Origin of the sequence: Streptomyces yaizuensis (genome assembly GCF_034961445.1) — a bacterium.
GTDB lineage: Bacteria > Actinomycetota > Actinomycetes > Streptomycetales > Streptomycetaceae > Streptomyces > Streptomyces yaizuensis.
Window position 1 is genome coordinate 171,203 of sequence record NZ_BSBI01000007.1, and the last position, 56,691, is coordinate 227,893.

Sequence of the window (56,691 nt, forward strand, 5' to 3'; positions counted from 1 at the left end):
CTACTACGAGTGGCTGGAGGGCCTGGAGCGGGGCATCGCCGCCCACCACGCGGGCATGCTGCCGACCTTCAAGGAGGTCGTCGAGGAGCTGTTCGTCAAGGGCCTGGTCAAGGCCGTCTTCGCCACCGAGACCCTGGCCCTCGGCATCAACATGCCGGCGCGTTCGGTGGTCCTGGAGAAGCTGGTCAAGTGGAACGGGGAGCAGCACGCCGACATCACCCCCGGTGAGTACACCCAGCTCACCGGCCGGGCCGGGCGGCGCGGCATCGACGTCGAGGGCCACGCGGTCGTCCTCTGGCAGCGGGCCATGGACCCGGCGGCCCTGGCGGGCCTCGCCGGCACCCGCACCTATCCGCTGCGCTCCAGCTTCCGTCCCTCGTACAACATGGCCGTCAATCTGGTGCACCAGTTCGGGCGGCACCGTTCGCGCGAGCTGCTGGAGACCTCGTTCGCGCAGTTCCAGGCCGACCGGTCGGTCGTCGGCATCTCCCGCCAGGTCCAGAAGAACGAGGCCGGTCTGGAGGGCTACCGCGAGGGCATGACCTGCCACCTCGGGGACTTCGAGGAGTACGCGCGGCTGCGCCGCGAGCTGAAGGACCGGGAGTCGGAGCTGGCCAAGCAGGGCGCGGCACAGCGCCGGGCGGCCGCCGCCGACTCGCTGGAGCGGCTGAAGCCCGGCGATGTCATCCATGTTCCGACGGGCAAGTTCGCCGGTCTCGCGCTGGTCCTGGACCCGGGCCTGCCGGCCGGGCGGACGGGCGGCCACCGGGGCTTCGAGTACCACGACGGCCCCCGGCCGCTGGTGCTGACGGCCGAGCGGCAGGTCAAGCGGCTGGCGTCGATCGACTTCCCGGTGCCGGTGGAGGCGCTGGACCGGATGCGGATCCCGAAGTCGTTCAATCCGCGCTCCCCGCAGTCCCGGCGGGACCTGGCGTCCGCGCTGCGCACCAAGGCCGGGCACATCGTGCCCGAGCGGCACCGCAAGGAGCGGGCCGCAGCCGCCGACGACCGGGAGATCGGCCGGCTGCGCGCGGAGCTGCGGGCCCACCCCTGCCACGGCTGCGACGAGCGCGAGGACCACGCCCGCTGGGCCGAGCGGTACCACCGGCTCCAGCGGGACACCCACCAGCTGGAGCGGCGGATCGAGGGCCGCACCAACACCATCGCCCGCACCTTCGACCGGATCGTGGCGCTCCTGACGGAGCTGGACTATCTGCGCGAGGACGAGGTCACCGAGCACGGCCGGCGGCTGGCGCGGCTCTACGGCGAGCTGGACCTGCTGGCCAGCGAGTGTCTGCGGGACGGCGTCTGGGAGGGGCTGAGCCCGGCGGAGCTGGCGGCCTGTGCCTCCGCGCTGGTGTACGAGGCGCGGCAGGCGGACGACGCGGTGCCGCCGAAGGTGCCCGGCGGCGCGGCGAAGCAGGCACTCGGCGAGATGGTGCGCATCTGGGGCCGGCTGGACGCCCTGGAGGAGGACTTCCGGATCAACCAGACGGAGGGCGTGGGCCAGCGCGAGCCGGATCTCGGCTTCGCCTGGGCTGCGTACCAGTGGGCCTCCGACAAGAGCCTGGACGAGGTGCTGCGGGAGGCGGAGATGCCGGCGGGTGACTTCGTCCGCTGGTCGAAGCAGGTGATCGACGTCCTGGGGCAGATCGCGGCGGCGGCCCCCGCCCAGGGCGGCTCCACGGTGGCGCGCAACGCCCGCCGCGCGGTGGACGCCCTGCTGAGGGGCGTGGTGGCGTACAGCTCCGTGGGCTGATCGCCCGGTGGCCGGCCGGCTGCCCCGGTACCGGACTCCCGGTGCCGGGGCAGTCGGCTGTACGCCGTGAGTGGCGGTACGGGGGGCTCAGTCCAGGCCGCGGGCGCGGGCGAAGCGGGCGCGGCCCTCGGCCGGGTCGATCAGGGGGTCCGGGTAGTCCAGGCGGGAGCGGCGGTCCGCGTCGATGCTCTCCGGCCGGTGGATCTCCGCCGCGCCCAGCTCCGCCAGCTCCGGCACCCAGCGGCGTACGTACTCGCCCCGGGGGTCGAACCTCCGGGCCTGGGCGAGGGGGTTGAGGATCCGGTTGGGGCGGGTGTCCGTGCCGGTGCCGGCCACCCACTGCCAGTTGAGCTGGTTGTTGGCGAGGTCCCCGTCGACCAGCAGGTCCAGGAAGTGGCGGGCCCCGACGCGCCAGTCCACGTACAGCGTCTTGGTCAGATAGCTCGCCGTCAGCAGCCGGGCCCGGTTGTGCATCCAGCCCTCGTGCGCGAGCTGCCGCATGCCCGCGTCGACGACCGGGCAGCCGGTGCGGCCCTCCTTCCAGGCGGCGATCTCCTTCTCGTCGTCGCGCCAGCGGTCGCCGCGCGGGCGGTAGTCGGCGTGGGCCGCGTCCGGCCGGGCGGCCAGCACCTGGTGGTGGAAGTCCCGCCAGGCGAGCTGCCGGACGAAGGCGTCGGCCCCGGGGCCGCCCGCGCGCCGGGCCCGGTGGACGAGTTCGGCGGCGGAGAGGGCGCCGAAGTGCAGATGGGGGGAGAGCCGGGAGGTGGCGTCGCCCGGCAGGTCGTCGTGGCGGTCCTCGTACGCGGACACCCCCCGCGCCAGCCAGGCGCGCAGCCGTGCGCGGCCCTCGTGCTCGCCGCCCCGGGGCAGCGCCGGGGAGAGCCCGGTCACCGCCGCGCGGTCGGGGAGCGGATGGCCGGCCAGCTCGGGCACCCGCAGGGTCCGGGGCGCGGCGGTGACCGGCCGGGTCCCGGTGGCCTCCCAGCGGCGGAAGTACGGGGTGAAGACGGCGAAGTGGTCGCGGTTCGCGGGGGTCACCGCGCCGGGCGGGAGCGCGGTGACCACCCCGTCGTGGACGCGCAGTTCGCAGCGGACCCCGGCGAGTTCGGCGCGGAGCCGGTCCTCCCGGCGGCGGGCGTACGCGCTGACGCCGGCGGCGACATGGACGGACCGGGCCCCGGTCTCGGCGACCACCCGGCGGACCTGTCCTGCGGTCTCCCCGGCGCGGATCACCAGCCGGCCGCCGCGCTGTCGCAGCCCGGTGTCGAGCGAGGCGAGGCAGTCGGCGAGGAAGGCCCGCCGGTTGGGGGCGGCGAAGCCGGACTTCCCTACCCCGGGGTCGAGCACGAAGAGGGGGACCACCTCGTCGGCCTCGCGGACGGCGGCGGCCAGGGCGGGCTGGTCGTGCACCCGCAGATCGGAGGTGAAGAGCATGACGGAGACGGTCATTCGCCGTCCTTCCTCGGGCGGTGCGGGCGGTACGGTGCGGTCCGTCACCGGGGCCGCCGGGGCCGGTGGGGTGTGCGGTGCGGGTGCGGGTGCGGTCCGCGCCCGCAGATGGTCGCACGCGCGGGGTGGTGGCGGCCGCCGTACCGGGCCCGGTGTCCTCGCCCGTCCGAGTGATGCTGTGGGCCCTCAGACCGTGGAGCGGCGGGCGGACCGGCCCCGCAGGGAGAACCACACCCCGGCCGCCGTGGCGGCGATCAGCGCCGCCAGCGTGCCGAGGGTCGCCCCGTCCGGCTCGGTCAGCGGCTGGCCGCGCAGGGCCTGCCAGGTGGTCAGGGCGACCAGCCCCGCGTACCCCGCCGCCACGGTGATCACCAGCCGTACGCCGACGGTCTCGTCGCGCAGCCGGGGCAGCCGCCCGGCGAGCAGTACCAGCGCGAACGCGAACAGCGGCAGCAGCTGGAGCGCGTGCATGCCCACGAAGTGGGGGATGCGCAGATCGCCGCCGGTGGTGGACCAGTCGGTCAGCGGCATCGAGGGCCCGCCGTCGGGGACGCCGACGCTGTGCCCGCCGACGGTGGTCGGCTCCTCGCCCCTGGCGGCGGCCTCGTCCTGCTCCGCCGTGGGCAGGGTCATCAGGAACCCGAGCGCGGCGCCGCCGAGCGCGATCAGGGAGCCGAGCCGCAGGGCCCAGGCCCCGGCCCGGTCGGTGAGCGGGGAGCGCAGCAGCAGGACCGCGACGACCAGGGACGCCACCCACAGGACGACGATGGTGTTGCCCATCAGCGACCAGATGGTCTCATCGAAGGGGGTCTCCTGGTTGAAGTGGCTGCGCCTGCCCCGGACGACCTGGATGAGGAGCAGCACCATCTCCACGACGACGGCGGCGGCGACGGCCGTCCCGGCCCACCAGCCCGTGCGCCGGGCCCGGGAGGAGAGGGAGAGCATCCACGCCAGCGAGAGCGTGTAGAGGGCGAAGGAGACGGAGAACTTCAGCGGCTTGAGCCAGACGGGCGCGTTGGTGACGGTGCGTTCGTCCACGATCAGGCCGACCACGCAGAACACGGCGATGGCGGCGGTCAGAGCGGCGGTGGCGAGCAGGGGCCGGTGCCAGTGGAGCCAGTCGGCGAGCGCGTGGCCGACGGTGGGGCGGGGGGTGGCGCGGTGGGCCGCCGGGCCGGGGGAGCCGGCGGCCCCGGCCGGATCCCCGTTCGGGTCGAGTGTCCCGGCCGGCCCCGGTATCGGACCGCTGTCGCCGGATCTGGACATGCTGGTGGAACGGTCGGACATGCGCCTACCCCCTGATTTATGGATAGTGGAGATGTCCACTATCTGTGGGCGCCACTATCTATGATGGGGACGGAGAGAGCAAGCACGGAGAGGTGGCAGGCGCGTTGCGCATCGGCGAGTTGAGCCGCAGGACCGGGGTGCCGGTGCCGACGATCAAGTACTACCTGCGGGAGGGCCTGCTCCAGGCCGGTCAGCTGACCAGCCCCAACCAGGCGGACTACGGCGAGACGCACGAGCACCGGCTCCGGCTGATCCGGGCCCTGGTGGACGTGGGCGGTCTACGGGTCGCCGCCGTCGCGGACGTGCTCGCCGCCGTGGACGACCCGGATCTGTCGGTGTACAAGGTGCTCGGCGTGGGGACGGACCTGCTCGTGCCCCAGTACGCGGAGGGCGAGCGGGACGAGGTGCTCGCGGCGGCGCGCAAGCGGGTCGGGGAGTTGATAGAGCGGCGCGGCTGGCACGTCGGGCACGACTGTCCGGCCCGGGAGTCGCTGGCCGCCGCGCTCGCGGCGCTGGAGCGGCTGGGGCGGGGGGACTTCGCCGATGTCCTCGACGTCTACGCGGAGGCCGCGGACGGGATGGCGCTGGCGGATCTCGACTACGTGACCGTCGACAGGGACCGTGACGGCGTGGTGGAGCGGGCGATCATCGGTACGGCGGTCGGGGCCTCGATGATCACCTCACTGCGGCATCTCGCGCACGTCAACCGGTCGGCCCAGCTGTTCGGGCACCCCACCGGCCACGGGGGCGGGGGAGACGGCGATGCCGGTGCCGGTGCCGATGGCGGCGGGGGCGGGAACGCGGGCACGGACCCGGGCGCGGGCGATCCGTCCGGCGCCGGCTGAGCGGGCGGGCGGGACGGACGCGGCCACGGCTGGGAGGCGACGACGGCGAGGGGTCGGGCTCGGCCGGGGGACGGTGGCCCGGCGGCGCCCCCGCCCCCGGCCGCCCTCGCCGCAGCGCGACGGCCCGGCCGCCTCGCGGGCGGCCGGGCCGTCGGTAGGAAGAGTCGTGGGGCGGGTCAGGCGGCCTGCTCCTGCTCCCGCTCGACCTGGGCGTGCCACTCGCGCTTGACCGCGCGCCACGCCTCGTCGCTCTGCCCGAGCCGCCAGTAGCCCGAGATCGACAGGGCCTCGCGCGGCACCCCGCGCTCCAGCCGCAGATGGCGGCGCAGCTCCTTCACGAAGCCCGCCTCGCCGTGGACGAAGGCGCACACCGCGCCCTCCGGGAAGTCCAGCGAGGTCACGGCGGCGACCAGGGCCTCGCCGACCGGCCGGCCCGCGCGGTGCAGCCAGCGCACGGCGACCCCGTCCGGGCTGACGATCTTCTGCTCGTCCCCGGCGTCCTCGATCTCGACGAAGGCGTGCACGACGGCCCCCTGGGGCATGGCCTCCAGCGCGGCGGCGATCGCGGGCAGCGCGCTCTCGTCCCCCACGAGCAGATGCCAGTCGGCGGCCGGGTCGGGGCTGTAGGCGCCGCCGGGGCCGAGGATGTGGAGCGAGTCGCCCGCCGACGCGCGGGCGGCCCACGGACCGGCGAGACCCTCGTCGCCGTGGACGACGAAGTCGACGGTCATCTCGCCCCGGACCGCGTCCCAGTTCCGCACGGTGTAGGTGCGGTTCGCGGGCCACTGGTCGCGCGGGTACTCGGCCCGGATCCGCTCGATGTCGAACGGCTCCGGGTAGGTCACCCCGGCCGGCGGGAACAGCAGCTTCACATAGCTGTCCGCCCAGCCCTCCAGGGAGAACTCCGCCAGGCCCGCGCCGCCGAAGACCACCCGCGTCATATGGGGCGTCAGCTGCTCCGTGTGGACCACACGTGCCTCGTAGGACGTCGGTGCCTGACGGGACGGTCGTTCTGCCACGGCGGTCTCCCTGGGCTCAGTAATAATGCTTAGGCAAGCCTAAGTTAACACCCCGTACGCGGGATCTCAGCCCGGAGGCACCGCTTTCCTCATCCGCGCAGGGTCGTCAGGAGCCGCTGGAGCGCACCGCCGAGGCCCCAGCGCGCCGCCAGTGCCTCCAGGGCCGCCGGATCGCGCGGGGTCTGGGGGAGCGCCGGATCGAAGGCGGGCAGCGGCACGTCGGTGGCGACCCGGACCACCTTCGGCGCGACCGCCAGATACTCCCGGGACTCGTCCAGCCGGCGCCGCTGCGCGGGGGTGAGCCGGGACGCCGGGTCGGCCACGGCCGCCATGATGCCGGCCAGGTCCCCGTACGCGTCGAGCAGCTTCGCCGCCGTCTTCTCGCCGACGCCCGGCACCCCCGGCAGGCCGTCGCTCGGGTCGCCCCGCAGCAGCGCGAGATCCGCGTACCCCGGGCCGTCCACGCCGTACTTCTCCCGCAGCCAGGACTCGTCCGTCGTCTGGAGCGTGCCCACGCCCTTCAGCGGATAGAGCACCCTGCGCCCGCGCGCGTCGTCCACCAGCTGGTACAGATCGCGGTCGCCGGTGACGATGTCCACCGGGCCGTCCGCGCGCGCCGTCAGGGTGCCGATCACGTCGTCCGCCTCGTACCCGTCGGCGCCGACCCGGGCGATGCCGAGCGCGTCCAGCACCTCGGCGATCACCGGCACCTGGGGTGCCAGCGTGTCCGGGGTCTCCTCCTCGTCCGGACCGGCCGCCGACTCCTCGGCCACCCGGTGCGCCTTGTACGAGGGGATCAGCTCCACCCGCCAGTGCGGCCGCCAGTCGTTGTCCCAGCAGGCCACCAGATCGTCCGGGTGGTGGTCCCGCACCAGCCGGTCGATGAACTCCAGCAGTCCGCGCACGGCGTTCACCGGGGTGCCGTCCGGGGCCCGGACCGTGTCGGGGACCCCGAAGTAGGCCCGGAAGTAGAGGGAGGCGGTGTCGAGGAGCATCAGGCGTCGCGTCACCCCCCGATCATGCCGCACCCCACCGACAGCCGCCCCGGCCCACCCGGCCCGCTGTGAAGTGGATCACTCTTCCGTTTGGTCCCGGATGTTCGGGGCAGGCGCGGACCCGGAGCCCACCCCGTTGCACGTTCAACGACCGGGGTGTGCGGGCCGGTCCCGCCGGGCTCCACGGACCGTCCGCCGGGGGGTGGCGGTCCGTTCCCATTCCAACCCGAGAGGTTCATGTGTCAAGGCTCCAGGCCGAACACGTCCACAAGGTGTTCGGCAGACGTCCCGAAGAAGCGATCAACCGGCTGGAAGGAGGTGCCGACCGCGAGGAACTGCGCGCGGACGGGACCACCGCGGCCGTGATCGACGCCTCCTTCACCGTCGAGCCCGGCCAGATCTTCGTCGTCATGGGCCTCTCCGGCTCCGGCAAGTCCACCCTCCTGCGCATGCTCAACGGACTGCTCACCCCCACCGCGGGCCGGGTGCTCTACGACGGCCAGGACCTCACCACCCTCGGCCCGGCCGAGCTGCGCGCCGTCCGCTCCCGGCGGATCAGCATGGTCTTCCAGCACTTCGCGCTCTTCCCCCACCGCAGCGTGCTGGAGAACGCCGGTTACGGTCTGGAGGTCCAGGGCGTCCCCCGCGCCGAGCGCGACCGCCGGGCCACCGAGGCGCTGGCCCTCGCCGGGCTGGCCGGCTGGGAGGACTCCTGGCCCGACGAGCTGTCCGGCGGCATGCAGCAGCGCGTGGGCCTCGCCCGCGCCCTCGCCACCGATGCCGACCTGCTCCTCATGGACGAGTCCTTCAGCGCGCTCGACCCGCTGATCCGCCGTGACATGCAGGACCAGCTCCTCCAGCTCCAGCGGAAGCTGAAGAAGACGATCGTCTTCATCACCCACGACCTCAACGAGGCCATGCGGCTCGGCGACCGCATCGCCGTCATGAAGGACGGCCGGATCGTCCAGCTCGGCACCGCCGAGGACATCCTCGTCACCCCCGCCACCGACTACGTCGCCTCCTTCACCCAGGACGTCGACCGCTCCCGGGTGCTCACCGCCGGCGCGATCATGGACGATCCCGACGGCGCGGACGACCCGGCCGAGGTGATCGCCGCCGCTCCCGCCGCCGTCCGGGCCGGCACCCCGATCGTGGAGCTGTTCACGCCCTGCTCCGCCAGCGGTGCCCCCGTCGCCGTCGTCGACGAGGACGGCGCCCTCGTCGGCGTCGTGCCCCGGGCCCGGCTGCTCGCCGTCCTCGGCGAGCCCATGCCCGCGGTGGACGCGGCCGACGCACCCGATTCCGGTGCCGGTGCCGGTGCCGTCGCCCAGGCCCCGACCACCGTGAAGGCGGTGGCCCGTGCCTAGGATCCCCCTCGGTGACTGGGTCGACCGCGGTGTCGACGCCCTCCAGATCCACCTCGAATGGCTCTTCGACGCCATCAGCTCGGTCGTCACCGGCATGTACGACGGCGTCGCCGCCGTGCTCTCCGCCCCCGCGCCGCTGCTCTTCGCCGGCATCCTCGCCGTGTTCGCCTGGTGGCTGCGCGGCCTCGCCGCCGGTGTGCTCGCCTTCGCCGGCCTCGCGCTGATCGACTCCCTGGCGCTCTGGGACGAGGCGATGTCGACCCTCGCGCTCGTGCTGGTCGCCACCCTCGTCACGCTCGCCATCGCCGTGCCGCTGGGCATCTGGGCGGCCCGCTCCCAGCGGGTCAGCGCGGTCCTGCGGCCCGTCCTGGACTTCATGCAGACCATGCCCGCCATGGTCTATCTGATCCCCGGCATCATCTTCTTCGGCGTCGGCGTGGTCCCCGGCATCATCGCCACCATCGTCTTCGCCCTGCCGCCCGGCGTGCGCATGACCGAGCTGGGCATCCGCCAGGTCGACGCCGAGCTGGTCGAGGCCGCCGAGGCGTTCGGCACCGCCCCCCGCGACACCCTGCTGCGGGTGCAGCTCCCGCTCGCCGTCCCGACGATCATGGCCGGCGTCAACCAGGTGATCATGCTGGGCCTCTCCATGGTCGTCATCGCGGGCATGGTCGGCGGCGGCGGGCTCGGCGGCGCGGTCTACCGCGCGATCGGCAACGTCGACATCGGTCTCGGCTTCGAGGCCGGCCTCTCCATCGTCATCCTCGCCATGTACCTCGACCGGATCACCGGCGAGCTGGGCCGCCAGGTCTCCCCGCTGGGCCGCCGCGCCCGCGCCCGGGCCGAGAGCGCCGCCGGCGGCCGGCGGATCTGGAACTACCGCCCCCAGTCGTCGTTCGCCGTCGTCGGCGTGGTCGTCCTCGCCCTGGTCGCCGGCGGTATGAGCGTCTTCGGCGACGACCGCTCCACCTCCCGGGCCGGCGGCATCGGCAAGGGCGAGGAGATCACCATCGGGTACATCCCGTGGGACGAGGGCATCGCCTCCACCTTCCTGTGGAAGGAGGTGCTGGAGCGCCGCGGCTTCACCGTCGAGACCCAGCAGCTGGAGGCCGGGGCCCTCTACACCGGGCTCGCCGGCGGCCAGATCGACTTCCAGACCGACGCCTGGCTGCCCGTCACCCACGAGCAGTACTGGAAGAAGTACGGGGACAAGCTGGAGGACCTCGGCTCCTGGTACGGCCCCACCTCCCTGGAGCTGGCCGTGCCCGCCTATGTGAAGGACATCGACTCCCTCGACGACCTCAAGGGCCGCGCCGGGACGTTCAAGGGCCGGATCATCGGCATCGAGCCCAGCGCCGGGATGATGGGCCTGCTCAAGGACGACGTCCTGAAGAGCTACGGCCTCGACGGCGAGTACCGCGTGATCGACGGCTCCACGCCCGGCATGCTCGCGGAGCTGAAGCGCGCGTACCAGAAGAAGGAGCCCGTCCTCACCACCCTCTGGTCGCCGCACTGGGCCTACAGCACCTACGAGCTGAAGAAGCTGAAGGACCCGAAGGGCGCCTTCGGCACCGGCGACCAGGTGCACACCGTCGCCCGGAAGGGGTTCTCCTCCGATCACCCGGAGATCGGAGCCTGGCTGAAGGACTTCAAGTTGACCGAAAAGCAGCTGACCAGTCTGGAAGCCGAGATCCAGAAGGCCGACAAGGGCGAGGAGCAGCTCGCCGTACGCACCTGGCTGAAGAAGAATCCGCAGGTCGAGGACGCTATGGCACCGGTGTAGCGACCCGGTCGGCGCCCGGTGCGCCGTCACTCTGAGGAACGGGGTGGTTCTCGCCAGTGGCGGGGCCGCCCCGTCCCGTTTCCCCTTCCGGGCCGCCGGCCGGACAATCGTATGCGCGCGGCCTGTGCCGGAAGCTGCGTATGGTGAGACAGGACCAGGAAGGGGAGCCCGGCGGATGGCAGCGAAGGACGGCAAGGACCCGAAGGAGACCGAGCGTCTTCGGGTGGGCGCCGCCGTGCGCAGGCGCAGGCGGGCGCTCGATCTCACGCTCGCCGCGGTCGCGGAGCGCAGCGGACTGTCCGTACCGTTCCTCAGCCAGGTCGAGAACGAACGCGCGCGGCCGAGCGCCCGCTCCCTCGAACGGGTCGCGGACGCGCTGGGCACCACCGCGAGCAAGCTGATCGAGGCATCCGACGCGGCCAGGACCGTCGCCGTCGTCCGGGCGGACACCGCCGGGGCGCACACCCTCGGGGCCGATGCCCCGGCCGGCCCCGCCACCGGGACGCAGGCCGCCGCCGGGCCGGACCACGGCCCCCGCACCCGCCGTCTGGTGCGGGGACGGCACCAGCTGGAGGCCCTGGAGTTCACCGGCGAGCACGACACCGACGGCGAGTTCCAGCACCGCAACGACGAGCTGATGTACGTCGCCGACGGCGCCGTGGAGGTCGAGGCCGAGGGCCGCGCCTACCGCCTGGGCCGGGGCGACACCCTCTTCCTCTCCGGCGGGGTGCCGCACCGCTGGCGGGCCACCGTCCCCGAGACCCGGATCGTCGTCGTCACCGTCGCCGACCACATCGAACCGCCCGGGGACGCCTGAGCCGTGCGGGTCGTCTCGCTGGTGCCCTCGCTGACGGAGGCCGTCGCGGAGACCGTCCCCGGGCTGCTGGCCGGGGTGACCAACTGGTGCAGCCACCCCGCGTCCCTCACCGCCGCCCGGATCGGCGGCACCAAGAACCCCGACATCGCGGCCGTGCTGCGGCTGCGCCCCGACCTCGTCCTCGCCAACGAGGAGGAGAACCGGCCCGCCGATCTCGACGCCCTGCGCGCCGGGGGAGCGGAGGTCCTGGTCACCGAGGTCCGGGGGCTCGACCAGGCACTGAGCGAGCTGGAACGGGTCCTGGTCACCGGCTGCGGACTGCCCCGGCCCGGCTGGCTGGACCGGGCGGCCGATGCCTGGGCAGCCCTGGGACCGGCCGCAGCCGACCCGGCCCCGGCCGTGGTCCCGGCCGCCGTCCCCGCCGTCGTTCCCGTGTGGCGGCGGCCGTGGATGGTCCTCGGCCGGGACACCTTCGCCGGGGATCTGCTGGCCCGGCTCGGCGTACGGAACGTGTACGCGGACCACCCCGAGCGCTACCCCCGGATCCCGCTGCCCGAGCTGCGCGGGGCCGGGGCCCGGCTGGTGGTGCTCCCCGACGAGCCGTACCGCTTCACCGCCGGCGACGGTCCCGAGGCGTTCGACGGGCTGCCCGCCGCATTCGTCAGCGGGCGCCATCTCACCTGGTACGGGCCCTCACTCGCCGAGGCGCCCGCCGTGCTCGGGGCCGCCCTGCGCGCGGCGCTGCACTGACCCGCCCCCGGCGGCGTGCTCCCGGGCGGCCGCCACGAGCGCGCGCAGCACCCGCAGATCGGTGCCCATCTCGGGGTGCCACTGCACGCCCAGGACCCAGCCGCCGCCGTCGCGCTCCAGGGCCTCGACGGTCCCGTCCTCCGCGTGGGCGCTCACGGTCAGCCCGGGGGCCGTCCGGTCCACCACCTGGTGGTGGTAGGTGGGGACCTCGGTGGCCTCGGGCGCGATCGCGGCGTAACGGGTACCGGGCACCGGCTTCACCAGGTGCGCCCCGATCACGCCCGTGCCGCCGGTGTGGCCGTCGACGTGCTGGTGGAGGGTGCCGCCGAGGGCCACGTTCAGCAGCTGCATCCCCCGGCAGACACCGAGCAGCGGAGTGCCCGATGCCAGGGCGGCGTGGATCAGGGCCAGCTCCCAGGCGTCCCGCTCCCGGGCGGGCGGCCCGGTGCGGGGGTCCCGTTCGGCCCCGTACCGTACGGGCTCCACGTCCGCGCCGCCCGCGATCACCAGCCCGTCGAGGCGGGCCACGACGTGCGCGGCCTCCTGGGCGCTGTCGGGGGGCAGCAGGGCCGCGATGCCGCCGGCCCGCTGGACGTGGTCGGGGTAGGCGGCGGGCAGCAGCGCGGCCGGCATCCGCCACACCCCCCACGCGGCCTGGTCGAGGTAGGTGGTGACACCGATCAAGGGCTTCATGCTCACGTGCTTCCGTTGCTCCCGTGCTGTGGTGCTGCCGTGCTTGTGCCTGTGCGGTGGTGCTGCCCGGTGGGGCGGTCCGGTGGGGCGGTGGTTGCGCCCCACCGGATCACTTTCCCGGTTCCCGCGCGATACGGGGCTGCGAACGGTCGAGTTCGGCCTCGGCCGCCGCGAGTGCCGCGAACTCCTCCTCGGGCGCGCGGGCGACCAGGCGGGTCCGGCTGTAGGAGCCGAAGTAGACGATGGCGACCCCGTACACGAGCAGGGCGATGAACGCCGCCTCCCGGTCCACGAGGAACGTCGCCACCAGCGCGGAGAGGGCGAGGACGAACGCGACGGACGAGGTCAGGACCCCGCCGGGGGTGCGGTAGGGGCGGTGCAGACCGGGCTCGCGCCGGCGCAGCACGATATGGGAGAGCGCCATCAGCGCATAGCTGATCGTCGCCCCGAAGACGGCGATGTTGAGCATGCGCGGTCCGTCGCCGGTGGACGCGGCGAGCGCGAAGCCGATGGCGCCGGGGACCAGGAGTCCGAGGTAGGGCGATTTGCGGCTGCTGGTGAGGGAGAGGAAGCGCGGCAGATAGCCGGCCCGGGAGAGGGCGAAGAGCTGCCGGGAGCCCGCGTAGATGAGGGAGAAGAAGGAGGCCACGAGCCCGGCCAGGCCCGCGTAGTTGACGAGCCGGCTGAGCGCGGTGGGCTCGCCGTCCTCCTGGAGCGCCTGGACGAGGGGGTCGCCGACGTCCTGGAGCGCGGCGGACCCGGCGGCCCCGGTGGCGGCGAGGAAGGTGAGCAGCGCGAGCAGGGCGAGGACGCCCATGGAGACGGCGAGCGCGCGGGGGAGGGAGCGGACGGGGTCCTTCGCCTCCTCGGCGGCGAGCGGGACGCCCTCGACGCCGAGGAAGAACCACATGCCGAAGGGGAACGCGGCCCAGATGCCGAGGAGTCCGTAGGGCAGCCAGGAGCCGGAGCCGAAGGCGTCCGGGTCGGCGGGGATGTCGTTGAGGTTGCCCGCGTCGAACTCGGTGAACGCGCCCACCGCGAAGACCAGCAGGGCGGCGACGGCGATCACGGTGACCACGAGGGAGAAGCGCAGGGCCTCGCCGACGCCCCAGAGATGGATCCCTATGAAGATCACGAAGCAGGCGAGATAGACGGGCCAGCCGGACTCCAGGCCGAACAGGCCGAGGGATTCGACGTAGTCGCCGATGAAGATGGAGATCGCGGCGGGCGCCAGGATGTACTCGATGAGGATCGCGGTGCCGGTGAGGAAGCCGCCCAGGGGGCCCAGGGCGCGGCGGGCGAAGCCGTAGCCGCCGCCGGCGGTGGGCAGGATCGCGGAGAGTTCGGCGAGGGCGAAGACGAGACAGGCGTACATCACGCCCATGAGGAGGGTGGCGATGGCCAGGCCGCCGAAACCGCCCTCGGCCAGGCCGGTGTTCCAGCCGGAGAAGTCGCCGGAGACGACGTAGGCGACGCCGAGGCCGGTGAGCAGCAGCCAGCCGGCGCTGCCCCGGCGCAGGGCCCGCCGCCGGAAGTAGGCGTCACTGCCGGGGGAGCCGGGGGAATCGCCGGGTTCCTTCGAGGGCGGCGAGGGCGGCGGGGAGGAGGGGACGCGGTCGGTGGTTCCTTCGGCCATGGGCGCTCCTGGCGTTCAAAGGTATAGGCAGACACCTTTGCCCTCGGGGCGGGGTGTGCGCAAGACGCGCGGGCAACGGGCGGGTGACGATTTCCCCTCGGACTCCCCCGGCCCCCGGCCTCCCGCTCCCCGGCCTCCCGCTCCCCGGCCCTCGTCGCGGCGTCCGGCGACTTTCGGCCCTTTCGGCTGTCTTCGGCCGTTCAGGAGAGGAAGCCGCGCAGCAGCGCCGCCGTCCCCTCGCAGTGCTCCCGCATCACCTCGCGCGCGCCGTCCGCGTCCCCATCGAGCACCGCGTCGACGAGCGCCGCGTGCTGCCGCTGCGAGTGCTCCAGATTCCGCACCAGCAGCGGGATGCAGTCGAGCAGGTCGTTCAGGCGCGCGCGGACGGCCGTGTACTGGGCGGCCAGCCCGGCCGATCCGGACAGCTCCGCCAGGGTGAGGTGGAAGAGGGTGTCCCGGCGGCGGTACTCCGCCAGGGGCGCGTCCTGCGTGGCCGCCAGCGCGGTGCGCAGCCGCTCCTCGCCGGCGGCGCCCAGCGGGTACGCGGCGCACAGCCCCGCCGCCCCGACCTCCAGCACCTCACGGAAGCGGAGGGTGTCCTCCACGTCGACGTCCACATCGGCCACCCGGCGGCGCAGCGCCTCCGCGCCGGGGTCGCCCGACCGGCCGAGGACGAACGTCCCGCCGTAGCGCCCGCGCCGGCTCTCCACCAGCCCCTGGTCGGCGAGGACCTTGAGCACCTCGCGCAGGGTGACGCGGCTGATGCCCATCCGCTCGGCCAGTTCCCGCTCCGCCGGCAGCCGGCCGCCCCCGGGCACCAGCCCGAGCCGGAGCAGTTGCAGGATCTGCTCCAGCGCCTCCTCGAAGCCGTTGCCCGCGCGCACCGGGCGCAGCACGGCGGCCAGCCGGTCGCCGCGCGCCCCCGAGGAGCCGTCATCGGTGCCGCCGGCAGTGCCCGTGTCGTCCGCCCCCGCCGCGTCCCGCGCGCCCCGCGCTTCCTTCGCGCCCTCCGGATTCGCCACGTCCCTTTTCCCTCTTCCCAACCAATGGTCTTCAGCAATACCTTATGGCTTCCGGCTGACCCAAGGAGGCACAACCCCGTGGCAGACCGCACACCCCCGCTCCCGGTCGAGGAGCTGCGCGCCCTCGTCGCGAACGGCGAGATCGACACCGTGGTGCTCGCCTTCCCCGACATGCAGGGACGGCTCCAGGGCAAGCGGTTCGCCGCCCGGTTCTTCCTCGACGAGGTCCTGGAGCACGGCACCGAGGGCTGCAACTACCTCCTCGCCGTCGACACCGAGATGAACACCGTCGACGGATACGCCATGGCCTCCTGGGAGAGCGGCTACGGCGACTTCGCCATGCACCCGGACCCGGCCACCCTGCGCCGCGTCCCCTGGAACGAGGGCACCGCGCTCCTCATCGCCGACCTCGCCTGGGACGACGGCTCCCCGGTCGTCGCCGCCCCCCGGCAGATCCTCCGCCGCCAGCTGGAGCGGCTGGCCGGGCACGGGCTGACCGCCCGCGTCGGCACCGAGCTGGAGTTCATCGTCTTCAAGGACACCTACGAGCAGGCGTGGGACCGGGACTACCGGGGGCTTACACCGGCCAACCAGTACAACATCGACTACTCGGTCCTCGGCACCGGCCGCATCGAACCCCTGCTGCGCCGGATCCGCAACGAGATGGCCGCCGCCGGGCTGACCGTCGAGTCCGCCAAGGGCGAGTGCAACCCCGGCCAGCACGAGATCGTCTTCCGCTACGACGACGCCCTCGTCACCTGCGACCAGCACGCCGTCTACAAGACCGGGGCCAAGGAGATCGCCGCGCAGGAGGGCGTCTCCCTGACCTTCATGGCCAAGTACGACGAGCGCGAGGGCAACTCCTGCCACATCCACCTCTCCCTCGCCGACACCGGTACCGGCACCGGAGCTGACGGCGCCAGCGCCATGCCCGGGGACGGCCCCGGCGGGATGTCGGACGTGATGCGGCACTTCCTCGCCGGGCAGCTGGCCGCGCTGCGCGACTTCGCCCTGCTGTACGCGCCCAACATCAACTCGTACAAGAGGTTCCAGCCCGGCACCTTCGCGCCCACGGCGGTCGCCTGGGGGCACGACAACCGCACCTGCGCGCTGCGGGTCGTCGGCCGCGGCCGCTCCCTGCGCTTCGAGAACCGGCTGCCGGGCGGCGACGTCAACCCGTACCTCGCCGTCGCCGGTCTGGTCGCCGCCGGGCTCCACGGGCTGGAACAGCGCCTCGAACTGCCCGAGCCGTGCACCGGCAACGCGTACGCCGCCGACTGCGCCCAGGTCCCCACCACGCTGCGCGAGGCCGCCGAGCTGTGGGAGAACAGCCCGATCGCCAAGGCCGCCTTCGGCGACGAGGTCGTCGCCCACTACAGCAACATGGCCCGGGTGGAACTCGCCGCCTTCGACGCGGCCGTGACCGACTGGGAGCTGCGCCGTTCCTTCGAACGACTGTGACGCACGCGCCGAAGCCGAAGCCGAAGCCGAAGGCGATGCCCGTGACGACTGTGAGGACTGTGAGGAACGCGTTGTCCACTGAAGCCGCTGAAGAAGCCCCCAAGGACGCCCACCCGGACGCCCATGACGTGCTCAACCCCGCGACCGGCGAGGTCGTCGCGACCGTCCCCGCCACCACCCCCCACCAGGTCGACGCCGCCGTCGCCCGCGCCACCCGCGCCCAGCGCACCTGGGCCGCCCTCGCCCCCGCCGACCGGGCCCGGCAGCTGCGCCGCTTCGCCGCCGTCGTCGACGACCACACCGAGGAACTGGCCCTCCTGGAGGTGAAGGAGGCCGGCCACACCCTCGGCACCGCCCGCTGGGAGGCCGCCAACGTCCGCGACCTCCTCGACTACGCCGCCGGGGGCGTCGAACGGCTCAACGGCCGGCAGATCCCCGTACCCGGTGGTCTCGACATCACCCTCCTGGAACCCCTCGGCGTCGTCGGCGTCATCGCGCCCTGGAACTACCCCCTGCCGATCGCCGTCTGGGCCACCGCCCCCGCGCTCGCCGCCGGGAACGCCGTCCTGCTCAAGCCCGCCGAGACCACCCCGCTGACCGCGCTGCGCCTCGCCGAGTTGGCCCGGGAGGCCGGCCTGCCCGACGGGCTGCTCCAGGTGCTCCCCGGCGCCGGCCCCGTCACCGGCACCGCCCTGGTCGACCACCCCGGCGTCGCGAAGATCGTCTTCACCGGCTCCACCCGCGTCGGCAAGGAGATCATGGCCCGCTGCGCCGCACAGGTGAAGCGGGTGACCCTGGAACTCGGCGGCAAGAGTCCCAACATCGTCTTCGCCGACTCCGACCTGGAGGCCGCGGCCGCCGCCACGCCCATGTCCTTCCTCGACAACAGCGGACAGGACTGCTGCGCCCGCAGCCGCATCCTGGTGCAGCGCCAGGTGTACGACCGCTTCCTGGAACTGCTCGCCCCCGCCGTCGAGTCCGTCGTCGTCGGCGACCCGCTGGACGAGAAGACCCACATGGGGCCGCTGATCTCCCGGCGGCAGCTCGACCGGGTCCGCTCACTGGCCGGCCCGGAGCTGTCCGGTATCCGGGGCACCGCCCCCACCGGGCCCGGGTTCTGGTTCCCGCCGACGGTGCTCACCGGGCTCGCCCCCGACGCCCCGGCGGTCCGCGAGGAGATCTTCGGACCGGTCGCCGTCGTGCTCCCCTTCGAGGACGAGGACGACGCCGTACGGCTCGCCAACGCCACTGAGTACGGGCTCTCCGGCTCCCTGTGGACCCGGGATGTCGGCCGCGCCATCCGCGTCTCCCGCGCCGTCCAGGCCGGGAACCTCTCCGTCAACTCCCACAGCAGCGTCCGCTACTGGACCCCGTTCGGCGGCTACAAGCAGTCCGGCCTCGGCCGGGAACTGGGCCCCGACGCCCTCGCCGCATTCACCGAGACCAAGAACGTCTTCTTCAGTACGGAGGCATGACCACCCATGACCGACACCCCCCTCTGCCGCCGCCTGATCGGCCGTACCGCCGTCGTCACCGGAGCCGGCAGCGGCATCGGGCTGGCCACCGCCCGCCGCCTCGCCTCCGAAGGCGCCCACGTCGTCTGCGGCGACATCGACGAGACCGCGGGCAAGGCCGCAGCCGAAGCCGTCGGCGGGACCTTCGTCCGCGTCGACGTCACCGACGCCGAGCAGGTCGAGGCGCTCTTCCGGACGGCGTACGAGACCTACGGCTCCGTCGACATCGCCTTCAACAACGCGGGCATCTCGCCCCCCGAGGACGACTCCATCCTCACCACCGGGCTCGAAGCCTGGAAGCGCGTCCAGGACGTCAACCTCACCTCCGTCTACCTGTGCTGCAAGGCCGCCATCCCCTATATGCAGCGCCAGGGCCGCGGCTCCATCATCAACACCGCGTCCTTCGTCGCCGTCATGGGCGCCGCCACCTCGCAGATCTCCTACACCGCTTCCAAGGGCGGCGTGCTGGCCATGTCCCGCGAGCTGGGCGTCCAGTTCGCCCGCGAGGGCATCCGCGTCAACGCGCTCTGCCCCGGGCCCGTCAACACGCCCCTGCTCCAGGAGCTGTTCGCGAAGGACCCCGAGCGGGCCGCCCGCCGGCTGGTGCACATCCCCGTGGGACGGTTCGCCGAGGCCGAGGAGATCGCGGCGGCCGTCGCCTTCCTCGCCAGCGACGACGCGTCGTTCGTGAACGCGACCGACTTCCTGGTCGACGGCGGGATCGCCGGGGCGTACGTCACCCCGCTCTAGCGGTTGCGGGGGCGGGGGCGGGGGCGGGGGCTACAGGAAGGTGTGGCCCTCGCCCCGGTACGTCGGGACCGTCTCCGTGACCCGGTCGCCCGACACCAGGTGCAGCCGGGCGAACCGCTCGCACAGCTCCCCGGCCTTCGCATGCCGGAACCACACCTTGTCGCCGATCAGCAGATCGTCGGCGGCGGAGCCCAGCAGCGGCGTCTGCACCTCGCCCGCGCCCTCCCGGCGGGAGTACCGCAGCCCCTCCGGCAGATACGGCACCGGCGACCGGTCCCGGCCCGCCTCGCCCGACGCGGGATAGCCCCCGCCGAGCACCGTCACCACACCGACGCCGGGGCGGCGCACCACCGGCTGGGCGAAGAGCGCCGCCGGGCGGCCCGTGAACGACGTGAAGTGGTCGAACAGCCGGGGCTGGTACAGCCCCGAGCCGGCCGCCACCTCCGTCACCGCGTCCTCCGCCGCCGTGTGCTGCACGCTCCCGGTGCCGCCGCCGTTGACGAACTCCAGCTCCGGGGCGACCGCCCGCACCGCGCGCACCGCCGCCGCCCGCCGCGCCGCCAGCTCCGCGCGGGCCACCCGCTGGAGCACCCGGATCCCCCGCGACAGCACCGGGGAACCCGGCGACGCGTCCCCCACGCCCGCGATGTGCGCCTCGTACGCCATCAGACCCACCAGCCGGAAACCGGGCCGCCGCACCACCGAACGCGCCAGCTCCGCCAGGCCCGCCGGGTCGCCCACCGGGGAGCGCAGCGCCCCGACCCGTATCCGCCCGCCCAGCAGCCGCAGCGCGGTGTCCAGCTCCAGACAGACCCGGACCTCCTCCGTGCCGCCCGCCCGCGCGGCCTCGATCAGATCGAGCTGGGCCGTGTCGTCCACCATCACGGTGACGGCGGCGGCCAGCTTCGGATCGCCCGCCAGCTCCGCGAAGGCGGCCCGGTCGGCCGAGGGGTAAGCCAGCAGCACATCGGTGAAACCGGAGCGGGCCAGCCACACCGCCTCGGCCAGGGTGAAGGCCATCACCCCCGCGAACCCGTCCTTCGCCAGCACCCGTTCGAGCAGCGCCCGGCAGCGCACGGACTTGCTCGCCACCCGCACCGGCTTGCCCCCGGCCCGGCGCACCAGGTCGTCCGCGTTGGCGTCGAACGCGTCCAGGTCCACGATGGCGAGCGGGGCGTCGAGGTGGGCGGTGGCCCGGTCGTAGCGGGCCCGGTCGGCGGCTCGGGGAGTCATGCGCAGAGCCTGCCAGACGGGGCTACCAGGGGGTAGGGGGATGATCTGCGCAGATCGCCCCGGAGACGGGGCCACGGTCCCGCCGTGTGCGGGCCACGCCGTAGAGTGACGCGGGCAGCGGTGGCGGCATGACCTGCACGGGCAGGGGAAAACCGCTGGTAAGGGCGGCGGCGAGACGGGGGGCGGCATGAGTACGGACGGACCACGCCCCGGGGACCCCACCGCCGACGGGGACGGACGTCCCACGCCGGGCCCGGCCGGGCCCTCGGCCGCCGGGAACCCCCTGCCACCTGCGCCGCCTCCTGCTCCTCCTGCGCAGCCCGCGCCGCCTTCGTCCGCGTCTCCCGCCACGCCGGGCCGGTTCGGCCCGCCGATACGGCCGGGACGCCCGGCCCCGGCCCACGCGGACGCCCCCGTACGCCCGGCCCCGGCCCAGGGGGATGTCTCCGTACGCCCGGCCCAGCCCCGTCCGCAGCGCCCCGGGGCGGGCCCGCTCCCACCGGAGTCGACCCCCCGCCACCCGTCCCCGGACCCCTCCCGGGCCCTGCACCTCCCGCCGCACACCGCCCCCCGCCGGATACCGGCCCCGCCCGCCGACGGCCGGGGGCAGGCACCGGGGTTTGAGCCGTACGCGCCGCGACCTGAGGGGCCCGTACAGCCCGCGCGCCCCGGGAACGCACCGGGCGGCGCGCTGCCGCCGGAGCGGGCGGACCGCGGCTTCCCCTCGTCGCCGCGCACGGCCGACGGCCCGGGGCCGGTGGTCCCGGGGATACGTGGTGGCGCGAACTCCCTGCCGCCCGAACGGCGTCCGGTGCGAACCGCGCGTGATGGCGCGGAGGGTGGGGTTCCGGCGCCGGGGCAGTGGCAGCGGGACGTGCCGGGACCGGAAGGGTTTCCCCGGTCGGTGGGTGCGGTGGACGGCTTCGCCGGCCCGGGTGGGCGGTCGCAGGGTGGTCGTGCGGTGGGCCCCGGTGGGACCGCGCAGCGGCCGGAGGGCCGAGTTCCAGCGCGGGGGCAGCGGCATGTGCCGGGGCCGGTGTTGCCGCCTCCGGGTGTTGTCCCCGGTGGGTCGGGGGAGGGTTTTTCCCCGTCGGTGGGTGCGGTGGACGGCTCCGCTGCCCTGGGCGGGCGGTCGCAAGGTCGTCGCGCTGTAGGTCCCGAGGGGCCCTCGCGGGGGCCGGCGGATGGGATTCCGGCGTCGGGGCAGCAGCATGGGCCGGGGCCGGTGTTGCCCTCCGGTGCTGTGCCCGGGGGGTCGGGGGAGGGGTTTTCCTCGTCGGTGGGTGCGGTGGACGGCTCCGCCGGCCCGGGTGGGCAGTCGCAGGGTGGTCGTGCGGTGGGCCCCGGTGGGACCCCGCAGCGGCCGGAGGGCCGAGTTCCAGCGCCGGGGCAGCGACATGCGCGAGAAGCCGTGGTGCCCCCTCCTAGTGTTCCGTCCTGGGGGCCGGGGGAAGGTCTTTCCCCGTCCGTGGGTGCGGTGGATGGTTCCGCTGCCCCGGGCGGACAGTCGCACGGTCGTCGCGCTGTAGGCCCCGGTGGGCCCTCATGGGGGCCGGCGGATGGGATTCCCGCCTTGGGGCAGAGGTACGTACCGGGGCCGGTGTTGCCTCCGGGGGTTCCGCCCGCGCGGGTGGCGGGCGGATCCGCTGAACTGACGGCTCGGGGCGGGCGGCCCTCCCCGTCCGACGCCGACGCCAAGGGCGCAACTCCGGCGTCCGGCCCGGCCCGGCGACCCGTACCAGGACCCGTACCAGGACCGGCGTTGCCCCCGGGCCCCACGCCCGAGAAGCCGGAGAACGCGACTCCCGCGCCCGACCGGGCAGGGCCGGGTGCCCCCGGGCGTCCGGCACCCGGCGGGGTCGCCGCGCCGGGCGCGGATCCGGCGCCGTCCGAGCGGCTTTCGAGCGCTGAGCCCGGGGGATATCCCGGACCGGTACGGGCGGGTGACAGGCCTGGCGGCCCGTCGCGCCCGGATCCGTCGCGCCCGGATCCGTCGCGCCCGGATCCGTCGCGTTCGGCGGTGCCTCACCGCGGTGCTCCGACGCAGGGGAACGGGTCCTCCGCGCCCCGGTCCCGCGCGGTCCCGCCGCCGTCGGCCGCCGGGGACGCGGCTCCCTCGGGTACGTGGCCCCAGGGCCGTGCCGGGAGCAGGGGCCCGGCGCCCGCGCGGGGAGTTCCCGGTCCGGCAGGGCCCGGGAGAGCCGGGCGTGCGGCCGACGGTCCGGGCGCGCGGCCTCCGTTGCCGTCCGACCGGCCCGCAGGCCCTGTGCCCGGGAGGCGCCCCGGGCCGGATGCCCCCGGGCGCCCCACGGCCGGCCGCGTGGATCCGTCGTCCGACCGGCCTTCGGGCGCACTGCCCGGCAGGCGCCCCGGACCGGCGCGCGCAGGCGACGGTTCCGGTACTCCGGAACGCCCCGCTCCCGTGCGGCCGGATGCCCGGTGGGCGCGGGAAGGGACATGGCCCGAGCACCGCGTGGCCGGTTCCGGGCTGCCGCAGGAGGGTGCCGGGTACGGGTACACGGTGCCGGGCGCGCGGTCGCCCGAAGCCGACGGCGGTGCCGGGGTGTCGGAGGGGCCGGACCCGGGGCCCGTGCCCCGCGCGGGCGGAGGGATTCCGGCGGCGCGGCGGGGAGAGCCCGGGCGGCCATACCCGTACCCGTCCACCGGGCACCCGGCCGCAAGGGTGCACCGGCCCGGTGCCGGTCCGCTGCCCGCCGAAGCCGTGCGGCAGGCCGGCGGCCTGCCGGGGCGGGGCCCCGGGCACGAGGACGACGACTGGCGGCGCTTCACCGCAGCCGTGCCGGACACCGCGCACCCTGCGTACCCCGCGCACCCCGCCTACCCCGTCGGGACGACCGGAGCGCCGAGGCGCCCCCGGCGGTCCCTGCGTGCCGTCGCCGCCGTCGCCTCCGGACTGCTCGGCCTCGGGCTCATCGGCGGCGCCGCCACCGGGACCTGGCTCACCGGCGACTCCAGCGCCGACACCACGGCGGACTCCGCGTACGCCACCGCCCGGATCCTGTGGCACAACGCCCCCGTGGACGCGCTCTTCCCCCGTACCCTGCACGGCGAGGGAGCGGGCCCCGGCCACGCCGACCGCGTCTGGACCAGGGTCGCCGTCGCACCCGACGGGGCCTGCGCCGACCGGCTGACCCCCGCCCTCCTGGCCACCCTGCGCACCGTCGGCTGCTCCCGGGTGCTGCGGGCGACCTACACCGACGCCACCGCCAGCCATGTCACCACCGTCGAACTGGTCTTCACCACGGGGGACGCCGCCGCGACCCGCGCCCTGGCCGCCCGCTTCACATCCGTCGACACGGACCGGGACCCGGAGTTGCTGCCCCGTACCCTGCCCGCTCCCGGCACGGTCGCCGAACGGTTCGGCACGGCCCAGCGGGCGAGCTGGACGGTGGAGGTGCTGGAGGACGTCCCCGTCGTCGTCCAGGCCGTGTCGGGCTTCGCCGACGGGCGCCCCGTCGGAGTCCCGCAGCACGCCGACGACGCCCGCGCGCGGGGGGCGACGACGGCCGCCGCGCAGGCGGGCCTCGGGCACGAGGCCCAGGGCCTCGCGGACGCGGTCACCCGGGCCCTGCGGGTCGCCCTCCGGGACACGGCGAACGGGCGCGCGGAGGACGGGTACACGGCGAACGGGACGGACGGATCATGACGGACACGACCCGGGCCCTCGCGGGCCGCCCCCGTACCCGTACCCGTACCCGTACCCGTAACCGCCGGCGGGCCCTGCTGCCGGCCCGTGGCGCGGCCCTGCTCGCGGCCACCACCCTCGCCCTGCTGCCCGCCGCGCCCGCACACGCCGACGGCACCGGCATCCGGCCCCAGCAGTGGGGCCTGGACGCGCTCCACACCCAGGAGGCGTGGCGCACCAGCAAGGGCGCGGGCGTCACCGTCGCCGTGCTCGACACCGGCGTCGACGACCAGCACCCCGACCTCGCCGGAAACGTCCTGCCCGGCAAGGACCTCATCGGCTTCGGCGCGGGCCGGGGCGACCGCCCCTGGGCCCGGCACGGCACCGCGATGGCCGGGATCATCGCCGCCCACGGGCACGGCCCCGGCAACACCGACGGCGTCATGGGCATCGCCCCCGAGGCCAGGATCCTCCCCGTGCGGGTGATCCTGGAGAGCGGCGACACCGCCCGCGAGAAGGCCCGGGGCTCCCGGGGCACCGCCCTGGCCGAGGGCATCCGCTGGGCGGCGGACCAGGGCGCCGACGTCATCAACCTCTCCCTCGGCGACGACAGCGAGTCCGCCCACGCGGAGGCCGGTGAGGACGCGGCGGTACGGTACGCGCTCGCCAAGGGTGCCGTCGTCGTCGCGTCGGCGGGCAACGGAGGCGAGAAGGGGGACCGGATCTCCTACCCCGCCGCGTACCCCGGAGTGATCGCGGTGACGGCGGTCGACCGCTTCGGCAACCGCGCGCCGTTCTCCACCCAGCGCTGGTACGCCACGGTCAACGCCCCCGGCGTCGACGTGATCATCCCGGACCCGGACCGCAAGTACTACCAGGGCTGGGGTACGAGCGCGGCCGCCGCGTTCGTCTCCGGCGCGGTGGCGCTCGTCCGCTCAGCCCACCCGGGGCTCACCCCGGCGCAGGTGAAGACCCTGCTGACCGAGACGGCGCGGGAGAGCCCGGCGGGCGGCCGGGACGACGCCAAGGGGTACGGGATGGTCGACCCGGCGGCGGCCCTCGCGGCGGCGGCGCGGCTGCGCCCGGCGGACCCCCGGCGGGCCACGGCCGGGTACGCGGGGAAGTACTTCGGGCCCGGCCCCAGCGCCGTCCCGCCCGTGGCCGAACCGGCCGGCTGGCTGGGCCCGCTCGCCGGCGCGGCGGGCGCCCTGGCCCTCGCGGCCGCCGTCGCGCTCTGGCGCACCGCCCGTACCGCCCCCGGGGAATAGGGCCTGCGGTCCGGACCCTGCTGGACTCGCCGGCCCTGGCGACCCGGGTGGTACCCCCATCCTCCGCCTGGCGATCCGGCCCCTCGGCCCCGGCGGGCCCAGGGAGACCCCATGCACCGGAACCGCTCCCTGATCCGGCCTGCTCCACAAGACAGGGACCCAGGACCTCTCGTCGGGACCTCGCCGGACTCGCGTGCCTGACGCCGGACCCGTGCTGTGCCCGAGGGCTCGGGTGTGCCCCCCGCTCTTTGCTCTGCGGCCCGGTTCGTCGGCTGTGGGCCCGGAGGTAATCCGTGCTCTGGGCCCTGCCGGGGCCCGCCCGCCGGGCGGACGGCGCCCGTTCCGCGCCCCCGCCCCCCGGGGCCCCACGCCGTCAGCCGACGGGCGGATCCGGAGGCAGCAGAGCCGTCCGGACTGCCTCCTCCACCGCGGCGACGCCCTCCGCCATCGTCGGGTGCCCCTCGGAGAGGACCGCTATCAGCCGCCCCCCGGCGGCCCGGCCCACCGAGTGGACCACCCACAGGCCGGTGGCCCTCATCGGCATCCAGCCGTTCTTGAGGGCCCAGCCCTCCCCGGCGGCGGACACCCCCCAGGACTGCTCCGGGGCGATCTCCCCCATCAGCGCGGTCACCTCCGCCAGCTCGGGGAACCCGCCGCCGAAGACCGCGTCCAGCAGGGTCAGCTGGTCCCGGGCGGTGGTACGGGTCAGGCCCCACGCCCGGTCGGCCGTGGTCGCGGTGAGGCCCAGCCGGGCGTGGGCGGCGTCCAGTCCGGGCGGGCCGCCGACGGTCGCGTACAGCGCGCTCGCCGCCTCGTTGTCACTGCGGGTGATCATGGCGCGGGCCAGTTCCCGTTCCGGCCCGGTCAGCGGGCCGCCCCGCAGGAGCCGGGCCGCCAGGATGGAGACCTTCACGATGCTGGCGCAGGGGTAGGCGCGGCCGTCGTCGCCGTACGACCGCTCGGACAGGGCCACCGAGACAGAGGCAGTCATGATCGTGAGGTTAGGACAACCACCGGTGCCGCTGAAGAGGCCGTGCCCCCCGAATGCGGCCCGCCGCACCCGCCACCGCCCGCCGCAGGCACATCGCGCCCGTCGGCGCCCGCCCCGCGCGAGGCGTGCCCGTCCCGGCGGACTACGCTCGACGCGTGGCGCTCAAGAACATCCCCGACCCCGGTTTCTCCGACGACGACGGAACCGCCGACCCCCGGCTCAGCGCGGCGCTCGCCGCCTGGTCCCAGGACCGCACCGCCGAGCAGCCGGTGCTCGAAGCCCTCCGGGGCGCGCGGCTGCTGGTCCCGATGGTCGCCCTCCTCGGCGAGGTCGAGGTCGACGAGAACGGTCTGCGGCGCGAGAAGACCAGCGAGATGGCCGTCCCGACGCTGACCGCCGGCGACCGGAGGGCGCTGCCCGCCTTCACCTCGGTCGCGTCGCTCGCCCGCTGGGACCCGAAGGCCCGGCCCGTCGCCGTACCGCTGCACCAGGCGCTCCAGGCCGCCGCGCACGAGCGGGCCGACACCCTGGTGATCGACCTGGCGGGGCCGGTGCCGTACCAGCTGACCGGACCCGCGCTGCTGGCCCTCGCCGAGGGCCGGACCAGCACGGACCCGCTGGAGGACCCGGCGGTCACGGAGGCGGTGCGCGCGGTGGTGGCCGCCGAGCCCGCCGTGGCCCGCGCCCAGTTGGGCCCCGGCAGCGCCGACGGCATCCTCGCCCTGGTGCTCACGGCCGACGCGGTGCCCGCGGAGGCCGTCCGCCGGGTCGCGGAGGCCCTGGCGGGCGACGACGTCCTGAGGGCCCGCCTGGTGCGGGGCCTCGACCTGGCGCTGCTGCCGGCCGGGTCCGTCCCGCCGGGCGAGCCCTTGTTCGTACGGGACTGAGCGGCGACGCCGTCCCCGTACCGCGAGCGGGCGGTACGGGGACGGATCCGACGGCCCCGACGGCCCCGACGGCCTTCTACGCGACCTGCGCGACCCAGCAGTACAGGCCGTGGTCGCGCGCCGTCCTGCCGTGGGCGAGAGCGCCCAGGCCCGCCAGGATCCCGCCGGCCACGTCGGGACCGATCGTCTCGCCGTCCTCCGCCCGCTGCCGGATCCACGCCACGGCCACCTCGTGCAACCGGGCAGGGTCCGCCCCGCCCAGGGCGTCCACCAGACGGGCGGAGAGGGCGAGGACCACGGGTCCGCCGTCGTCCCCGCCGGCGACGACGCGCGGGTCGTCCGCCTCCGGGAGCGAGTCGGGACCCTCCGCGGAGAAGCCGGAGACCAGGCCCTCCCACGCGGCCACGGCCTCCTCCGCGTCGTCCGGTGCCACGAAGAACGTCACGACGCTGCTCACCGGGAAGCCCGCGTGTCCTCGTCGGGACGCAGCGCGTCGAGGATGAGGCCCAGGCCGAAGGTGAACTCGTCGGCGTAGTCGTAGCCGGGCTTCAGCGCGTGCTCGGTGACGAGTTCCGTGAGATGGGGGTAGGTGTCGGCGGGCAGGTCCCGCAGGAGCGCGCCCGCGACCTCGTCCAGCTCCGCCGGGCCGCTGAACGGCAGGCTCAGTTCCTGGATCACGAAGCCGTACAGATAGCTGTCGATCAGCGAGACGGCGTGCGCGGCCAGGGCGACGGAGAACCCTCCGGCGCGCAGCGCCCCCAGGACGGCGTCGTGGTGGCGCAGGGTCGCCGGTCCGGGCCGGGTGCGGGAGTCCAGCAGGGCGACGGCCCACGGATGGCGCCGCAGGACGGCACGGGCGGAGAGCGCCCGGTGGCGCGTTGCGGTCTTCCAGTCCGTGTCGCGCGGTGGCAGGTCGATCTCGCCGAACACCGCGTCCACCATGCCGTCGAGGACGTCCTCCCGGCCCGCGACGTGGTGGTAGAGCGACATCGCCTCGACGCCCAGCGGTTCGGCGATGGCCCGCATGCTGAGCGCGGCCGAGCCCTTCTCGTCCGCCACCGCCATCGCCGTGCGGATCACGCGGTCGCGGCTGAGCGGGGTGCGCGCCGCCGACCCGCGCCGGCCCCTCCCCCTGCCTCCCTCGGGCATCGGCCCCTCCTTCTCGCATTCGCCCCCATTGACTGCCTTACATCATAAGGCTAGCTTGCCTTACACCATAAGGTCGGCATTCCGGCGAAAGGGCTGGGCCATGGGCGCGGAACGTACAGAGACGAAGAAGACGAAGAAGATCTGCGTCGTCGGAGCCTCGGGGAAGCTCGGCCAGTACATGGTCCGGCACGCGCTGGAACGCGGTTACGAGGTGGTCGGCGTCTGCCGGGAGCGCAGCGTGCCGAAGCTGGCCGCCTTCGACGGGCTGATGACCGTCGTCCCGGGCGACACGAACGACCCCGAGGTGATCCGCCGGGCGGTGGACGGGTGCGACGGGGTGCTCACGGTGCTGGTGCCCTGGGGGGTGCGCCAGTACGCGTCGGGCACGGCGCAGGCCGTGCTCGACCACGCGCGGCCGGGTGCCCGTCTGGTCTTCTCCTGCGGCTGGCACATCACGCGCGACGGCAGGGACCGGTACTCACGGATGTTCACCCTGGGTGTGCGGGTCGCCGCCGTGCTGGGCCGGCTGGTCCGCGCCGTCGAGATCGACGACCAGGTGGAGGCGTGCCGCCGGGTGTTCGCCAGCGACACCCGGTGGACCGTGGTGCGCGGCAGCAGCCTGGAGGAGGGCGCAAGTCAGGGGCTGCCCGTGTGGAGCCGGCATGTGGGCGACCCGGTGCTCGCCAGCGATCTGACGCGCCGGGTGGACTTCGCGCTGTTCATGGTGGCGGCGCTCACCGACGACGGGCTCGTCCGGGAGGCGCCGGCGATCGTCGGCTGCCGTACTCCCAGCGCCCTCGCCCACGCCGAAGGCCCCTCCGGCCACGCACAGCCGAAGGGGCCGAAGGGGGGTAAAAGGATTTAGCCGTAGACGGGTCCGGTGTACTTCTCGCCCGGGCCCTGGCCCGGCGCGTCCGGGACCAGCGACGCCTCGCGGAAGGCGAGCTGGAGCGACTTCAGGCCGTCCCGCAGCGGCGCGGCGTGGAAGGAGCTGATCTCGGTCGTGCTCGCGTCCAGCAGCCCCGCCAGCGCGTGCACCAGCTTGCGGGCCTCGTCCAGGTCCTTGTGCTCGGCGCCGTCCTCCGTGAGGCCCAGCTTCACTGCGGCGGCGCTCATCAGGTTCACCGCGACCGTGACGATCACTTCGACGGCCGGGACCTCGGCGATGTCGCGGGTCATGTCGGTGAAGCCGGGGGCGTCGGTGGCCTCGGAGGTGCCGGCGGAGGCCGTGGTCGGGGTGGTGTCACTCATGACGCCCACGATAGGCCGCCGGGGGCCGGCCCCCGTCCGCCGGGTCCGCCCGGGAAGCTCCCCCGCGCGCGGGCCATGGCGTACGGTTCGCCCCTTCCGGGCGGAGCTGCTAACCTTGTGTGACGACCGGCCGGACACCTGGTGTGCCCGGCCCACAAGTGGAGGCTCCGATCTCCCACCTGGCCGCCCTCGGGGCGGCGGGTCACCGGTCAGGCGGCAGCCATCGTTCCGTACGGACGATGGAAGCCGCTCGATACGCGCCCCGCGGACAGCGGTGGTGCTCCGGTAGTGATGGAGCAACCGCCTGTGTCCCGTCCGGGGCATTTTTCATGTTCCGGCGCGGTTGGTCTGACAACAGACGTTACGCGGTTGGCTGCCAGTCGGCCGTGTGGTGCTACCGAGGAGGATCCATCAGCGCCGAGCCCCGCATCAACGACCGGATTCGCGTTCCGGAAGTGCGGCTTGTCGGTCCCAGCGGTGAGCAGGTCGGTATCGTCCCGCTCGCCAAGGCACTGGAGCTGGCACAGGAGTACGACCTCGACCTGGTCGAGGTCGCGGCGAACGCCCGGCCGCCCGTGTGCAAGCTCATGGACTACGGGAAGTTCAAGTACGAGTCGGCCATGAAGGCCCGTGAGGCGCGCAAGAACCAGGCGCACACGGTCATCAAGGAGATGAAGCTCCGGCCGAAGATCGACCCGCACGACTATGACACCAAGAAGGGTCATGTCGTCCGGTTCCTCAAGCAGGGTGACAAGGTCAAGATCACGATCATGTTCCGTGGTCGTGAGCAGTCCCGCCCCGAGCTTGGCTTCCGTCTGCTCCAGCGTCTCGCTTCCGATGTCGAGGACCTCGGATTCATCGAGTCGAACCCGAAGCAGGACGGCCGGAACATGATCATGGTTCTCGGCCCGCACAAGAAGAAGACCGAGGCCATGGCCGAGGCACGCGAGGCCCAGGCCGCCCGCAAGGCGGAGGCCAAGGGTCACCAGACCGAGGCCCCGGCCGAAGCGCCGGCCGAGGACGAGGTTTCCGGGGAGTGATCCCGAGGGGCCGCCGCAAGGGGGCCCCGGGTCCCGCCCGGATCCAGACATCAAGCATCTGACGCTCCCCGCACGCGGTGCCCGCGCACCGGGGGAGCGCCACTGACGAGGAGATAACGGCGCGATGCCGAAGAACAAGACGCACAGCGGTTCCAAGAAGCGCTTCAAGATCACCGGCACCGGCAAGGTGCTCCGTGAGCGCGCCGGCAAGCGCCACCTGCTGGAGCACAAGCCGTCCACGCTGACGCGCCGCCTCACGGGCAACGCGGAGATGGCTCCGGGCGACGCCAAGAAGATCAAGAAGCTTCTCGGCAAGTGACGTCCCGCGTGCCGCGCCTTTCGGTGATGGAGCGCAGGGCACGCACGGCACGTCGAGACCGGGACCTATTCGAATTCGGGTCGGGTGAGCACCGTATGAGCACCGACCCCGCTACAAGGAGTTAACAAGTGGCACGCGTCAAGCGGGCAGTCAACGCCCACAAGAAGCGCCGGGCGATCCTGGAGCAGGCCAGCGGTTACCGCGGTCAGCGTTCGCGCCTGTACCGCAAGGCCAAGGAGCAGGTCACCCACTCCCTGGTCTACAACTACAACGACCGGAAGAAGCGCAAGGGCGACTTCCGTCAGCTGTGGATCCAGCGGATCAACGCCGCCGCTCGTCAGAACGGCATGACGTACAACCGCCTCATCCAGGGTCTGAAGGCCGCCAACGTCGAGGTGGACCGCAAGATCCTGGCCGAGCTGGCCGTCAACGACGCCAACGCGTTCGCCGCGCTGGTCGAGGTCGCGCAGAAGGCTCTGCCGGCCGACGTCAACGCGCCGAAGGCCGCTGCCTGAGCCTCGCGCTGAGGTGTGTGCTTCCGGACCCGCAGGCCCTGTGGCCTGCGGGTCCGGTGCGTCTTCGGACCTCTCCCGCGCGGCGGGACGGACCGCTTCGTACGCCCCTTCCGGCCGGGCGTGCGCACCCTGTCCGGCCGTGCCGCGCCCGGGCCCGTACCGCGTCCGCGGCCGCGTTCGTGCCCCCGCCGGGCCCCTGCCCGTTCATCCGTACCGGTCCGTGCCGGGTCCCCACCCGTCCGTGCCGGGGCCGTGCCGGGTCCCTGCTCGTGCCGCGCGTCCGTATCCCGCGGCGATCGGCTCCCGCGGACCCCGTACGGACCGGTCCCGCCCCGTACGGACGAACGTGCCGCCGCATCGACGAACCGTGCCGACGAAAGTGAGTCCATGGCCGCCCCCGAGTTGATCTCCCCGCGCTCCCCCCGGGTCGCCGCCGCCCGGCGGCTCGCGAAGCGGAACTTCCGCGGCAAGGATCGGCTGTTCCTCGCCGAGGGGCCGCAGGCCGTACGCGAGGCGGCCGGTCACGCCACCGCCGGCGTGCCCACGCTGACCGAGCTGTTCACGACGGTCGAGGCCGCCGGGCGGTACGCGGACATCGTCGCCGCCGCCTCCGCCGCCGGGGCCCGGGTGCACCTCGCGGACGAGGCCGTCATCGCCGACATCTCCACCACCGTCACCCCCCAGGGCCTGGTCGGGGTCTGCCGCTTCCTCGACTCGCCGTTCGACGCCGTGATCCGCTCCCGGCCCCGGCTCGTCGCCGTGCTCGCGAACGTCCGCGACCCCGGGAACGCCGGCACCGTGCTGCGCTGCGCGGACGCCGCCGGGGCCGACGCCGTGGTCCTCACCGACGCCTCCGTCGACCTCTACAACCCCAAGGCCGTCCGCGCCTCCGTCGGCTCGCACTTCCATCTGCCGGTGGCCACCGGGGTGCCCGTCGAGCGTGCCGTGCGGGGCCTGCGGGAGGCCGGGGTGCGGATCCTCGCCGCCGACGGCGCCGGCGAGCACGACCTCGACGCCGAACTCGACGCGGGCACCATGGGCGGCCCCACCGCCTGGATCTTCGGCAACGAGGCCTGGGGGCTGCCCGAGGAGACCCGGGCCCTCGCCGACGCCGTGGTCCGGGTGCCGATCCACGGGAAGGCCGAGAGCCTGAACCTGGCGACCGCCGCGGCCGTTTGTCTCTATGCCTCGGCGCGCGCCCAGCGCACAGGGGGCGCGCGCTGAACCGTGACGGCTCGCGGGGACGAGCTGGGTTCATTGAGGGGGGACTACTCGCTCAGGGGCTCCGCACGGTCACAAGCAGCTAGTAGGGTGACGGGCTCGGGGGCCCACTGAGCAACGGCCGAGAGGTGGGACATGGGGATGGCAGTCGGGACGAGCAGGCCCGCGGAGCGGCACGGCGCCTTGCTGTGCCCCATGGAGGGGCCCGCCCCCGGGGCCGGCGGGCTCGGAATCGATCCCGACGACCTCCCCGACGGCCTCGTCGTCGCCGACGAGCACGGCCGGGTGGTCTGCTTCAACGCCGCCGCCGCCAGGATCACGGCCGTCCGCGCCGCCGACGTCCTCGGGCTGCCGCTGGAGCACGCGCTGCCGCTGGAGGACCTGAACGGCCGCCGCTGGTGGACCCTGACCGATCCGTACGGCGGGCTCGCCACCCGGGTCGGCCAGCCGGAGCGCAATCTGCTGCTGCCCGGCGGCCGCGAGGTCCTGGTCTCCGCGCGCTATGTGCGCGAACGGCCCACCGGACCGCTGCGCCGGCTGGTGATCAGCCTGCGCGGCACCGAGGCCCGCCGCCGCAGCGAACGCAGCCACGCCGAGCTGATCGCGACCGTCGCCCATGAGCTGCGCTCCCCGCTGACCTCGGTGAAGGGCTTCACGGCCACCCTGCTCGCCAAGTGGGAGCGGTTCACCGACGACCAGAAGCGGCTGATGCTGGAGACCGTCGACGCCGACGCCAGCCGGGTCACCCGGCTCATCGCCGAGCTGCTGGACATCTCCCGTATCGACTCCGGCCGGCTGGAGGTGCGCCGCCAGCCCGTGGACATCGCGGCGGCCGTGGGCCGCCATGTCCAGGCCCATGTGACCAACGGGCACGGCTCCGACCGCTTCCTCGTCCGCATCCGCCGTGACCTGCCCATGCTGTGGGCCGACCCCGACAAGATCGACCAGGTGCTGGGCAACCTCCTGGAAAACGCCGTGCGCCACGGCGCCGGAACCGTCACCATCGAGGTGGCGCCCGCGACCACGGCGGGCCCGGCGGACGCGGAGTGCGACGAGGAGAGAGGCACGGCGGTCACCGTGAGCGACGAGGGGCCCGGCATTCCCGAGGAGTCGATGGCCCGTGTCTTCACCCGCTTCTGGCGGGGGAGCAAGCGCGGCGGCACCGGCCTGGGGCTCTACATCGTCAAGGGCATCGTCGAGGCCCATGGCGGCACGATCACCGTCGAACGCGGCCCCGGCGGCGGCGCCCAGTTCCGATTTATCCTGCCCGTGGGCGCCCCGGCCTATCTGGCCTGAGCCCCCGCGGGCACCCCGCGGCGAGCGGTGGCACCGGGCCGCCGGGGCCGCGTCCCCGCCGCGCCCGGAGCCCTCCGGGAGCGGCCGCCGGACCGCCCGCCCCCGCTCGCCCTTTAGACTCGGCCTTTGGCACCTGTCGCCGCACCCCCGGGACGCAGCGGCGCGGACAGGTCCGGGGGAGTCCCCCGGTAAAGGCAGCATTCAGCGCAGCACCAGCCAATCGGAAGCACGGGAAGAGATGTCCGCACCCAACAAGTCGTACGACCCGGTCGAGGTCGAGGCACTGAAACCGGAAGAGATCGAGCGCATGCGGGACGAGGCGCTCGCCGCCTTCGCCGCCGCCGGCGACCTCGACGCACTCGCCCACGCGAAGGTCGCGCACACCGGCGGTGCCTCGCCGCTGGCGCTCGCCAACCGCGAGATCGGGGCGCTGCCGCCGCAGGCGAAGGCCGAGGCCGGCAAGCGCGTCGGCATGGCCCGGGGCGCGGTGAACAAGGCCCTCGCCGCCCGCCAGGTCGAACTGGAGGCCGAGCGCGACGCCCGGGTGCTGGTCGAGGAGGCGGTCGATGTCACGCTGCCCCACGACCGGGTCCCGGCCGGTGCCCGCCACCCGCTGACCACGCTCTCGGAGCGCATCGAGGACGTCTTCGTCGCCATGGGCTACGAGGTCGCCGAGGGCCCCGAGGCCGAGGCCGAGTGGTTCAACTTCGACGCCCTGAACATCGGCCCCGACCACCCCGCCCGGGGCGAGGCCGACACCTTCTTCGTCGCCGCCCCCGACGGCTCCGCCGACTCGGGCCTGGTGCTGCGCACCCACACCTCCCCGGTGCAGATCCGCTCGCTCCTCGACCGCGAACCCCCGGTCTACGTGATCTGCCCCGGCCGGGTCTACCGCACCGACGAGCTGGACGCCACCCACACCCCCGTCTTCCACCAGGTCGAGCTGCTCGCCGTGGACGAGGGTCTGACCATGGCCGACCTCAAGGGCACGCTGGACCACATGGTGCAGTCGCTCTTCGGCGAGGGCATGACGACCCGGCTGCGGCCGAACTTCTTCCCGTTCACCGAGCCGTCCGCCGAGATGGACATGGTCTGCTACGTCTGCCGCGGCGCGTCCGTCGGCAACCCGGACCGGCCCTGCCGCACCTGCTCCAGCGAAGGCTGGATCGAGCTGGGCGGCTGCGGCATGGTCAACCCGAAGGTGCTGGTCGCCTGTGGTGTCGACCCCCAGAAGTACAGCGGGTTCGCCTTCGGGTTCGGCATCGAGCGGATGCTGATGTTCCGCCACAACGTCGAGGACATGCGAGACATGGTCGAGGGTGACATCCGGTTCACCCGGCCGTTCGGGATGGAGATCTGATGCGGGTCCCGCTTTCATGGCTGCGGGAGTACGTCGACCTGCCGGCGACGGAGACCGGCCGTGACGTACAGGCCAAACTCATCGCGGCCGGCCTGGAGGTCGAGAGCGTCGAGCAGCTCGGCGCCGGGCTCACCGGCCCCCTGGCCGTCGGCAGGGTCCTCACCATCGAGGAACTGACCGACTTCAAGAAGCCCATCCGCTTCTGCACCGTCGACGTCGGCACCGCCAACGGCACCGGCGAGCCCCAGGAGATCATCTGCGGCGCCCGGAACTTCGCCGTCGGCGACAAGGTCGTCGTGGCGCTGCCCGGCGCCGTGCTCCCCGGTGACTTCCGCATCGCCGAGCGCAAGACGTACGGCCGGGTCTCCCGGGGCATGATCTGCTCCGGCGACGAGCTGGGCCTGGGCGACGACGGCAGCCACGGCATCATCGTGCTCCCGCCCGAGTACGAGCCCGGCATCGACGCCGCCGCACTGCTGGAGCTGTACGACGAGGTCCTCGACATCGCCGTCACCCCCGACCGGGGCTACTGCCTGTCGATGCGCGGCGTCGCCCGCGAGACCGCCACCGCGTACGGCCTGCCGCTGCGCGACCCGGCCCTCCTCGACGTGCCCGGCCCCAACGCGTACGGCTACCCGGTGAGGATCGCCGACCCCGTCGGCTGCGACCGCTTCACCGCCCGCACCGTCACCGGGCTCAACCCGGAGGCGCACTCCCCGATCTGGCTGCGCCGCCGCCTCCAGAAGGCGGGCATGCGCCCCGTCTCGCTCGCCGTCGACATCACCAACTACGTGATGCTGGAGCTGGGCCAGCCGCTGCACGCCTACGACCGCACCCGCGTCCAGGGCACGATCGGGGTCCGCCGCGCCGAGCCCGGCGAGAAGCTGACCACCCTCGACGGCGTCGCCCGGGTCCTGGACGCCGCCGACCTCGTCATCACCGACGACCGGGGCCCCATCGGGCTCGCGGGCGTCATGGGCGGCGCCAACACCGAGATCGCCGACGCCACCGCCGACCCGGAGACCGGGCAGGTCCGCGGCACCACCGAGGTGGTCATCGAGTCCGCGCACTTCGACGCGGTCGCCATCGCCCGCACCGCCCGCCGCCACAAGCTGGGCTCCGAGGCGTCCCGGCGCTTCGAGCGGGGCGTCGACCCGCTCGCCGGTGCCGCCGCCGCCCAGCGCACCGTCGACCTGCTGGTCCTGCTCGCCGACGGCACCGCCGAAGCCGGGGTCACCCAGGTCAGCTCGCCGTCCGCGCCGCGCACCATCACCATGGCCGCGAACCACCCGGACCGTGTCGCCGGTGTCGACTACGGCCGCGAGACCGTCGTCCGCCGCCTCCAGGACGTCGGCTGCGACGTCTACGGGCAGGACGAGCTGATCGTCACCGTCCCGTCCTGGCGGCCCGACCTCGGCGCCCCCAACGACCTCGCCGAGGAGGTCATCCGGCTGGAGGGGTACGAGAACCTCCCCACCACCCTTCCCAGGCCCCCCGCCGGGCGCGGGCTCACCGACCGCCAGCGGCTGCACCGCCGCGTCGGCCGGGCCCTCGCCGGCGCCGGCTACGTCGAGGCCCTGAACTACCCGTTCATCGGCGAGCAGGCACTCGACCAGCTCGGCCTGACCGCCGACGACCCGGCCCGCCGGGTGGTCACCCTGGTCAACCCGATCTCCGACGAGGAACCCGCGCTGCGCACCACGCTGCTGCCCGGACTCCTCGGCGCGCTGCGCCGCAACACCGGCCGCGGCAGCCACGACCTGGCGCTCTTCGAAACCGGGCTGGTCTTCCACCCCGGGGCCGGACCGCGCACCGCGCCCGTGCTGCCCGCCGACCGCCGGCCCACCGACCAGGAGATCGCCGCGCTGGACGCCGGACTGCCCGAGCAGCCGCGCCACGCCGCCGTCGTCCTCGCCGGTGAGCGCGAGCGCTCCGGCTGGTGGGGCAAGGGCCGCGCGGGCGACTGGGCGGACGCCGTCGAGGCCGCCCGGCTGATCGCCGGGGAGACCGGGGCCCCGCTCCTCGCCGAGCAGGCCCAGTACGGCCCGTGGCACCCCGGCCGCTGCGCCGCCCTGGTCACCTTCGTGGACGGGGCCAAGCGGACCGTCGGCCACGCCGGCGAGCTGCACCCCCGCGTCGTCAAGGCACTGGGCCTGCCCGCCCGTACCTGCGCCATGGAGCTGAACCTGGACCTGCTGGCCGAGGCCGCCGGGGACACCCTCGGCGCGCCCCGGATCTCCACCTTCCCGGTGGCGACCCAGGACGTGGCGCTCGTCGTCGACAGCGACGTCCCGGCGGACTTCGTCGAGCACCAGCTGCGGGCCGGCGCGGGCGAGCTGCTGGAGTCCATCCGGCTGTTCGACATCTACACCGGCGACCAGATCGGCCCGGGCAAGAAGTCGCTGGCGTACGCGCTGCGCTTCCGCGCCCCGGACCGGACGCTGACGGTCGAGGAGGCCACGGCCGCCCGGGAGGCCGCGGTGGCCCGGGCCGCCGAGGCCGCGGGCGCGGTGCTGCGCGGGGCCTGATCCCGCGCGGCGTCCGGCCGATGGCACGACGGAGGGGGAGCACCCGGGGAACCGGGCGCTCCCCCTCCGCTCGTTCCGGGGCCCCGCCGCCGTGGAACGCCGGGTGGGGGAAGACACCCGACGACGGCCCGCGCACCCGCCCGGTGCGCGGTGCGCGGGCCCGGTGCGCCCACAGGGCCGCCGTCCGGCCGGCGCCGCCCGTCCCGCCGCGGAGTGTCGGGCAGATCGACGGGACGGACGACGCGAACGCGACCACCGCACGGTACGAGGGGGAGCCCGGTGGTCCGGCCGCCTCTGTGAGAGGGCGTCCAAGTCAATCGACCGCCCCCGCCGGGCGACAGCGCGCACACCCCCCGGGCCGGTGCGCTCCCTTCACACCCCGGGTGAAATCCGGGTCCACTACGCTGGGCGCACCGAGCCTCCGGAGGGCCCCATGCAGCCCAACACCCTGCTCGACGCCCTGCTGGACGAGGCGGGCTTCTCCCACGCGGGCCTCGCCGCCCGGGTCGACCGGGCGGGGCTCGCCCGGGGCCTGGACCTGCGCTACGACCACACCGCCGTGGCCCGCTGGCTGCGGGGCCAGCGCCCGCGCGGCCGGGTGCCCGACCTGATCTGCGAGGTGCTGGCCGAACGGCTGGGCCGGCCCGTCGCCCTCGGGGACATCGGCCTCGGTGTCCAGGGCGGCCCGGCGGACGGCCCCGGCTCCCCGCTCTGCGGCTTCGTCGACCGCGCCACCGCGCTGTGGCGCTCGGACGAGCAGCAGCGCCGCCAGGTCATCGACGCCCCGGCGGTCACCGGCACCCCGGCCGTCATGCCCGTCTGGGAGTGGGAGAACCCGCCGGAGGACACCGATGTCTCCCGCGCGGGCCCCACCCGCGTCTCCCCGGCGGACATCACCCTGCTGCGGACCGCGCGCGCCCACTACGAGCTGATGTACCGCAGGGCCGGCGGCATCGCGACGCGCGCCCGGATCGTCGGCTTCCTCACCGCGCAGACCGCGCCGCTGCTGCGCGGCGCGTACGGCGACGCCCTGGGGCGCCGGCTGCACCGGGCCGCCGGCGGGCTGGTCGCGGTGGCCGGGATCTGCGCCTACGACTCCGACGCGCACGGCCTGGCCCAGCGCTACTTCCACCAGGCGCTGCGGCTGGCGAAGGCCAGCGGCGACCGGGGTCTCGGGGCCTACGCGGTCGCCCTCCTCGTCAACCAGTCGCTGTTCATGGGCGAGTACCGGCAGGCGGTGGCGTTCGCGGAGGCGGCACTGCGGTCGGCGGGCCCGGCGCTCACCCCGGCGCTCGCGTCCGATCTGTACGCGATGCAGGCCAAGGCGTACGCGCGGCTCGGCGACGGGCGGGTGGCGCGGCACCGGATCCGGCGGGCGGAGCGGGAGGCGGAGCGGATCCGGCCGGGAGCGGAGCCGGACGAGACCGGGTACGTCCAGCCCGGTCTGGTCCATGTCCAGGTCGCTGAGGCGCTGCTGAGCCTGGGGGAGCTGACCGCCGCGCACGAGCACGCGGCGGCGGCCGTGGGCTCGCCCGCGCACGACCGGGGGCGGGTGCACCGGCTCGGCATGCTCTGCCAGATCGAGCTGAGCAGGGGCGAGCCGGAACGGGCGGCGCGGACGGCCCTCGCCATGGCCGACCAGGCCCGGGGGATGGAGTCGCAGCGGCTGCGGGACCGGCTGCGGGCGGTGCGGGCCCGCCTGGTGGCCAGCGGCGCGGGGCCCGCCCGGCAGGCCGCGGAGCTGATCGACGGGGCGTTGCGCGTACCTCTGTGACCGTCCCGGCGGGCAGGGGCGGGGCGCCTGCGCGTCGACCGGGGCGGTGCCTTTCCGGTGTGCTCCTGCGCCTGCTGAGGTTGTTGCCACCTACTGGTCGAAAGGTGGCACAGAACATGCAGTGGACGAACTTAAACGAACAGACTGTGTACGAGAACCGCTGGTTCCGGGTCAGGCTCGCCGATGTGGCGCTCCCCGACGGCAACCGGCTGGACCACTTCCTGATCCGGATGCGGCCGGTGGCCGTCGCGACCTCGGTCAACGCGGCCAACGAGGTCCTGCTGCTGTGGCGGCACCGCTTCATCACGGACAGCTGGGGCTGGGAGCTGGCCGCCGGGGTGGTCGAGGACGGCGAGGAGATCGCGGCGGCGGCGGCCCGCGAGATGGAGGAGGAGACCGGCTGGCGGCCCGGTCCGCTGAGACATCTGATGACCGTCGAACCGTCGAACGGCCTCACCGACGCCCGGCACCATCTCTACTGGTCCGAGAGCGCGACCTACACCGGACCGCCGCAGGACGGCTTCGAGTCCTCCCGCCGGGAGTGGATCCCGCTGAAACTGGTCCCCGACCTGATCGCCCGGGGTGAGGTCCCGGCCGCCGGAATGGCGGCCGGGCTGCTGATGCTGCACGCGCTGCGGCTGGGCTGACCGGCGCCGGGGTGTCCTGGCGCCGGTCATCGGGATGCCGCACCCGGGCGGACGACCCGGGGGCAGGCTCAGGCGTACGGGTAGAAGCCCGAGCCGGTCTTGCGGCCCAGGCGCCCCGCGTCCACCATCCGCTGGAGCAGCGGCGGAGCGGCGTACAGCGGCTCCTTGAACTCGGTGTACATCGAATCCGCGACCGAGGCGACCGTGTCCAGGCCGATCAGATCCGCCAGCTTCAGCGGACCCATCGGGTGGGCGCAGCCCAGCTCCATGCCGTTGTCGATGTCCTCGCGGCTGGCGATGCCCGACTCGAACATCCGGATCGCGGCGAGGAGGTAGGGGATGAGCAGCGCGTTCACCACGAAGCCCGAGCGGTCCTGGGCCCGGATGGCGTGCTTGCCGAGGATCTGCTCGACGACCGCCTCCGCGCGCTTGACGGTCTCCTCGGAGGTGGTGAGCGCCGGGATCAGCTCGACCAGCTTCTGCACCGGGGCGGGGTTGAAGAAGTGGATGCCGATGACCTGGTCCGGCCGGGAGGTCGCGACGGCCAGCTTCACCAGCGGGATGGAGGAGGTGTTGGAGGCGAGGATGGCGTCCTGCCGGGTGACGACCTGGTCGAGCACCTGGAAGATCTCCGTCTTGACCTGCTCGTTCTCCACGACGGCCTCAATGACGAGATCGCGGTCGGCGAACTCTCCGAGATCGGTGGTGAAGCTGAGCCGCTCCAGGGCGGCGTCCCGCTCCTCCTCGGTGATCTTGCCGCGTTCGGCGGCCTTGGCCAGGGAGTTGAGCAGCCGGGTCCGGCCGATCTCCAACGCCTCGCCGGTGGTCTCGGCGACCATCACCGCCAGCCCGCTGCGGGCGCACACCTCCGCGATGCCCGCGCCCATCTGGCCACAGCCCACCACTCCGACGCGTGCAATGTCGGCCATTGAGTCCGTCACCTCGTGCCTTTCGCTGATCCAGTTACTGAAGGTCCGGCGGCGCGGTCCACGGGATCTTCCGGAACCGGCCGATTCTCCGACGTTACTCCGACCGGGCCGGTGGACGGGGCCCCGGGCGGGCATGCTGACCTGGAGGACCGTCGGAACCGGGGTGGCATATGACACATATGGGGAGAAGAACGTTCTCGGCGGTGGCGGGGGCGCTGGCCGCCGCCACGGTCGCCGGGGAGGCGAGCGCGGGAGAGCGGGAACGGAGGCGGGGGCGCCGCTCCTGCCGGGAATTCCGGGGGATGTGGCTGGCGACGGTCACCAACCGCGACTGGCCATCGCGCACCGGGCTGACCGCCGCCCAGCAGCGCGCGGAGCTGATCGCGCACCTCGACACCGCCGTCGCCCGGCGGCTGAACGCGGTCGTGTTCCAGGTGCGGCCGACCGCCGACGCGTTCTGGCCCTCGCCCCACGAGCCCTGGTCGCAGTATCTGACCGGGACGCAGGGGCGGGACCCGGGGTGGGACCCGCTGGGCACCGCCGTCCGGGAGGCCCACGCGCGGGGCCTGGAGCTGCACGCCTGGTTCAACCCGTACCGGGTCGCCACCCACGCGGACCCGACCCGGCTGGTGGCGAGCCACCCGGCGCGGCTGCACCCCGAGTGGATCGTGACGTACGGCGGCAGGATGTACTACAACCCCGGGCTGCCGGAGGTCCGGGCCTTCGTCCAGGACGCGATGCTGGACGCCGTCCGCCGCTATCCGGTCGACGCCGTCCACTTTGACGACTACTTCTATCCGTACCCGGTGGCGGGCCAGACCTTCGACGACGCCGCCGCCTTCGCGCGGTACGGGGGAGGCTTCGCGGACCGGGCGGCCTGGCGGCGCGACAACACGGACCGGCTGGTCCGGGACATCGGGCAGCGGATCAAGACCGTCCGGCCGGGGACGGCCTTCGGGATCAGCCCCTTCGGGGTCTGGCGCAACCGGGCCACCGACCCCCTGGGCTCGGACACCCGCGCCGGGGTCCAGACGTACGACGACCTCTACGCCGACACCCGCTCATGGGTCCTGAACGGGTGGATCGACCAGGTCGTCCCGCAGATCTACTGGAACATCGGCTTCGCCGCCGCCGACTACGCCAAGCTGCTGCCCTGGTGGGACGAGCTGGTCTCGGGCACCGGCGTGGACCTCTTCATCGGCGAGGCGCTCTACAAGGCCGGCGACCCGGCGCAGCCCGCGCCCTGGCAGGACCCGGCGGAGCTGTCGCGGCACCTGACCCTCGCGAAGGGGTACGGCGCGGTGCGCGGCCACTGCTACTTCTCCGCGAAGGAGGTCGGCGTCGACCGGAACGGGGCGATGGCGCGGGTGGTGGCCGACCACTACCAGGCCCCGGCGAGACCGCCGCGCTGAGAGTCCTCCGTCCGGGATCAGGCCGGCTCGTGCGGCCTGATCACGCAGTCGGGTCCGGGGGACATCACCGTCTCGTGCCCGTCCTCGAAACGGACGCGGAACGGGGGAGAGCCCTCCGGGCCCAGCACCTCGATGACTTCGGCGATCCGGTCGTGCTGGCCCACGGTCCTGCCGTGCACCAGCAGTCTGTCGCCCACGCTCGCTCGCATCGGGAGAGACCTCCTCGGATCCGTGCCGCTCGGCAAAGTGTCCGTGCATCGAGTCTACGGCCGGGGCGGTCGCCCGCGCCCGCGACGCGCGCCCCGTCTGTCCCCATATGTCCCCGTCCGCCTCCGTCCGCCCCTGTCCGCCGCGTGGCTCAACTGCGCGCCCGCTGGGTCACCGCGATGCAGACCAGGACGGCGACCGCCGCCAGGGGCGCCGCCGGGGAGAGCCCCTCGCCCAGCAGCGCCACCGACCACACCAGGGTGAGCAGCGGCTGCGCCAGCTGGAGCTGGCTCGCCCGCGCGATGCCGATCAGGGCCATGCCCCGGTACCAGACGTAGAGCCCGGCGAACTGGGAGACGGCGGCGACCCAGACCAGACCGCTCACCCCGCGTGCGGTCGGCTCCACGGGCTCCAGGCTCAGCGCGACGGCGGCGCCCGTGACCCCCAGCGGCAGACAGAACACCAGAGCCCAGCCGATCACCTGCCAGCCGGGCATATGGGCGGCCAGCCGCCCGCCCTCCGTGTACCCGGCCGCGCAGACCAGCAGCGCCCCGAAGAGATAGAGATCGCCGGCCTTGAGCGAGCCGCCGCTCTCCGCGACGGTGAACGCGACCACGGCGGCGGCACCGGCGAGGGCGGCGGCCCAGAAGGTCCGGGAGGGGCGGCGGCCGGTGCGGACCGCCGCGAAGGCCGCGGTGGTCAGCGGCAGCAGCCCCACCACGACGGCCGCGTGCGAGGAGGTGGTCGTCTCCAGCGCCAGCGTGGTCAGCAGCGGGAAGCCCACGACGACGCCCCCGGCGACCACGGCGAGGGGGCCGAAGTGGCGGCGCTCGGGCAGCGGCACCCGCAGGGCCAGCAGGAAGCCGCCCGCGATGAGCGCGGCGAGCACGCTGCGGACCGCCGCCAGCGACCAGGGGCCGAAGGAGTCGAGACCCCACACGGTCGCCGGGAAGGTGAGCGAGAAGGCGACCACGCCCAGGGCGGCGAGCAGGGTGCCGGTGGTGGCCGGCGGAGGCGGGCCGCCCGGGCCGCCGACACCCTTGCCGCTGAGGTCGACCGCTATCGTGGTGGAGCGAGTAGCGCTATTCTGTGCTGTCATGCACGAGCGTACCAGCGTCGCCGAACTGGCCAGCGAACTGAAACGAGAGCTGAGCCGCTACTCACCCGGTGAGAAACTGCCATCGAGCCGGACGCTGGTGGAACGCCACCGGGTCTCCCCGGTCACCGTCTCCCGGGCACTGGCCCAGCTCACCGCCGAAGGCCTGGTCGTCACCCGCCCCGGCGCCGGCGCCTACCGCGCGCTGCCCCGGGCCACGGACGGACCCCCGCCCGGCGACACCTCCTGGCAGGAGATCGCCCTCTCCGCCGAATCCGCCGCCGACCAGGTGCCCCGCTCCGTCGACGCCGCCGGGGTCCTCGTCACCCTCGCCGCCCCGCCACCGGGCGTGACCGAGTTCAACGGCGGCTACCTGCCCGCGGCGCTCCGCCCCGAACAGGCCCTCGCGGCCGCGCTCGCCCGCGCCGGACGCCGCCCCGGCGCCTGGGGCCGGCCCCCCACCGACGGCCTGCCCGAACTGCGCGCCTGGTTCGCCCGGGGCGTCGGCGGCCCCGTCACAGCCGCCGACGTCCTGGTCACCGCAGGCGGCCAGTCCGCCCTGACCTGCGCCCTGCGGGCCCTGGCCCCGCCCGGAGCGCCCGTCCTCGTGGAGTCGCCCACCTACCCCGGCATGCTCGCCATCGCCCGCGCCGCCGGGCTGCGCCCCGTGCCGGTCCCCGTGGACGCCGACGGGGTCCGCCCCGAACTCCTCGCCGATGCCTTCCGCGCCACCGGCGCCCGGGTCTTCGTCTGCCAGCCGCTCTTCCACAACCCGACCGGTACGGTGCTCTCCGCGCCGCGCCGCCCCGAGGTGCTGCGGATCGCCCGCGCGGCCGGGGCCTTCGTGGTCGAGGACGACTTCGCCCGGCGGCTGGTCCACGAGGACGCGGGCCCGCTGCCCGCCCCGCTCGCCGCCGAGGACCCCGACGGCGTCGTCGTGCACGTCAGCTCCCTCACCAAGATCACCTCGCCCAGTCTGCGGGTGGGCGTCCTCGCGGCCCGGGGCCCCGTACTGGAACGGCTGCGCGCGATCCACGTCGTCGACAACTTCTTCGTCCCCCGGCCCCTCCAGGAAGCCGCCCTGGAACTGGTGGGCGCACCCGCCTGGACCCGGCATCTGCGGTCCGTCGCCGGCGAACTGCGGAGCCGGCGCGAGGCCATGGCCGCCGCACTGCGGCTGCGGCTGCCCGAACTCTCCCTCCCGTACATCCCGGCCGGCGGCTTCCACCTGTGGACGCGGCTGCCCGACGGAGCGGACGAGAGCGCCTTCGTCGCCGCCGCCCTGCGCGCGGGGGTCGCCGTGGCGCCCGGCCGGCCCTACTACTGCGCGGAGCCGCCCGCCGGGTACGTCCGGCTCAGCTTCGCCGGGGTGACGGGCGCATCGGAGATCGCCGAGGGCGTACGCAGGCTCCGCACGGCGGCGGACGAGACCCTGGGCTGAGCCCGCCGGCGCATCCGGTGGGCGGCGACCCGCTCCCGGGTGGCGCACCGCCGCGAGCAGTACCGCCGCTCGGGCCCGCTGCCCAGGACGAGGAAGACCTGCCCGCAGGAGGACGAGGCGCACAGCCCGCCGGGCGGCCGCTGCCGGTCCCAGACCAGCACGGTCAGCGCCAGCGCCGCCGACGCGAGCAGCCACTCGCCCCAGGGGGCGTCGTCGTCCCGGTCAAGATGCGGATGCCAGGCGGTGGTGCCCCCGTGCGCGGTGAGCCGCAGCGGCCCGGCGGTGAGCGCAAGGAGTTCGTTGAGCCGGGCGGCGGCCGCGTCCACCGTCCCGGCCGCGAAGACGGGCCGCAGCGCGGCGGCGGAGAGCCGCAGCCCGGCCAGCTCCTCGGGAGACAGGGCGGTGGGCACCTTCTCGCCGTGCTCCCGCAGCACCGCGGCGACGGCGTCCGCCGAAGGGTCCGGGCCGGTGAGGACGTTGACGAGGGCCACGGTCCGCCCGGCGGCGGACCGGACCGAGAGCCGGTTGGTCACCTGCGTGACGGTAACGCATCTGGTGAATGATTGAGTTACCCGCATAACGTGCTGTGGGTGCTGAAGCGTTACGTGCTGGGGGCGCTGGCCGCCCGTACCGGCGACGAGATGTCCGGGCCCGCCCTGCTGCTCGCGGGCCTCGCGGCCACCGGGTCGGCGGCGGCGGGTTCGTCCCTGCTGGCGGCGGCCACCGTCGCGGCGGCGGCCGGCGGGCCGCTCATCGGGGCCCTGCTCGACCGGTCGGCCCGCCCCGGCCGGCTGCTGGCCTGGGCGATCGGCGCCCACGCCGGGGCCCTCGCGGTGCTCGCCGCCGGGCTCGGACGGATCCCCCACGGCTGGACCCTGCTGATCGCGACGGCCGCCGGGCTGCTGGGCCCCGCGCTCTCCGGCGGCTGGACCTCCCGGCTCCCCACCCTGGTCCCGGCCACCCGGCTGCCCCGCTCGAACGCCCTGGACGCGATGACCTTCACCCTCGCCGGCCTCGCGGGCCCGGCCCTCGCCGGCACCCTCGCCCACCTTGCGGGCGCGGCCACCGCCGTCACCCTGGCCGCGACCCTGATGGCCTGCGCCCTCCCGATCGCCCTCGGCCTCCCACCGGCCGCGCGGGGCGGGCCCGCGCTCCGCCCGGCCATGATCACCGCCCACCGGGAGGTGCCCACGGCGACGGCCCGGCGACCGGGGAAGTGCCGCCGGGCCGCCGTCCCCCTCCGGGCCGTGCTCCGGGAGACGGCCGACGGATTCCGGATCCTCGCCCGGAACCGTGCCCTGGCGCGGGCGACCGCCGTCACCACCGTCTCCTGCACCGCCGAAGGGATGCTCGTCGCCGCCGTCCCCCTCCTGGGCACCCGGCTCCTCGGCGGCCCGGGCCAGGGCGTGCTGCTGCTCGCCGCCGTGGGCGTCGCCGCCCTCACCGCCACCACCCTCGCCGCCCGCCGCCCCGCACTCCTGTCCCGCCCCGACGCGGTACTCGCGGTGAGCCCCCTCGTACTCGCCACCGGCTGCACCCTCGCGGCGGTCGCCGCACTCGGCGCCCCGGGCGGCCCCTGGCTGCTCGCCGCCACCGCCGCCCTGCTCGGCCTCGCCGAAGGACCCCAGCTCACCGCCGTCTTCGCGATCCGCCACCGGGAGGCCCCCGCCCGGCTGCGCGCCCAGGTCTTCACCACCGGCGCCAGCCTGAAACTCACCGGCTTCGCGACGGGCGCGGCCACCGGCGGCCCCCTGGCGCTCCACTCACTGCCCGGCGCACTGCTGGCCGCCGCGGGGACACAGCTGCTGGCGGCGGCGGTGGGGGCGGCGCTCCGTACGGGGCGCCGCTGATCGGTCTCCGGCCCGCCCGCACCCCCGTCGCGGGCGGACCGCGGTCTCCGGCCGTCCCCGCCCGCTACCAGGTCGGGCCGGCGACCTGCCGGGTCGCCACGTTCACCCGGTTGAAGAGGTTGGTCAGGCCCACGTACAGCACGATCGTCGCGAGCTGCTTCTCGTCGTAGTGCTCCGCCGCCGCGTCCCAGACCGTGTCCGGCACCGGGTCCGAACGGTCGTTCAGCCGGGTCACGGCCTCGGCCAGCTCCAATGCCGCGCGCTCCGCTTCGGTGAAGCCGGGGGCGTCCCGCCAGGCGGTGACGGCGTGCAGCTGCTCGTCGGTCAGCCCCGCCTTCTTCGCCCCCGGCAGGCCGCCGACGACGCAGAAGCTGCACCCGTTGATCTGGCTGGCCCGGTGGTGGACGAGGTGCAGCGTGGTCTCCGGTACGCCTCCCTCGTGGACCGCCGCCAGGATCTGCTGGATCGCCGGGTAGACGGTCGGGAAGATCGCGGCCGGGTTCTTGATGCGTGCCTGCATGGTCCCGCTCCTCGGAGTCTGTGGAGTCTGTGCTGTCGTCGCTGTCCTGGGTGCCGGTGGTGCGAGCCGCCCGACACCTGTCCGACAGACCAGGCCGCCGGAGTGTGACATGACTGCCGGATGTTTTTTCGCGGCGCCCCGAGCCGGGCCGTCCCGGCCCGCGCCCCGTCCCCGCCGCCGTTTTCCGGACGGGATTCCGCAGGCGGTATCGGACGCCGCTTCCGCTTTCCCCCCGGGACGGGCCCCCGCGAGGAGGGCCCTTTCGGCCGGGGCGCCCCGACGAGATATCTTGATGTCGAGCAATGTTGCAGACGTGGAGCGGAGCACCGGTGACTGACTCGACCATCATCTATACGCACACCGACGAGGCCCCTGCCCTGGCCACCCACTCGTTCCTGCCGGTGGTCGAGGCCTACGCCTCGACGGCCGGGGTGCGGGTGGAGACCCGGGACATCTCCCTCGCGGGCCGGATCATCGCGAGCTTCCCCGAGCGTCTGGAGGAGAGCCAGCGCATCGACGACGCCCTCGCCGAGCTGGGCGAGCTGGCCAAGACCCCCGGCGCCAACATCATCAAGCTGCCGAACATCTCGGCGTCCATCCCGCAGCTCAAGGCCGCCGTCGCCGAGTTGCAGTCGCAGGGCTACGCGCTGCCGGACTACCCGGACGACCCGAAGACCGACGAGGAGCGCGACATCCGCGCCCGCTACGACAAGGTCAAGGGCAGCGCCGTGAACCCGGTGCTGCGCGAGGGCAACTCCGACCGCCGCGCCCCTGCGTCGGTCAAGAACTACGCCAGGACCCACCCGCACCGCATGGGCGCGTGGACGGCCGACTCCCGGACGAACGTCGCCCACATGACCGGCGACGACTTCCGCTCCACCGAGAAGTCCGTGGTGATCACCGAGGCGGGCTCGCTCCGGATCGAGCTGGCCGGGGACGACGGCAGCACCACCGTGCTGCGCGAGTCCGTCCCGGTCCTCGCCGGCGAGGTCGTCGACGCCTCCGTGCTGCGCGTCGCCGTGCTGCGCGAGTTCCTGGCCGCCCAGGTCGCCCGCGCCAAGGCCGAGGGCGTGCTCTTCTCCGTCCACCTCAAGGCCACCATGATGAAGGTCTCCGACCCGATCATCTTCGGCCATGTGGTCCGCGCCTTCTTCCCGAAGACCTTCGCCGAGCACGGCGCGGCGCTGGCCGCCGCCGGCCTGAGCCCCAACGACGGGCTCGGTGGCATCCTCAAGGGTCTGGACGCCCTCGCCGACGGCGCCGCGATCAAGGCGTCCTTCGACGCCGAGCTGGCCGAGGGGCCGGCGCTCGCGATGGTCGACTCCGACCGGGGCATCACCAACCTGCACGTCCCGAGCGATGTCATCGTGGACGCCTCCATGCCCGCCATGATCCGCACCTCCGGTCACATGTGGGGCCCGGACGGCCAGGAGGCCGACACCGTCGCCGTCATCCCGGACAGCAGCTACGCCGGGGTCTACCAGGCCGTCATCGAGGACTGCCGCGCCCACGGCGCGTACGACCCGTCCACCATGGGCTCGGTCCCCAACGTGGGTCTGATGGCGCAGAAGGCCGAGGAGTACGGCTCCCACGACAAGACCTTCGAGATCGCCGCCGCCGGTACCGTGCGCGTGGTCGACGCCGAGGGCACCGTCCTGCTGGAGCAGCCGGTCGCCGAGGGCGACATCTTCCGCGCCTGCCAGACCAAGGACGCCCCCATCAAGGACTGGGTCAAGCTGGCGGTGACCCGCGCCCGTGCCACCGGCGACCCGGCGGTGTTCTGGCTGGACGGGACCCGCGCCCACGACGCGCGGCTCATCGAGAAGGTGCAGGCGTACCTGCCGGAGTTCGACGCCGAGGGCCTGGACATCCGGATCCTCTCCCCGGTCGAGGCGACGAAGCTGTCCGTCGAGCGCATCCGCCGCGGCGAGAACACCATCTCCGTCACCGGCAACGTCCTGCGTGACTACCTGACCGACCTCTTCCCGATCCTGGAGCTGGGCACCAGCGCCAAGATGCTGTCGGTCGTCCCGCTGATGAACGGCGGCGGGCTGTTCGAGACCGGCGCCGGCGGCTCCGCGCCCAAGCACGTCCAGCAGCTGGTCAAGGAGAACTACCTGCGCTGGGACAGCCTGGGCGAGTTCCTGGCCCTCGCGGTCAGCTTCGAGCACCTGGCCCAGACCACCGGCAACGCCCGCGCCCAGGTACTGGCGGACACCCTCGACCGCGCCACGGCGACCTTCCTCAACGAGGACAAGTCGCCCAGCCGTCGCCTCGGTGGCATCGACAACCGCGGCAGCCACTTCTACCTCGCCCTGTATTGGGCGCAGGAGCTGGCCGGCCAGAGCGACGACGCCGAGCTGGCGCAGTCGTTCACGGAGCTGGCCGCCACGCTCGCGGAGCAGGAGCGGACCATCGTCGACGAGCTGATCGCCGTGCAGGGCGGCCCGGTCGAGATCGGTGGCTACTTCCAGCCCGACGCGGCCAAGGCGTCCGCCGTGATGCGTCCGTCGGCGACGTTCAACGAGGCGCTGGCCAAGCTGGGCTGACGCCCCAAGGCCCGTACCGTCCGCGCCCCCGGGCCGGTGGCATCGTCCCCCGGGCCGGGGGCGCGTCGGCGTGAAAAGCCCTCCGTCAGCGGCGGACGCCCGGAGTGTCCCGCAGCAGCGCCCGCTCCCCGGGGGTCAGCGGCGGCCCGCTCAGCGGCGGCCGCCGGGGCCCCAGCGCCGTCCCCAGCACCGCCGTCGGCCCCATCAGCCGGTGCAGCGGCGCGTGCAACGCGGTGACGTCGGTGAACTTCCGCATCACCAGATAGCTCCCCGCAGCCGTCCGCAGCATCCGGTCCGTGTACCGGGCGGCCAGCCGGTCCACCGAGCCGGGCGGGCCGCCCGTCGCCCCCGGGTAGAAGACGTCCTGCCCGGTCGCCATGGACCACGCGGGCGTCACATGCCGTGCGACGTCGCGCTGGACCCGCCGGGCCAGCCGGGGCGCGGTGATCCCCCCGGCCGCGAGCCGGCCGCGCAGCGCCGCCGCGCCCTGGGCGGCGACCGCCATGCCGTGCCCGTACAGCGGGTTGTAGACGGCGACCGCGTCCCCGAGGACCACGAACCGCTCCGGCCAGATCCTGGCCTTCTCGTAGTAGTGGCGCAGATTGCGGGTGCTGCGGTTGACCGTCACCCCGCTCAGCGGCTCCAGGTCCGCCGTCAGGTCCGCGATGATGGGGTGGCGCAGCGACCGGAGGAACGGTTCGAACTCCTCGGCCGTCCGCCCGGGTTCGCCGCCCCGGGTGCCGGAGGCCGTCACCAGCCACTGGCCGTTCTCGATCGGCAGCAGGTTCGCGCTCTGCCCCGGCCGGCCGCAGCGGGCGTCCGCGCTGACGCTGACGACGGGGAAGCGGCCGGCGCCGGCCGGGGCCCGGAAGCGCCGGCTCGCGTACACCAGACCGGCGTCCACCACCCGTTCGGGCACCGGTCCCGCCCCCAGCTCCGCCAGATGGCGCGGGGTCCGGGAGGAGCGGCCGCTCGCGTCGACCACGAAGTCGGCCTCGACCTTCTCCTCGCTGCCGTCGTTGTGCCGCACGACGACGCCGGTGACCCGCCGGGCGTCGCCCAGCAGGCCCACGACCCGGGCGCCGCCGACGACCGTCACACCCCCGCCGTGTCCGCCGCCGGGTCCGAGCACCCGCCGCCGCACCACCGCGTCCAGCAGGTCCCGGCTACAGGCGATCAGATAGTGGCTGTCGCGCTCCCACCGCCGCATCCAGCCCTGGGAGCTGAGTGCGAGGACGTCCGTCGGTACGGGTATCCGCCGCGCGCCCGCCGCCAGCCAGGCGTCCGTGACACCGGGCAGCAGGGACTCCGCCGCGTCGACCCCGCCGCTCCACAGCAGATGGACGTGGTCGGCCTGGGGGAGTCCCCGGCGGGGCGCGGCCCCGGCGGGCAGCTCGTCCGGCTCCACCACCAGGATCTCCCCGGCCGCCTCCCGCAGCGCCGCCACCGCCAGCATCCCCGCCAGCCCGCCGCCGACGACGACGGCCCGTACCGCCCCCGCGGCCCGTACGGCCGTGGCGGACGCGGGAAACGTATCGGTCTCTGTCATCAACGGCTCTCCCGGTGCGTACGGGCCAACGGTGCGGAACGCATGAGCGGTACGAGCGGAACGCATGAGCGGTACGGGTGCTGCGAGCGGTGCGGGTGTTGCGCGTGCCACGAGCGGTGCGGGTGCTGCGCGTGCCGTGCGCGGAGTCGGCGGCGGCGCGGTCACGAACGGATCCCCGCCCGCTGGAACAGGGACGGCCCGGCCTCCCCCCGGAGCATGCCGTGCAGGGCGAGGGAGACCCGTACGAGGTCGCGGGACTCGTCGCCGAGACCCTCCTGGAGCGCACGGGACGCGGCGATGACGCTGTGCCCGGGATCGGCGCGGAAGGCGTCCAGCGCGGCCACCACCATCGCGGCCTCGGCGCGTGCCTCCGCCTCGGGCGGCGGGATCCCGGCGGCGACCCCCCGGGCCACCGTCCGCGCCCGTACCGCGAAGTCGAAGTACGGGTTCAGGGTGAGCAGCGCGTCATGGATGTCGCGCTCCCGCTGGAGCAGCCGGATCCCGGCGCCCGCGAGCGGCGACGACCGGCCCCGGCCCCCGCCCTGGGCGACGCCCCGCAGCAGCCGCCACAGCGGACCGAGCCGACGGTAGCGGAGCCAGTCCCGCCGGGGGCCTTCGAGCCGCTGCACCACCAGGGGCATCCCGATCCCGAAGGCGATGAAGAAGGAGGCCGCCGAGACCAGCGGACGGGCCGCGTGCGTGCTGAGGCCGTCCCAGTCCTCGCCCGCCCAGCGGGCCCCGAGCGCGGCGAACTTGGCCACGTCGTACAGGACGGTCAGCAGATACCCGTACACCATGAGCAGCAGCCCGGTCCGCAGCACACCGGTGACATCGCGCGACCAGCGCCAGCACAGGAACGTCATCACCAGCGCGGACACCGAGTGGGTCAGCAGATAGAGGACGATCATCTCGCGGATGAAGGGGGTGTCGGCGTAGTACGTGTCGAGGTCGCGCGTGCGCTCGACGGGGGTGTCCCCGAGGGCGAAGAGCGTCAGCAGCGCGACGATGATCAGGCCGTAGGCGGCGAGGCACCAGCGGGTGGCGCGGCTGATGGCCTCGGGGGTGCCGCCGCGCCAGTTGATCAGCAGGACGACGCACGCGCCGCAGAACGCCGTCAGGATCGAGTACACCAGCGGCGCGGCCGCGTTGGGGACGCCCGTGAGCCGGTTGACCGCCTCGATCGTGGGGATCGCCCCGAAGAAGAAGACCCCCGTGGCCGTCGCCAGCAGCACCACGACGGCGCGCAGCATCGGATCGCGGGGGTTGCGCAGCAGCGCGGGCAGCCGCAGCAGGAAGGCGGCGGTGCCCAGGGCGGCGGGGACGTAGAAGCTGAGATCGGACATCTCAGCCCCGGGCGGCTCTGCGCCGTGGCGGCGGCAGGGCGGCAGCGCGGCGAGGGGGTGCTCCCCCCGGCCGTGTGCCCCTCGCCCGGGTGGCGCCGGCGGGGCCGGTGCCGTACTCGGGGTGTATGTGTCGACAGGTGGTCAGCTCTCCGGACACCGTGCTCTCCCCGTAGCGTTCACTGCTCCGCCGTCGGCGAACGGACCTTTCCGGTTTCCCCCGTGACGACCCATCCGGTCCCGTCCTCGCCCCTGCTCGAACATTAGTCCTTGTTCTTGCCGGTCGTCACCGACGTCCGGCGTCCGGGACGGGATCCCATCGGAGCCTGACCAACCGGTCAGTGCCGCCGTACCCCGCCCCTGCCCCGCCCCGGCCCGGCCTCCTCCCCGTCATACCGGAGAGCTACCCCCGGGATGGGCTCTCCAGCGGGACGAGAACGACAGGCACCGCAGCCTAGGTTCGACATCGGACACCCCGACGCACCACCGGCGCACCGGCGCACCGCTTCACCACCGGCGCACCGGACGACACCGCGCGCCGGGGGCCGTCCACCGACCGCCCCCGCCGTGCGACGCCCGCGCACCGGCCACCGGCCACCGGCCACCGGCCACCGGCCACCACGGGCCACCGCCGGACACCCCTGGTACGGAAGGACTCCCGCCATGCCGCACCGCCCCCGCCGCCACCCGCTGCGCGCCCTGCTCGCCGCGCTGCTCACCGCGTCGGTCGCGCTGCCCGTGGCCGCCGCGGCCGGCCCCGCCGCCGTACCCGCACCGGCGCCCGCCCCGCTCACCCCACTGGAGCGTGCGACCCCCGCCGCGCTCGACGCCCGCTACGGCGCCGTCCGCACCGGCATCCGGGCCGCGGAGCGCGCGGCCGCCGGCCACGGCGACCACCGCCGCGCCCGGACCCTGCGGGAACTCGCCGCACCGGAGCGCACCTTCCTCACCTTCGACGGCCGGGACGGCGGCCGCACCGCCGAGGTCGTCGGGGACCTCGCCCGCGCCGAACGCGTCGCCGTCCTCGTCCCCGGCGCCGACACCAGCCTCGACACCTACGGCCGGTTCCACCGGGACGCCGCCGCCCTCGGGCGCGCGCTGCCCGCCCGCTCCGCCGTCGTCGCCTGGCTCGGCTACCGGACCCCCGCCACCGTGAGCCCCGGCACCCTCACCCGCGAGCACGCCGAACGGGGCGCCCCCGCGCTGCGCGCGTTCGTCCGCGACCTGGCCCGCGCCGTGCCGGCCGCCCGGATCTCGCTGGCGTGCCACTCGTACGGCACGGTGGTCTGCGCCTCGGCCGCGCCCGGACTGCCCGCCGCCCATCTGGTGCTGTACGGGAGCCCCGGCACCGGAGCCGACCACAGCGACCAGCTCCGCACCCCGGCCACCGTCTGGGCCGGCCGGGGCGCGGCGGACTGGATCGCCGCCGTCCCCCACACCACCCTCGACCTCCCCTTCGCCACCGTCGGATTCGGCACCGATCCCGTCTCCGGCGCCTTCGGGGCCCGCGTCTTCGACGCCGGCCGCGCCGGGCACGCCGACTACCTCCGGCCCCGCTCCCTCTCGCTCGCCAACATCGCCCGGATCGTCTCCGACCGGAGCCCCCGGCCGGAGTCCCGCGACGTATGACACCGCCCCCCGCACACGGTCCGGCGCGTGACGGAGCGCGCGGGGCGCCGGTGCGATCCGTATGAGGCACCGGTGCGATCCGTGTGATCCGTCCCGCGATGTACGGAGCGGTCCGCCGCGCCGTACCGTGTGATCACTGTGCCGTCCCCCGGGCGGCCACCCGCCCATCATTGTATAAAACTGCGGACCTGCGTATAGTCATGCCATGAATCGGGAGGTGGCCATGACGGTACGGGTGGCGGTGGCGGGTGCCAGTGGGTACGCGGGGGGCGAGGCGGTACGGCTGCTGCTCGGGCACCCCGGGGTCGAGCTGGGCGCGCTGACCGCGCATTCACAGGCGGGGGAGACGCTGGGCACCGTCCAGCCCCATCTCGCGCCGGTCGCCGAGCGCGTCCTGGAGCCGACCACGCCCGAGGCGCTGGCCGGGCACGACGTGGTCTTCCTGGCGCTGCCGCACGGCCAGTCCGCCGCGGTCGCGGAGCGGCTCGGCCCCGATGTGCTCGTCATCGACCTGGGCGCCGACTTCCGGCTGCGGGACGCGGCCGCGTGGGAGCGGTTCTACGGTTCGCCGCACGCCGGGATCTGGCCGTACGGGCTGCCGGAGCTGCCGGGCGCGCGGGACGCGCTCGCGGGCACCCGCCGGATCGCCGTCCCCGGCTGCTATCCGACGGCCGTGTCGCTGGCCCTCTTCCCCGCGCTGGCCGCCGGGCTCGTCGAGCCGGAGATCGTCGTCACCGCCGCGTCGGGCACCTCGGGCGCGGGCAAGGCGGCCAAGCCGCACCTGCTGGGCTCCGAGGTGATGGGCTCGATGAGCCCGTACGGCGTCGGCGGCGGCCACCGGCACACCCCGGAGATCGCGCAGAACCTCTCCGCCGTGGCGGGCGAGCCGGTCTCGGTGTCGTTCACCCCCACGCTCGCGCCGATGCCGCGCGGCATCCTGGCGACCTGCTCGGCCAAGGCCCGGCCGGGGACCGGGGCCGCCGAGGTCCGCGCGGCGTACGAGAAGGCGTACGCGGAGGAGCCGTTCGTGCGGCTGCTGCCGCCGGGCAGCTGGCCCGCGACCGGGGCGGTCACCGGCTCGAACACCGCGCAGGTGCAGGTCGTACTGGACGAGTCGGCGGGCCGGGTGATCGCGATCAGCGCGATCGACAACCTGACCAAGGGCACCGCCGGCGGCGCGATCCAGAGCATGAACCTGGCCCTCGGCCTCCCCGAGACCACCGGTCTGCCCCGGGTCGGCCTCGCGCCCTGAACCGCCGGCCCGCCGGACACCACCGACCGAAGAGAGCAGGAGAGAGAGAAGAGATGACGGTCACGGCCGCGAAGGGGTTCACGGCGGCGGGCATCGCCGCCGGGATCAAGGAGAACGGCAATCCGGACCTGGCCCTGGTGGTCAACGAGGGCCCGCGCCGCGCGGCGGCGGGGGTGTTCACGTCCAACCGGGTCAAGGCGGCGCCGGTGCTCTGGTCGCAGCAGGTGCTGCGCGGCGGCGAGGTCTCGGCGGTCGTCCTCAACTCGGGCGGCGCGAACGCCTGCACCGGCCCCCGGGGCTTCCAGGACACCCACGCCACCGCCGAGCGGGTCGCTGAGGTCCTGGGCCACAGCGCCGCCGAGGTCGCGGTGGCGTCCACCGGGCTGATCGGCACGTACCTCCCGATGGAGAAGCTGCTCCCGGGCATCGGGCGGGCCGCCGGGGAGCTGTCCCCGCACGGCGGCGAGAAGGCCGCCATCGCCATCAAGACCACGGACACCGTGCACAAGACCGCCGTGCGCGAGCGGGACGGCTGGACGGTCGGCGGCATGGCCAAGGGCGCGGGCATGCTCGCCCCCGGCCTCGCCACCATGCTCGTCGTCCTGACCACCGACGCCGACGTGGACGCCGCCGCCCTGGACAAGG

47 protein-coding genes and 1 pseudogene (2 of these 48 only partly in view) are annotated in these 56,691 nt (G+C 74.5%); 29 read left to right on the top strand and 19 right to left on the bottom strand.

The window, feature by feature from the left end:
* Positions 1–1,759 carry the 3' portion of a DEAD/DEAH box helicase gene (locus SYYSPA8_RS18415; RefSeq protein WP_323448303.1) on the top strand. 1,073 nt of this gene lie to the left of the window's left edge, so 1,759 of the gene's 2,832 nt are visible here — the last part of the coding sequence; its start codon lies off the left edge, out of view; its stop codon occupies positions 1,757–1,759.
* An 87-nt stretch (positions 1,760–1,846) separates the two neighbouring features.
* Here the strand turns inward: SYYSPA8_RS18415 and SYYSPA8_RS18420 are convergent, their stop codons facing one another.
* On the bottom strand, positions 1,847–3,208 hold the full coding sequence (locus SYYSPA8_RS18420) for a cryptochrome/photolyase family protein (protein ID WP_323448304.1): 1,362 nt from the start codon (positions 3,206–3,208) through the stop codon (positions 1,847–1,849).
* Between the two features lie 186 nt (positions 3,209–3,394).
* Positions 3,395–4,495, bottom strand: a complete 1,101-nt coding sequence (locus SYYSPA8_RS18425; protein WP_323448305.1) for a hypothetical protein — start codon at positions 4,493–4,495, stop codon at positions 3,395–3,397.
* Between the two features lie 92 nt (positions 4,496–4,587).
* Here SYYSPA8_RS18425 and SYYSPA8_RS18430 point away from each other — a divergent pair, with 92 nt between their 5' ends.
* Positions 4,588–5,340 carry a MerR family transcriptional regulator gene (locus SYYSPA8_RS18430; RefSeq protein ID WP_323448306.1) on the top strand — a complete coding sequence of 251 codons (753 nt, stop codon included), beginning with the start codon at positions 4,588–4,590 and terminating at the stop codon, positions 5,338–5,340.
* A 176-nt stretch (positions 5,341–5,516) separates the two neighbouring features.
* On the opposite strand, the gene SYYSPA8_RS18435 is transcribed toward SYYSPA8_RS18430, so the two are convergent.
* Both SYYSPA8_RS18435 and SYYSPA8_RS18440 read right to left on the bottom strand, forming a co-directional pair.
* Positions 5,517–6,359 carry a siderophore-interacting protein gene (locus SYYSPA8_RS18435; RefSeq protein WP_323448307.1) on the bottom strand — a complete coding sequence of 281 codons (843 nt, stop codon included), beginning with the start codon at positions 6,357–6,359 and terminating at the stop codon, positions 5,517–5,519.
* An 89-nt stretch (positions 6,360–6,448) separates the two neighbouring features.
* Positions 6,449–7,354 (bottom strand): 5'-3' exonuclease, encoded by a 906-nt coding sequence (locus tag SYYSPA8_RS18440; protein ID WP_323448510.1) that lies wholly within the window; start codon positions 7,352–7,354, stop codon positions 6,449–6,451.
* A 239-nt stretch (positions 7,355–7,593) separates the two neighbouring features.
* Here SYYSPA8_RS18440 and SYYSPA8_RS18445 point away from each other — a divergent pair, with 239 nt between their 5' ends.
* The 4 genes from SYYSPA8_RS18445 (at position 7,594) to SYYSPA8_RS18460 (ending at position 12,071) form a co-directional block, all read left to right on the top strand.
* A complete protein-coding gene (locus SYYSPA8_RS18445; RefSeq protein ID WP_323448308.1) occupies positions 7,594–8,721 on the top strand; it encodes a quaternary amine ABC transporter ATP-binding protein in 1,128 nt (375 codons plus the stop codon).
* Positions 8,714–10,504 (top strand): ABC transporter permease/substrate binding protein, encoded by a 1,791-nt coding sequence (locus tag SYYSPA8_RS18450; protein ID WP_323448309.1) that lies wholly within the window; start codon positions 8,714–8,716, stop codon positions 10,502–10,504. Before SYYSPA8_RS18445 ends, SYYSPA8_RS18450 begins: the two co-directional genes overlap by 8 nt.
* A 175-nt stretch (positions 10,505–10,679) precedes the next feature.
* Positions 10,680–11,321: a helix-turn-helix domain-containing protein gene (locus SYYSPA8_RS18455; RefSeq protein WP_323448310.1), complete on the top strand. Its 642-nt coding sequence runs from the start codon at positions 10,680–10,682 to the stop codon at positions 11,319–11,321.
* A 3-nt stretch (positions 11,322–11,324) separates the two neighbouring features.
* Entirely contained in the window at positions 11,325–12,071 is a 747-nt protein-coding gene (locus tag SYYSPA8_RS18460; protein WP_323448311.1) for a helical backbone metal receptor, read from the top strand.
* Here SYYSPA8_RS18460 and SYYSPA8_RS18465 read toward each other — a convergent pair.
* The 3 genes from SYYSPA8_RS18465 to SYYSPA8_RS18475 form a co-directional block, all read right to left on the bottom strand.
* Positions 12,015–12,764 (bottom strand): gamma-glutamyl-gamma-aminobutyrate hydrolase family protein, encoded by a 750-nt coding sequence (locus SYYSPA8_RS18465; protein ID WP_323448312.1) that lies wholly within the window; start codon positions 12,762–12,764, stop codon positions 12,015–12,017. The genes SYYSPA8_RS18460 and SYYSPA8_RS18465 overlap by 57 nt on opposite strands.
* 109 nt (positions 12,765–12,873) lie before the next feature.
* A complete protein-coding gene (gene eat / locus SYYSPA8_RS18470; protein ID WP_323448313.1) occupies positions 12,874–14,400 on the bottom strand; it encodes an ethanolamine permease in 1,527 nt (508 codons plus the stop codon).
* A gap of 200 nt (positions 14,401–14,600) precedes the next feature.
* Positions 14,601–15,305, bottom strand: a complete 705-nt coding sequence (locus tag SYYSPA8_RS18475; RefSeq protein WP_323448511.1) for a FadR/GntR family transcriptional regulator — start codon at positions 15,303–15,305, stop codon at positions 14,601–14,603.
* 195 nt (positions 15,306–15,500) lie between these two features.
* Between SYYSPA8_RS18475 and SYYSPA8_RS18480 the strand changes: the two genes are divergently transcribed.
* The 3 genes from SYYSPA8_RS18480 to SYYSPA8_RS18490 all read left to right on the top strand — a co-directional run bounded on the left by SYYSPA8_RS18480 (position 15,501) and on the right by SYYSPA8_RS18490 (position 19,147).
* Positions 15,501–16,883 carry a glutamine synthetase family protein gene (locus SYYSPA8_RS18480; protein ID WP_323448314.1) on the top strand — a complete coding sequence of 461 codons (1,383 nt, stop codon included), beginning with the start codon at positions 15,501–15,503 and terminating at the stop codon, positions 16,881–16,883.
* A 71-nt stretch (positions 16,884–16,954) separates the two neighbouring features.
* A complete protein-coding gene (locus tag SYYSPA8_RS18485) occupies positions 16,955–18,358 on the top strand; it encodes an aldehyde dehydrogenase family protein (protein WP_407706026.1) in 1,404 nt (467 codons plus the stop codon).
* 6 nt (positions 18,359–18,364) lie between these two features.
* The gene (locus SYYSPA8_RS18490) at positions 18,365–19,147 is read left to right on the top strand and encodes a 3-oxoacyl-ACP reductase (protein WP_323448316.1); all 783 of its coding nucleotides are present in this window, start codon (positions 18,365–18,367) and stop codon (positions 19,145–19,147) included.
* A 30-nt stretch (positions 19,148–19,177) separates the two neighbouring features.
* Here SYYSPA8_RS18490 and SYYSPA8_RS18495 read toward each other — a convergent pair whose 3' ends face one another.
* Complete coding sequence (locus SYYSPA8_RS18495; protein WP_323448317.1) at positions 19,178–20,380, bottom strand: amino acid deaminase/aldolase; 1,203 nt, start codon at positions 20,378–20,380, stop codon at positions 19,178–19,180.
* Positions 20,381–23,264: 2,884 nt separating this feature from the next.
* Here SYYSPA8_RS18495 and SYYSPA8_RS18500 point away from each other — a divergent pair.
* Both SYYSPA8_RS18500 and mycP read left to right on the top strand, forming a co-directional pair.
* Complete coding sequence (locus tag SYYSPA8_RS18500) at positions 23,265–24,047, top strand: hypothetical protein (RefSeq protein WP_407706034.1); 783 nt, start codon at positions 23,265–23,267, stop codon at positions 24,045–24,047.
* Complete coding sequence (gene mycP / locus SYYSPA8_RS18505) at positions 24,044–25,294, top strand: type VII secretion-associated serine protease mycosin (RefSeq protein ID WP_323448319.1); 1,251 nt, start codon at positions 24,044–24,046, stop codon at positions 25,292–25,294. Before SYYSPA8_RS18500 ends, mycP begins: the two co-directional genes overlap by 4 nt.
* 373 nt (positions 25,295–25,667) lie before the next feature.
* On the opposite strand, the gene SYYSPA8_RS18510 is transcribed toward mycP, so the two are convergent.
* A complete protein-coding gene (locus SYYSPA8_RS18510) occupies positions 25,668–26,285 on the bottom strand; it encodes a serine hydrolase (RefSeq protein ID WP_323448320.1) in 618 nt (205 codons plus the stop codon).
* 155 nt (positions 26,286–26,440) lie between these two features.
* On the opposite strand from SYYSPA8_RS18510, the gene SYYSPA8_RS18515 reads away from it, so the two are divergent.
* The gene (locus SYYSPA8_RS18515) at positions 26,441–27,172 is read left to right on the top strand and encodes an SseB family protein (RefSeq protein WP_323448321.1); all 732 of its coding nucleotides are present in this window, start codon (positions 26,441–26,443) and stop codon (positions 27,170–27,172) included.
* 76 nt (positions 27,173–27,248) lie between these two features.
* Here the strand turns inward: SYYSPA8_RS18515 and SYYSPA8_RS18520 are convergent, their stop codons facing one another.
* Entirely contained in the window at positions 27,249–27,629 is a 381-nt protein-coding gene (locus SYYSPA8_RS18520) for a hypothetical protein (RefSeq protein ID WP_323448322.1), read from the bottom strand.
* Positions 27,626–28,321 (bottom strand): TetR/AcrR family transcriptional regulator, encoded by a 696-nt coding sequence (locus SYYSPA8_RS18525; protein ID WP_323448323.1) that lies wholly within the window; start codon positions 28,319–28,321, stop codon positions 27,626–27,628. The genes SYYSPA8_RS18520 and SYYSPA8_RS18525 overlap by 4 nt, the downstream gene beginning before the upstream one ends.
* Positions 28,322–28,421: 100 nt before the next feature.
* On the opposite strand from SYYSPA8_RS18525, the gene SYYSPA8_RS18530 reads away from it, so the two are divergent.
* Entirely contained in the window at positions 28,422–29,186 is a 765-nt protein-coding gene (locus SYYSPA8_RS18530; protein WP_323448324.1) for an NAD(P)-dependent oxidoreductase, read from the top strand.
* On the opposite strand, the gene SYYSPA8_RS18535 is transcribed toward SYYSPA8_RS18530, so the two are convergent.
* Complete coding sequence (locus tag SYYSPA8_RS18535; protein WP_323448325.1) at positions 29,183–29,572, bottom strand: DUF1844 domain-containing protein; 390 nt, start codon at positions 29,570–29,572, stop codon at positions 29,183–29,185. The two genes, SYYSPA8_RS18530 and SYYSPA8_RS18535, sit on opposite strands and share 4 nt — an antisense overlap.
* 386 nt (positions 29,573–29,958) lie before the next feature.
* On the opposite strand from SYYSPA8_RS18535, the gene infC reads away from it, so the two are divergent.
* The 9 genes from infC (at position 29,959) to SYYSPA8_RS18580 (ending at position 40,272) form a co-directional block, all read left to right on the top strand.
* On the top strand, positions 29,959–30,612 hold the full coding sequence (gene infC, locus SYYSPA8_RS18540) for a translation initiation factor IF-3 (protein WP_323448326.1): 654 nt from the start codon (positions 29,959–29,961) through the stop codon (positions 30,610–30,612).
* A 124-nt stretch (positions 30,613–30,736) separates the two neighbouring features.
* Positions 30,737–30,931 (top strand): 50S ribosomal protein L35, encoded by a 195-nt coding sequence (gene rpmI, locus SYYSPA8_RS18545; RefSeq protein ID WP_323448327.1) that lies wholly within the window; start codon positions 30,737–30,739, stop codon positions 30,929–30,931.
* A 128-nt stretch (positions 30,932–31,059) separates the two neighbouring features.
* Positions 31,060–31,446: a 50S ribosomal protein L20 gene (gene rplT, locus SYYSPA8_RS18550; RefSeq protein WP_323448328.1), complete on the top strand. Its 387-nt coding sequence runs from the start codon at positions 31,060–31,062 to the stop codon at positions 31,444–31,446.
* Between the two features lie 387 nt (positions 31,447–31,833).
* The gene (locus tag SYYSPA8_RS18555; protein WP_323448329.1) at positions 31,834–32,670 is read left to right on the top strand and encodes a TrmH family RNA methyltransferase; all 837 of its coding nucleotides are present in this window, start codon (positions 31,834–31,836) and stop codon (positions 32,668–32,670) included.
* 138 nt (positions 32,671–32,808) lie between these two features.
* Complete coding sequence (locus SYYSPA8_RS18560; protein ID WP_407706027.1) at positions 32,809–33,963, top strand: sensor histidine kinase; 1,155 nt, start codon at positions 32,809–32,811, stop codon at positions 33,961–33,963.
* Between the two features lie 238 nt (positions 33,964–34,201).
* Positions 34,202–35,323, top strand: a complete 1,122-nt coding sequence (pheS, locus tag SYYSPA8_RS18565; RefSeq protein ID WP_323448330.1) for a phenylalanine--tRNA ligase subunit alpha — start codon at positions 34,202–34,204, stop codon at positions 35,321–35,323.
* Entirely contained in the window at positions 35,323–37,851 is a 2,529-nt protein-coding gene (gene pheT, locus SYYSPA8_RS18570; RefSeq protein ID WP_323448331.1) for a phenylalanine--tRNA ligase subunit beta, read from the top strand. Before pheS ends, pheT begins: the two co-directional genes overlap by 1 nt.
* Before the next feature lie 433 nt (positions 37,852–38,284).
* Entirely contained in the window at positions 38,285–39,625 is a 1,341-nt protein-coding gene (locus tag SYYSPA8_RS18575) for a transcriptional regulator (protein ID WP_323448332.1), read from the top strand.
* A 116-nt stretch (positions 39,626–39,741) separates the two neighbouring features.
* Positions 39,742–40,272 (top strand): NUDIX domain-containing protein, encoded by a 531-nt coding sequence (locus tag SYYSPA8_RS18580; protein WP_323448513.1) that lies wholly within the window; start codon positions 39,742–39,744, stop codon positions 40,270–40,272.
* A gap of 68 nt (positions 40,273–40,340) precedes the next feature.
* Here the strand turns inward: SYYSPA8_RS18580 and SYYSPA8_RS18585 are convergent, their stop codons facing one another.
* Positions 40,341–41,201, bottom strand: coding sequence for a 3-hydroxybutyryl-CoA dehydrogenase (locus tag SYYSPA8_RS18585; RefSeq protein WP_323448333.1), 861 nt, complete (start codon positions 41,199–41,201; stop codon positions 40,341–40,343).
* Between the two features lie 170 nt (positions 41,202–41,371).
* Between SYYSPA8_RS18585 and SYYSPA8_RS18590 the strand changes: the two genes are divergently transcribed.
* Complete coding sequence (locus SYYSPA8_RS18590; RefSeq protein ID WP_456115167.1) at positions 41,372–42,613, top strand: glycoside hydrolase family 10 protein; 1,242 nt, start codon at positions 41,372–41,374, stop codon at positions 42,611–42,613.
* A 17-nt stretch (positions 42,614–42,630) separates the two neighbouring features.
* Here the strand turns inward: SYYSPA8_RS18590 and SYYSPA8_RS18595 are convergent, their stop codons facing one another.
* Complete coding sequence (locus tag SYYSPA8_RS18595) at positions 42,631–42,822, bottom strand: DUF1918 domain-containing protein (protein WP_323448335.1); 192 nt, start codon at positions 42,820–42,822, stop codon at positions 42,631–42,633.
* Between the two features lie 149 nt (positions 42,823–42,971).
* The gene (locus SYYSPA8_RS18600) at positions 42,972–43,919 is read right to left on the bottom strand and encodes a DMT family transporter (protein WP_323448336.1); all 948 of its coding nucleotides are present in this window, start codon (positions 43,917–43,919) and stop codon (positions 42,972–42,974) included.
* Here SYYSPA8_RS18600 and SYYSPA8_RS18605 point away from each other — a divergent pair.
* Positions 43,918–45,357, top strand: a complete 1,440-nt coding sequence (locus SYYSPA8_RS18605; RefSeq protein WP_323448337.1) for an aminotransferase-like domain-containing protein — start codon at positions 43,918–43,920, stop codon at positions 45,355–45,357. The two genes, SYYSPA8_RS18600 and SYYSPA8_RS18605, sit on opposite strands and share 2 nt — an antisense overlap.
* Positions 45,358–45,419: 62 nt before the next feature.
* Here the strand turns inward: SYYSPA8_RS18605 and SYYSPA8_RS18610 are convergent.
* Positions 45,420–45,935, bottom strand: a pseudogene (locus tag SYYSPA8_RS18610) (CGNR zinc finger domain-containing protein); the annotation flags it as partial.
* A 12-nt stretch (positions 45,936–45,947) separates the two neighbouring features.
* Between SYYSPA8_RS18610 and SYYSPA8_RS18615 the strand changes: the two are divergent.
* Positions 45,948–47,207, top strand: coding sequence for an MFS transporter (locus SYYSPA8_RS18615; RefSeq protein ID WP_323448338.1), 1,260 nt, complete (start codon positions 45,948–45,950; stop codon positions 47,205–47,207).
* A gap of 64 nt (positions 47,208–47,271) precedes the next feature.
* Here SYYSPA8_RS18615 and SYYSPA8_RS18620 read toward each other — a convergent pair whose 3' ends face one another.
* A complete protein-coding gene (locus SYYSPA8_RS18620) occupies positions 47,272–47,727 on the bottom strand; it encodes a carboxymuconolactone decarboxylase family protein (protein ID WP_323448339.1) in 456 nt (151 codons plus the stop codon).
* Positions 47,728–48,056: 329 nt separating this feature from the next.
* Here SYYSPA8_RS18620 and SYYSPA8_RS18625 point away from each other — a divergent pair, with 329 nt between their 5' ends.
* Positions 48,057–50,276, top strand: a complete 2,220-nt coding sequence (locus SYYSPA8_RS18625; RefSeq protein ID WP_323448340.1) for an NADP-dependent isocitrate dehydrogenase — start codon at positions 48,057–48,059, stop codon at positions 50,274–50,276.
* Between the two features lie 85 nt (positions 50,277–50,361).
* Here the strand turns inward: SYYSPA8_RS18625 and SYYSPA8_RS18630 are convergent, their stop codons facing one another.
* Both SYYSPA8_RS18630 and SYYSPA8_RS18635 read right to left on the bottom strand, forming a co-directional pair.
* The gene (locus tag SYYSPA8_RS18630; protein WP_323448341.1) at positions 50,362–51,825 is read right to left on the bottom strand and encodes an FAD-dependent monooxygenase; all 1,464 of its coding nucleotides are present in this window, start codon (positions 51,823–51,825) and stop codon (positions 50,362–50,364) included.
* Positions 51,826–51,986: 161 nt separating this feature from the next.
* Positions 51,987–53,168, bottom strand: coding sequence for an MAB_1171c family putative transporter (locus SYYSPA8_RS18635; RefSeq protein ID WP_323448342.1), 1,182 nt, complete (start codon positions 53,166–53,168; stop codon positions 51,987–51,989).
* 660 nt (positions 53,169–53,828) lie between these two features.
* Here SYYSPA8_RS18635 and SYYSPA8_RS18640 point away from each other — a divergent pair.
* The 3 genes from SYYSPA8_RS18640 to argJ all read left to right on the top strand — a co-directional run.
* Positions 53,829–54,794, top strand: coding sequence for an alpha/beta hydrolase (locus SYYSPA8_RS18640; RefSeq protein ID WP_323448343.1), 966 nt, complete (start codon positions 53,829–53,831; stop codon positions 54,792–54,794).
* Between the two features lie 223 nt (positions 54,795–55,017).
* On the top strand, positions 55,018–56,046 hold the full coding sequence (gene argC, locus SYYSPA8_RS18645; RefSeq protein WP_323448514.1) for an N-acetyl-gamma-glutamyl-phosphate reductase: 1,029 nt from the start codon (positions 55,018–55,020) through the stop codon (positions 56,044–56,046).
* 53 nt (positions 56,047–56,099) lie between these two features.
* Positions 56,100–56,691: the 5' portion of a bifunctional glutamate N-acetyltransferase/amino-acid acetyltransferase ArgJ gene (gene argJ / locus SYYSPA8_RS18650; protein ID WP_323448344.1), read on the top strand. 560 nt of this gene lie beyond the right edge of the window; 592 of the gene's 1,152 nt are visible here — the first part of the coding sequence; the start codon lies at positions 56,100–56,102; the stop codon falls past the right edge of the window.

What these genes read in the sequence shown, in the direction of transcription:
- SYYSPA8_RS18420 (WP_323448304.1), bottom strand. Translation starts at nt 3,208, where the DNA reads ATGACCGTCTCCGTCATGCTCTTCACCTCCGATCTGCGGGTGCACGAC.
- SYYSPA8_RS18425 (WP_323448305.1), bottom strand. Translation starts at nt 4,495, where the DNA reads ATGTCCGACCGTTCCACCAGCATGTCCAGATCCGGCGACAGCGGTCCG.
- SYYSPA8_RS18440 (WP_323448510.1), bottom strand. Translation starts at nt 7,354, where the DNA reads ATGCTCCTCGACACCGCCTCCCTCTACTTCCGGGCCTACTTCGGGGTC.
- SYYSPA8_RS18455 (WP_323448310.1), top strand. Translation starts at nt 10,680, where the DNA reads ATGGCAGCGAAGGACGGCAAGGACCCGAAGGAGACCGAGCGTCTTCGG.
- SYYSPA8_RS18465 (WP_323448312.1), bottom strand. Translation starts at nt 12,764, where the DNA reads ATGAAGCCCTTGATCGGTGTCACCACCTACCTCGACCAGGCCGCGTGG.
- eat (WP_323448313.1), bottom strand. Translation starts at nt 14,400, where the DNA reads ATGGCCGAAGGAACCACCGACCGCGTCCCCTCCTCCCCGCCGCCCTCG.
- SYYSPA8_RS18490 (WP_323448316.1), top strand. Translation starts at nt 18,365, where the DNA reads ATGACCGACACCCCCCTCTGCCGCCGCCTGATCGGCCGTACCGCCGTC.
- SYYSPA8_RS18495 (WP_323448317.1), bottom strand. Translation starts at nt 20,380, where the DNA reads ATGACTCCCCGAGCCGCCGACCGGGCCCGCTACGACCGGGCCACCGCC.
- mycP (WP_323448319.1), top strand. Translation starts at nt 24,044, where the DNA reads ATGACGGACACGACCCGGGCCCTCGCGGGCCGCCCCCGTACCCGTACC.
- SYYSPA8_RS18510 (WP_323448320.1), bottom strand. Translation starts at nt 26,285, where the DNA reads ATGACTGCCTCTGTCTCGGTGGCCCTGTCCGAGCGGTCGTACGGCGAC.
- SYYSPA8_RS18525 (WP_323448323.1), bottom strand. Translation starts at nt 28,321, where the DNA reads ATGCCCGAGGGAGGCAGGGGGAGGGGCCGGCGCGGGTCGGCGGCGCGC.
- SYYSPA8_RS18530 (WP_323448324.1), top strand. Translation starts at nt 28,422, where the DNA reads ATGGGCGCGGAACGTACAGAGACGAAGAAGACGAAGAAGATCTGCGTC.
- SYYSPA8_RS18535 (WP_323448325.1), bottom strand. Translation starts at nt 29,572, where the DNA reads ATGAGTGACACCACCCCGACCACGGCCTCCGCCGGCACCTCCGAGGCC.
- rpmI (WP_323448327.1), top strand. Translation starts at nt 30,737, where the DNA reads ATGCCGAAGAACAAGACGCACAGCGGTTCCAAGAAGCGCTTCAAGATC.
- SYYSPA8_RS18555 (WP_323448329.1), top strand. Translation starts at nt 31,834, where the DNA reads ATGGCCGCCCCCGAGTTGATCTCCCCGCGCTCCCCCCGGGTCGCCGCC.
- SYYSPA8_RS18560 (WP_407706027.1), top strand. Translation starts at nt 32,809, where the DNA reads ATGGCAGTCGGGACGAGCAGGCCCGCGGAGCGGCACGGCGCCTTGCTG.
- pheS (WP_323448330.1), top strand. Translation starts at nt 34,202, where the DNA reads ATGTCCGCACCCAACAAGTCGTACGACCCGGTCGAGGTCGAGGCACTG.
- pheT (WP_323448331.1), top strand. Translation starts at nt 35,323, where the DNA reads ATGCGGGTCCCGCTTTCATGGCTGCGGGAGTACGTCGACCTGCCGGCG.
- SYYSPA8_RS18575 (WP_323448332.1), top strand. Translation starts at nt 38,285, where the DNA reads ATGCAGCCCAACACCCTGCTCGACGCCCTGCTGGACGAGGCGGGCTTC.
- SYYSPA8_RS18580 (WP_323448513.1), top strand. Translation starts at nt 39,742, where the DNA reads ATGCAGTGGACGAACTTAAACGAACAGACTGTGTACGAGAACCGCTGG.
- SYYSPA8_RS18585 (WP_323448333.1), bottom strand. Translation starts at nt 41,201, where the DNA reads ATGGCCGACATTGCACGCGTCGGAGTGGTGGGCTGTGGCCAGATGGGC.
- SYYSPA8_RS18590 (WP_456115167.1), top strand. Translation starts at nt 41,372, where the DNA reads ATGACACATATGGGGAGAAGAACGTTCTCGGCGGTGGCGGGGGCGCTG.
- SYYSPA8_RS18595 (WP_323448335.1), bottom strand. Translation starts at nt 42,822, where the DNA reads ATGCGAGCGAGCGTGGGCGACAGACTGCTGGTGCACGGCAGGACCGTG.
- SYYSPA8_RS18605 (WP_323448337.1), top strand. Translation starts at nt 43,918, where the DNA reads ATGCACGAGCGTACCAGCGTCGCCGAACTGGCCAGCGAACTGAAACGA.
- SYYSPA8_RS18600 (WP_323448336.1), bottom strand. Translation starts at nt 43,919, where the DNA reads ATGACAGCACAGAATAGCGCTACTCGCTCCACCACGATAGCGGTCGAC.
- SYYSPA8_RS18620 (WP_323448339.1), bottom strand. Translation starts at nt 47,727, where the DNA reads ATGCAGGCACGCATCAAGAACCCGGCCGCGATCTTCCCGACCGTCTAC.
- SYYSPA8_RS18630 (WP_323448341.1), bottom strand. Translation starts at nt 51,825, where the DNA reads ATGACAGAGACCGATACGTTTCCCGCGTCCGCCACGGCCGTACGGGCC.
- SYYSPA8_RS18635 (WP_323448342.1), bottom strand. Translation starts at nt 53,168, where the DNA reads ATGTCCGATCTCAGCTTCTACGTCCCCGCCGCCCTGGGCACCGCCGCC.
- SYYSPA8_RS18640 (WP_323448343.1), top strand. Translation starts at nt 53,829, where the DNA reads ATGCCGCACCGCCCCCGCCGCCACCCGCTGCGCGCCCTGCTCGCCGCG.
- argC (WP_323448514.1), top strand. Translation starts at nt 55,018, where the DNA reads ATGACGGTACGGGTGGCGGTGGCGGGTGCCAGTGGGTACGCGGGGGGC.